This window comes from Caballeronia sp. 11_S32 (assembly GCF_056930355.1).
Window position 1 is genome coordinate 1,411,292 of sequence record NZ_JBXOWH010000003.1, and the last position, 55,204, is coordinate 1,466,495.

A 55,204-nucleotide genomic window follows, 5' to 3' on the forward strand; every position below is an offset into this window, starting at 1 on the left:
TTCCTTTGCCAGCGCGTTCTTTCAGAAGCATGGCTTGTCGCTGTGCGCGTCGGCGTTTCATGTCGACGATGCGAAGCAGGCGTTCGAGCGCGCCGCGGCGTATGGCTCGAAGCCGTTCTCGGGGCGTGTCGGCCCGAACGAGCGCGTGGTGCCGGGTGTGCAGTCGCCCGACGGCAGCCTCGACTATTTCGTCGACGAAGCGCCCGGCGCCCCGACGCTGTGGGAATCCGATTTCATCCTGACCGACATCGACGGGCCGTACGAGGTCGGGCCGCTTTCGCGCATCGATCACGTGTGCCTTTCGCTGCCCGCCGATGCGCTCGACACCTGGGTGCTGTTCTTCCGCAGCGCGTTCGGCTTCGAAACGGAGGCCGCCGTGCTCGTGCCCGATCCGTACGGTCTCGTGCGCAGCCGCGCCGTGAGAAGCCGCGACGGCTCGGTGCGCATCGCGCTGAACGCGTCGATGGACCGTTACACGGCGGTGTCGGAATCGCTGTCGACGTATCGCGGCTCGGGGTTGAATCACGTCGCGTTCAGCACGCCCGATATCTTCGATGCGATCCCGCGCCTCGAAGCCGATGGCGTGAAGTTCCTGCGCATTCCGCGCAACTACTACGACGATCTCGTCGCGCGCTTCGGCCTGCCCGACGAACTCATCGACACGATGCACGAGCACAACATTCTCTACGATCGCGACGAGCGCGGCGGCGAGTTCTTCCACGCGTACACGGAGCAACTCGATCAGCGCTTCTTCCTGGAGGTGATCGAGCGGCGCGGCGGCTACGACGGCTACGGCGCGGCCAACGCGGCGGTGCGGCTCGCGGCGCACGCGCAACAGCAGCAGCGCGCGCGTCGGGCGGCGTGAGATTGGCCGGGACGTGGCCTAGAATTCAGACATGGCGGCAACGAAAAGCGGGAGGGCGCCATGTGGGATTTTTCGAGCATATTCGTCGGGCTCGCGTGCCTCGCGACGATCGTCATCGTGCTGCTCGCGCAGGATTGGCGCGATGAGCATCGCAAGCGCGTGGCGGCGCGCGGCCATGCGCAGCGTCATCCGCTACGCGAATGGTGGCTGCGGCATCGGCATTGAAGCTTGCCCGAATGCTTCAGGGCGCCTCGCCGCCCGCTGCGGCGATGGGTGCGTCGTCATCGGCGGCGCGGTTATCGGCTTCGAACGCGTCGATATGCAGATAGAGCCGATGCACGGTCTGGATCTGCGTGTGCGTGAGATGTGACTGGCGCGTGATGGCTGCGAGCCGCTCGCGCCAGTACGAAGGCGGCAGCAATGGACCGCCAAGATCGCACGACAACGAACGACGCAGCACCCGTTCTAGGTGCGTCAAGTCCTGGTCCGCCAGCAACGCCGAGAACGCGCCCTGCGGCTTGATATCGGGGAAATGGTCCATTACTCCGATGGCGGCGGGGCTCGGCGAAACTTGATAGGTACAAACCCTGCTTTTCGTTGTTTCCCGAAAGCCCGAGTTTCTTCGCGCGGAAGCCGATGCAACCGATAGCGTTTGCTATACTCTGCGCTCGCTCGCCGACGCATCGGCGAGGCGCGGTCCGCTCCCCGTAGTTCAATGGATAGAACGAGTGCCTCCTAAGCGCTAGATGCAGGTTCGATTCCTGCCGGGGGGACCAGGATTCCCGCACGCCGCCCATCGCGGCCCGTCTGTTTCATTTCCCGTCCCGCCTCTCTCCCACACGGCCAGCATTGAACCGCAAGCCGTTTCCCGCCGATAATGCGACCACTTAAGACTCGCCGTCACGGCCCACGCGCCCATGACCGAAATCCAGTCCGCGGTGTTCGTCTTCATTCTCCTGCTCGCCAGCACGGGCCTCGGCGCGATCGTGCGGCCGCTTCTGCCCGAGGAGCACAAGGCGCAGGAAACGGTGCAACTGGTCCAGTTGCTCGTCGGCATGCTCGTGACATTCGCGGCGCTCGTGCTCGGTCTTCTGACCGCATCGGCGAAAACGAGCTTCGATACCACCAATAGCGACGTGCGCAGCTACGCGACCGCGCTCATCGAGCTCGACCGCGCGATGCGCGACTACGGCGCCGAGCTCGATCCCGCGCGCGCGCTCCTGCGCTCCTACACGGCGGCGGCGATCGCGAGCACGTGGCCGCACGAGCCGCGTCCGCCCGGCGATTACTATCCGAACGTCGAGCCGTCGAGGGGAAAGGGCGACAACCTCGCGAGCAGCAAGCTCGGCGCGATCCTGAACCAGGGCCAGCACGCCGTGCGTATGCTCGATCCGCGCGACGACTATCACCACGAACTCGCCAAAGAAAGCGCCGCGCGCTTCGAGCAGCTCATCGCGCTGCGCTGGAAGCTGATCGAGGAGGCGCACGGGTCGATCTCTTATCCGTTCGACCGGATTCTCGTCGGATGGCTGCTCATCATCTTTCTGTGCTTCGGGCTGATCGCGCCGCGCAACGCGCTCTCGCTCGTGACGATCATGCTCGGCGCGCTGTCGATCGCCTCGGCCGTGCTCGTGATCCTCGATCTCGATACGCCGTTCACCGGCCCGATCATGATAGGCAGCCAGCCCATGCGCGACGCGCTCGCGTATCAGAGCCGCTGATGGGCTACGACGATCCGCGCCTCGTCGCGCTTTACGACACGCTCAATCCCTTCGCCGCCGACACGGCGTTCTATCTCGCGCTGGCGCAATCGGCGCGGCATGTCGTCGATCTCGGCTGCGGCACGGGCCTCTTCGCGTGCGAACTGGCGAAGCGCGGCCAGCGCGTGACGGGCATCGACCCGTCGGCGACGATGCTGCGCGTCGCGCGCTCGCGTCCGTATGGCCAGGAGGTGACGTGGATCGAAGGCGATGCGAGCGCGCTGCCGTTCGTCGGCGCGGCGGATCTGCTCGTGATGACGGGACACGTCGCGCAGGTCTTCATCGACGATGCATGGCTGCTCGCGACGCTCACGGCCGCGCGCCGCGCGGTGCGGCCAGGCGGCGCAATCGCGTTCGAAAGCCGCAATCCGGCGGCGCGCGCGTGGGAGAACTGGACGCCCGAGCGTTCGGCAAGACGCATCGAAGCGGCGAACGGTAGGACGGTCGACGTGTGGCAGGAGCGGCATGCCGAGCCCGATCCGCTCGCAACCGGGCGCGTCACGTTCACGACGCACTATCGCTTCATGCCGAAGCACGGGACTGACATCGCCGAAGAAACGCTGAGCACCCGGAGCGAGCTGCGCTTTCGCACGCGGGACGAGCTGACCCGCCTGCTGATGGAAGCGGGTTTCGCGCAGATCGACTGGTACGGAGACTGGGATCGCGCGCCGGTGGATGAAACGAGCCGCGAGCTGATCGCGGTGGCGCGCTGAAACCCGAAGCTGAAGCTGAAGCCGCAGCCAAAGCCGCAGCCTAAGCCGCCGCGCGGACGCGGCAGCGCAAATCAGAACTCGACGACGACGAAATCGGCCTTGCCCACGTCGCACAGCGGGCAGCGCCAGTCGGCGGGGATGTCGTCGAAACGGGTGCCGGCGGCGATGCCTTCGTCCGGCAGGCCTTCTTCCTCGTTGTAGATCCAGCCGCAAATCAGACAGACCCAGCTTTTGTATTCGATGACTTCGCTCACGACAGACTCTTGATTCGAAAGGAGTAAACGGGCCGCGTGCGCCTTTCGGGACGCGCGGCGCGGCGACCCGGCATCTTACAGGAATCGGCGCGAGCGTTCCCTGATCGCCCCGCGGAGCGCGACGCCGTGCCGCATTGCGTGATCCGCAGGATCGTACGGATACGCCGTTGCGAAAGCCCGGTGTATGCTTTTTGGGCCTCCGGCGCCGACTTCGCGCCATCGACCGGTTTCACAACATGGAGAGAACGATGAACAAAAAGCTCTTGGGCGCGATGCTGACTGGCGCGATCCTGCTCACGCAATACGCCGGCGCGGCGCATGCGCAGGCGCGCGTCTATTTCATCGAGCCGAAGGACGGCGCGACGGTGACGAGCCCCGTGCACGTGAAATTCGGCGTCGACGGGATGTCAGTGGCGCCGGCGGGCACGATGACCGATGGCACCGGCCATCATCATCTGCTGATCGATGGCAAGCCGCTACCGAAGGGCACGGTGATTCCGGCGAACGACACGTCGCTGCACTTCGGCAAGGGCCAGACCGAAGCCGACGTGAAGCTGCCGCCCGGCGATCACACGCTGACGATGCAGTTCGGCGACGGCGCGCACCGCTCCTACGGGCCGGACATGGCGCAGACGATCAAGGTGCACGTCAAGTAACGGCGCATCGGACGCAGGACCGGGCCGCCGAGGATTCGCTCCGGGCGGCCTTTTTGCTTGCATTTTGCTTGTATTTTGCTTGTACGGGGACGGACGCCGCCGCGCGCGCTGTCTTGTCCGTTCGGCCGATGCGGCGTGCCACTCGCGCCGCGCCCGGTACAATGGCCGCTTTCATCGGTTGTCGTGTTCGTCGCCGATTCAATCGCTATTCATCCGGTTTTCCCATGTCGCTTTATTCCATTTCGGACGCGCAGCTCGCGTTCGGCCACGTCGCATTGCTCGACCACGCCGACTTCTCGCTCGAAGCGGGCGAGCGTGTCGGGCTGATCGGCCGCAACGGCGCGGGCAAGTCGTCGCTCCTGAAGATCGTCGCGGGTCTCGCCGCGCCCGATGACGGCCTCGTCACGCGCCAGAGCGAGCTCACCACCGTCTATGTGCCGCAGGAGCCCGAGTTCGATCTCGACGCCTCCGTGTTCGATGTCGTCGCTTCCGGTCTCACCGATGCGCGCGCGCTGCTCGACGAATACGATGCCGTCGCGCACGCGCTCGCGGACACGCCCGAAGGCGCGAAGCACGACGAGCTGCTCGCGCGCATGAACGCGCTGCAATCGGCGCTCGATACGCGCGATGCGTGGAACTGGCGCACGCGCGTCGCGACGACGCTCGCGCAAATCGGCCTCGACGGCGACGCGCGCACCGGCGCGTTGTCGGGCGGCATGAAGAAGCGCGTCGCACTGGCGCGCGCGCTCGTCGTGCAGCCGGACGTGCTGCTGCTCGACGAGCCGACCAACCATCTCGACTTCGAAGGCATCCGCTGGCTGGAAGATCTGCTCGTCACGTTGCGCTCCGGCCTGCTCTTCATCACGCACGATCGCGCGTTCCTCGATCGCGTGGCGACGCGCATCGTCGAACTGGACCGCGGGCGTCTGCTGTCGTATCCGGGTAACTTCAGCGCGTATCAGACGAGAAAGGCGCAGCAACTCGAAGTCGAAAAGATCGAACAGGAGAAGTTCGACAAGCTGCTCGCGCAAGAGGAAGTGTGGATCCGCAAGGGCGTCGAGGCGCGGCGCACGCGCAGCGTCGGGCGTATCGCGCGGCTCGTCGAAATGCGCAAGGAGCGCGAGGAACGCCGCAACGTGCAGGGCAACGTGAAGCTCGATGTCGGCCAGGGCGAGAAGTCCGGCAAGATCGTCGCGGAGCTCACCGATGTGACCAAGCGCTACGGCGAGCGCACCATCGTCGACCGCTTCACGGCCACTGTCATGCGTGGCGACAAGATCGGTTTCGTCGGCCCGAACGGCGCGGGCAAGACCACGCTGCTCAAGCTGATTCTCGGCGAACTGCAGCCCGATGAAGGGCGCGTGCGCACCGGCACCAACATCCAGGCCGCGTATTTCGATCAGATGCGCGCGCAGCTCGATCTCGACAAGTCGCTCGCGGACACCATCAGCCCCGGCAGCGAATGGGTGGAAGTGAACGGCGTGAAGAAGCACGTGATGAGCTATCTCGGCGACTTCCTGTTCGCGCCGGAGCGCGCGCGCTCGCCGGTGCGATCGCTGTCGGGCGGCGAGCGCAACCGCCTGCTGCTCGCGCGTCTCTTCGCGCGTCCCGCGAACGTGCTCGTGCTCGACGAGCCGACCAACGATCTCGACATTCCCACGCTCGAACTGCTCGAGGAACTGCTCGCGGATTACGACGGCACCGTGTTGCTCGTGAGCCACGACCGCGCGTTCCTCGACAACGTGGTGACCTCGGTGTTCGCGGCGGAGGGCGGCGGAAAGTGGCGCGAGTATGTCGGCGGCTTCTCCGACTGGCAGATTCAGCGCGAACGTTCGGAGCGCATCGCGGAGGAAGCGGCGCGCCAGAGCGCGAAGGAAACGCCTAAGGAAGAGGCGCCGAAGGAAAGCGCCGCCGGGCGCAACGCGCAGCGCACCGTCAAGCTGTCCTTCAAGGAGCAGCGCGAGCTGGAGGCGCTGCCGGGGCGCATCGCCGAGCTCGAAGAAGAGCAGAAGACCATCGGCGCGCAGCTCGAAGACGGTTCCATCTTCGCGAAGGATGCGAAGGAAGGCGCGCGTCTTTCGGAGCGCCACGCGGCGATCGAAGAGGAATTGCTCGTCGCGCTCGAGCGCTGGGAAGAGCTGGAAGCGAAGCGCAAGTGAGCGCTATTGCGGGCCGCGCGCGTGTCGATTGCGTGAACGCGAATCATGCATGAGCGGCCTCGCATGAAGCGAGTTTTAACGCGCCGAGGTGGGCGCGGCGAGCGAAAACCGCTATTCTCCTAGCGCGGCTCGGATCGGCGGGCGGTTTTCCGCCTCGCTCATCAGGCATCCGGCCAGGCATATTCATCAAGCATTCGCCGGCCTATCGGGCGTTGCGTTGTGGCATTCCCCGCGAGCGCGCCCGAGAGCCGGATCAACGTTCAACTATGTCCACGAAAAAATCCAGCGCAATGGCGACAGGAACGGAACGAGGCAAACGCCTTGTCATGAACGCCAAGGCAGCCGGCTACAGCGAAGCATCGATCAAGGTGCTCAAGGGCCTGGAGCCGGTCAAGCAGCGGCCCGGCATGTACACGCGGACCGAGAATCCGCTGCACATCATTCAGGAAGTGATCGACAACGCCTCCGACGAAGCCCTCGGCGGCTACGGCAGGCAGATCACGGTCACGCTGCACAATGACAACTCCGTGTCCGTCGAGGACGATGGCCGCGGCATTCCGTTCGGCCTGCATCCGGAAGAAGGCGTGCCGGTCGTCGAAATCGTGTTCACGCGGCTGCACGCGGGCGGCAAGTTCGATAAAGCCGCGGGCGGCGCCTATACGTTTTCGGGCGGTCTGCACGGCGTCGGCGTGTCGGTGACGAACGCGCTCGCGACGCGTCTCGAAGTGACCGTCTGGCGCGACAACAAGGTCGCGCAGCTCGCGTTCTCCAATGGCGATGTCGTCGAGCAACTCACGACGCGTTCACCCGAACGCGGCGAGAAGAAGAGCGGCACGCGCGTGCGCGCATGGCCTAACCCGAAGTACTTCGATTCCGCGAATCTGCCGCTCGGCGAATTGCAGCGGCTCCTGCGCTCGAAGGCCGTGCTGCTGCCGGGCGTCGAAGTGGTGCTCGTCATCGAGAAGACGGGCGAGCGTCAGACATGGAAGTACGAAGACGGCCTGCGCGGTTATCTGCTCGAAGGCATGGGCGGCAGCGAACTGCTGATTCCCCTGTTCGAAGGCGAGCGCTACGCCGAAAGCTCGAAGAACACCGAGGAAACGTTCGCGGAAGGCGAGGGCGCATCGTGGGTCGTCGCGTGGAGCGAGGAAGGCACGCTCCTGCGTGAATCCTATGTGAACCTCATCCCGACGCCCGCGGGCGGCACGCACGAATCCGGCCTGCGCGACGGTCTCTTCCAGGCGGTGAAGAACTTCGTCGAGATTCATAATCTGCAGCCGAAGGGCGTGAAGCTGCTCGCGGAAGACGTGTTCGCGCGTGTTTCCTTCGTGCTGTCGGCGAAGGTGCTCGATCCGCAGTTCCAGGGGCAGATCAAGGAACGTCTCAACAGCCGGGATGCCGTGAAGCTCGTGTCGTCGTTCTCGCGGCCCGCGCTCGAGTTGTGGCTGAATCAGCATGTCGAGTACGGCAAGAAGCTCGCGGAACTCGTGATCCGTCAGGCGCAGGCGCGCACGCGCGCCGGCCAGAAGATCGAGAAGAAAAAGAGTTCGGGCGTGGCCGTGCTGCCGGGCAAGCTCACCGATTGCGAATCCACGGATATCGCGCGCAACGAGCTCTTTCTCGTCGAGGGCGACTCGGCGGGCGGCTCCGCGAAGATGGGCCGCGACAAGGAGTTCCAGGCCATCCTTCCGTTGCGCGGCAAGGTGCTGAACACGTGGGAAACCGAGCGCGACCGGCTTTTCGCGAACAACGAAGTGCATGACATCGCGGTGGCGATCGGCGTCGATCCGCATGGTCCCGACGACCAGATCGATCTGTCGAACCTGCGCTACGGAAAGATCTGCATTCTTTCCGATGCAGACGTCGACGGCGCGCACATCCAGGTCTTGCTGCTCACGCTCTTTTTCAAGCACTTCCCGCAACTGATCGAACGCGGCCATGTGTGCGTCGCGCGTCCGCCGCTCTTTCGCGTCGATGCCCCCGCGCGCGGCAAGAAGCCCGCGCAGAAGCTCTATGCGCTCGACGAAGGCGAGCTCGAAGCGATCCTCGACAAGCTGCGCAAGGACGGCGTGCGCGAAACCGCGTGGACCATCAGCCGCTTCAAGGGTCTCGGCGAAATGAGCGCGGAACAGCTCTGGGACACGACGATGAACCCCGATACGCGCCGCCTTCTGCCGGTGAGTCTCGGCGATCTCGGCTTCGATCTCACGGTGTCGCGCATGACGATGCTGATGGGCAAGGGCGAAGCGGCATCGCGCCGAAGCTGGCTCGAAGAGAAGGGCAACGAAGTCGAAGCGGACATTTGAGCTCGACTTAAGCAACGCACAACGGATATTCGATGGGAATCACAGACGATCTCTTCGCCGAACAGACCGCACCGGACGGCGAACAACTCACGCTCGGCGATTACGCCGAACGCGCTTATCTCGACTACGCGGTGAGCGTGGTGAAGGGCCGCGCGCTGCCCGATGTCTGCGACGGTCAAAAGCCCGTGCAGCGCCGCATTCTCTACGCGATGAGCGAGATGGGCCTCGCATCCAACGCGAAGCCGGTGAAGTCGGCGCGCGTGGTCGGCGACGTGCTGGGCAAATATCACCCGCACGGCGATCAATCGGCATACGACGCGCTCGTGCGTCTCGCGCAGGATTTTTCGATGCGCTATCCGCTCATCGACGGTCAGGGCAACTTCGGCTCGCGCGACGGCGACGGTGCCGCGGCCATGCGCTATACCGAGGCGCGCCTCACGCCGATCGCGCGCTTGCTGCTCGACGAAATCGATCAGGGCACGGTCGATTTCATGCCGAACTACGACGGCTCGTTCGAAGAGCCGAAGCTCTTGCCCGCGCGCTTGCCGTTCCTGTTGCTGAATGGCGCGTCGGGCATCGCGGTGGGTCTCGCGACGGAAATTCCGTCGCACAATCTGCGCGAAGTCGCGACGGCCGCCGTCGCGATGATCCGCGATCCGAAGATCGGCCACGCCGGTCTGATGGAAAAGCTGCCCGGGCCGGACTTCCCTGGCGGCGGCCAGATCATCTCGTCGCCCGCGGAAATCTCGGCGGCGTACGAGACCGGCCGCGGCAGCCTGAAGGTGCGCGCGCGCTGGAAGATCGAGGATCTCGCGCGCGGACAGTGGCAGGCTGTCATCACGGAATTGCCACCGGGCGTGTCGAGCCAGAAAGTGCTCGAGGAAATCGAGGAACTCACCAACCCGAAGATCAAGCTCGGCAAGAAGACGCTCACGCCCGAGCAGGTCCAGACCAAGCAGACGCTGCTCGGCCTGCTCGACGCCGTGCGCGACGAGTCCGGCAAGGACGCGCCCGTGCGTCTCGTGTTCGAGCCGAAGTCGAGCCGCATCGATCAGACCGAGTTCGTCAATTCGCTGCTCGCGCATACGAGCCTCGAGTCGAACGCGACGATCAACCTCGTGATGATCGGCGCGGACGGACGTCCGCGTCAGAAGGGCATCGTCGAAATCCTGCACGAGTGGGTCGGCTTCCGCTTCGTGACGGTCACGCGCCGCACGCAGCATCGCCTCGGCAAGGTGAACGACCGCATCCATATTCTCGAAGGGCGAATGATCGTCTTCCTGAATATCGATGAAGTCATTCGCATCATTCGCGAGTCCGAGGAGCCGAAGCAGGCGCTGATCGCGCGCTTCAAACTCTCCGACCGGCAGGCGGAGGACATCCTCGAAATCCGTCTGCGTCAGCTGGCGCGGCTGGAGGCGATCAAGATCGAGCAGGAGCTGTCCGAGCTGCGCGACGAAAAGACGAAGCTCGAAGAGCTGCTCAACAGCGATGCCGCGATGAAGCGTCTGCTCATCAAGGAAATCGAAGCCGATGCGAAGCAGTTCGGCGACGATCGCCGCACGCTGATTCAGCAGGCCACGCGCGCGACGTTCGAGGCGCGTGTTGTCGACGAGCCCGTGACGGTCGTCGTGTCGCAGAAGGGCTGGGTGCGCGCGCTGAAGGGCCATGGGCTCGATCCGGCGGGCTTCACGTTCAAGCAGGGCGACGGGCTCTACGCGGCGTTCCAGGCGCGAACGCCGGATTCGCTCGTCGCGTGGGGCAGCAAGGGGCGCGTGTATTCGGTGCCGGTGTCGGCGCTGCCGGGCGGGCGCGGCGATGGCGTGCCGGTGACGTCGCTGATCGAGCTCGAATCGGGCACGCATCTGCTGCATTACTTCGCGGCGAATGCCGAGCAGCAACTGCTGCTTGCATCGAGCAATGGTTTCGGGTTCATCGCGAAGCTGGGCGATCTCATCAGCCGCCAGAAGGCCGGCAAGGCGTTCATGACGATCGACGAAGGTTGCGCGCCGCTCGCACCGATGCCTGTCGTTCCCGGCGCGACCTATGTTGCGTGTCTGTCGAACACGGGGCGTCTGCTCGTGTTCGGCATGGACGAGATGAAGACGCTGTCGGGCGGCGGACGCGGCGTCATTCTGATGGGCCTCGATTCGAAGGAGACGCTGCGCCAGGCGCTCGCCATCGATGCGCGCGGTGTCGTGATGATCGGCACCGGGCGTGGCGGAAAGGTGAAGGATGAGAAGCTCGCGGGTTCGCAGTTGCAACTGCATCTGGGCAAGCGCGCGAGGAAGGGGCGTGCGCCGGATTCGTCGTTGAAGGTGACGGATTTGCGGCCGGTGTTCGAGGAGTGACGTCTAGGCGGAATCACTGATGCCCGCCTGTAATCTGAAAAGCCCGCTTCGTGCGGGCTTTTTTTCGTCCTTCGATTTTCGTCTCCAGATTCAGAGATTAATCATTTCACCGCGTGCCCTTAGCGGACAAGCTTTCGACCGGAGGCGGAAGACAAGCAAACTGCCAATATTCCCAAATAGGTATAATCTGAATTGAATCATGGAAGAACGGGAAGTCAAGCCGTTGCGCTGGGTGGGTTCCGCAAAGCGAGACCTGAAAGCAATGCCCGCGGACGTGCAGGACACGTTCGGTTTTGCGCTGCATCAGGCGCAGTCTGGCAGGAAGCACGAGCAGGCGAAGCCGTTGAAGGGTTTCGGATCCGCGGGCGTGCTCGAGGTGGTGGAATCGACACATGAAGGCACTTATCGTGCGGTCTATACGGTGAGGCTCGAGTGTGCCGTGTATGTATTGCACTGTTTCCAAAAGAAGTCGGTGTCTGGAATCGCCACGCCGAAACCGGATATGGATATGATCCGTGCGCGACTGAAAGCGGCGCAAACTCATGCGGCAGGAGAGGGCAATGATTGAAATCGAAGAAGGCAGCGGCAACGTATACGCCGATCTTGCGATTCCCAACGCCGACGAAATGCGCGTCAAGGCGCAACTCGCCGGCAAGATCGGTGAAATCATCAAGGCTCGGCGCTGGACCCAACAGAGGGCGGCCGACGTTCTGGGCATCAGTCAGCCGAAGCTTTCGCAACTGCTGCGGGGCCAGTTTCGTGGAGTGAGCGAAGCGAAGATGCTCGAGTTGCTCGCGCGCCTTGGTCGCAACGTGCAGATTGTCGTGGGTCCGCCGCGGCGCTCGGCCAAGCCGGGACGCGTGGAAGTGGTTTTTGCGGCATAGCGGCTTTCAGCCGGACAGTTCATATCGCCGTGTTTCATCCGCGCATTAAGAGATCGCATCTGCCCGATCTTTAGGGAGGCGAATAATCCGATTCCTTGAGAAGCCTTTGCGGCCGCGTTGGCGTCTGCACTAAAACGCCCGACTGCCGTCGGTATATAGCGGCCAACAAAATCCGCAAAATCGGGAACTCCTTACCCGTCGCGCATTCCTAGTCATGTGCTCGCCGGCACTCGACAACTCAGATCTCCCCGGAATCCCCAATGAACAAAGCCATCGAAGCGGCGCTCTTTCTGCATCTGCTCGGCGTAGCCGTTTGGATAGGCGGCATGGTCTTCGCGCATTTCTGCCTGCGTCCCGCGCTCGGCGATCTCACGCCGCAACTGCGTCTGCCGCTTTGGGAGTCGGTTTTCGCGCGCTTCTTCAACTGGGTGGCGGGCGCGGTGCTCGTGATCCTGCTCACCGGCGGCTTCCTGCTGATGCAGTTCGGCGGCGGTCACGCCGCCTGGCCGCTGCACGCGATGGCCGGGCTCGGCATCGTGATGATGCTGATCTTCGGGCATATCCGCTTCGCGGTGTTTCCGCGCATCCGCCGCGCGGTGCAGGCGCAGAACTGGCCCGACGGGGCGAGAGCGGTGGGAACCGTGCGACGCCTCGTCGTGATCAATCTCGTGCTCGGCGTGGTGACGATCGGCACGGCGGTTCTGTCACGCGGGCTCTGAACGTCTGAATCACCCGCCGCGCTCATCGGTGAGCGCGGTGCTCGACTCCTGACCGGCGTCCTTGCGCGATCGCGGCGACTGCCCGCGCGGCCATCCGCACACACCGAAGCGATCGAGCAGCGCCTGCACGCCGTCCGCCGGCACGGGCCGCGAAAACAGGAAACCTTGCGCTTCCACAGGCCCGAGCGCGGCCAGCCACGAAATCTGCTCCTCCCGCTCCGTGCCTTCCACGACGACCGTCAGCCCCAGTGAGCGCGCCAGATTGACGATCGCGGACACCATCACGCACACGCTGCGGTCCTCGGGAATCGCCTGGATGAACGAGCGATCCACCTTGAGCGTATCGACCGAAAAGCGGTTGAGATACGACAGCGACGAATACCCCGTGCCGAAGTCATCGAGCGCGATGCGCACGCCCAGCCGCTTCAGCGCGATGATCTTCTCCTGCACGAGCTCCGGATATTCGACCATCACCGTTTCGGTGATTTCGAGCTCGAGCTTGTCGGGCGGAATGCCGCTTGCCTCGATCGCGCGCGCGACCGTCTCCAGCAAGTCGCCGCGCCAGAACTGCACGGCCGAGATGTTCACCGCGAGCGACAGGCCCGTATAGCCGTCGCGCTGCCACTGCGCGAGCTCCATGCACGCGGTATGAATCACGAAATCGCCGACCGCAACGATCAGCCCGGTGGATTCCGCCACCGGAATGAATTCGTTCGCTGGAATGAGCCCGTGCTGCGGATGATTCCAGCGCACGAGCGCCTCGAAGCCGGTGATGCAGCGGCGCGTCAGATCGATCTTCGGCTGATACACGAGGAAAAGCTGCCGCTCGGTGAGCGCGACGCGCAGTTGCTGCTCCCACTTCATCAGATGATCCGCGCGATGCGACAACTGCGGCGAATAGAACTGATAGCAGTTCCGGCCCGCGTCCTTCGCGCTGTACATCGCGAGGTCGGCCTTCTTCAGCAGGTCGATCTCGCTTTCGTTCGAGACCGAGAAGAGCGCAATGCCGATGCTCGCGTGCAGCACGAACGCGCTGCCGCGCACGTCGAAGGGCGTGGCGAACATCGTCGAGATGTCGTTGGCGAGCGTGACGGCGCGCTGCTCGACATCGTCGCCCTTCACCACGACAACGAACTCATCGCCGCCGATACGCGAGAGCGTGCCGCTTTGCCCGACCGTCTCCGCAAGCCGCGAGGCCGTCATCTGCAGAACGATGTCGCCGGCGTTGTGACCGAGCGTGTCGTTCACCGTCTTGAAATTGTCGAGGTCGATGAAAAGCAGCGCGAGCCGTCCGATATTCTCCGGTTGCGCCACGTCGTGCCTGAGCGCGCGCAGCGTCGAGTAGCGGTTGCGCAGGCCGGTGAGCAGGTCGTACTCGACGAGATGCGTCATCTCGCGCTCGCGTCCGAGCAGCTTGCCGATCAGACCCGTTGCCACCGCGAAAAAGCCGAGCATGGCGAGCGAGATGAACACCGCCATCAGCAGATAAACATTGCGCGTGTGGTTGTAATCGGTCATCTCCTCGCGTTCGGAGAGGCCGACGAGCACGCCGAGCGGATAGCCGTCGATATGCCGGTACGACACGATGCGCTTCACGTGATCGATCGGATCGACATAGATGCCCGACGCGTGGTCCGTCGTCGGATACACGCCGCTCGCGCTGAACTCCCCGTGCGCGTGCTCGGCAGTCGGATTGCGCGCGCTGCCTCTTGCGACCGCATTGGCCGCGGCATTCTCGGCGAGGCTGCCGCCCGTGCTGCGCGCGAGCACGGCGCCGTTGTCGGACACGACGGCGATCACGCCTTCATGACCGATCGACGCGACGTTGTAGAAGTCGCTCGTGAAATAGGCCGGATTCTCCGACACGACCACGACGCCCGCGAACGAGCCGTCCGGATGATTGAGCCGCCGCGTGATCTGCAGCGTCCAGAGCCCCGATACGCGCCCGCGCACGGGGCGGCTGATGTAGAGCAGGTCGTCGTTGGAGTGCGCGTGGACCTTGTAGTGCTCGCGATCGGACAGGTCGATGGGTTTCGGATGCGGGTCCGACGTATTCGCGACGAGCGTGCCGTATTCGTCGATCAGCGACACTTGCACGAGCGTGTCGCTCTGCACGACGCCTTTTTCGACGGTCGCGATCAGATCGAAATTCTCGGGCGACTTCTCGTACTCGTATTTGACGAAGCGCGTGATCTGGTCGACCTGATGAATTGCCTTGATGGTGTGCTGCTCTAGCGCCGACGAGAGAATGGCGGCGGAGGCCATCGATTCATGCGTCGTCGCCTCGCGCTCGACGGAGAGCCGCGCGAAGATCACCGCCCACAAGAGCGCGAGCACGAAGGTGCCGAGAACGGGAATGGCCAGCAACGCGCGCCGGCGCCGCGCCGACGGCGCGCCGAGAACGGTGTCGGCGAAGGCCTGCGAGCGGGAATGCTTCATGGCGCGTTCCCGCGCACTGGATCGCGTAGCGCGTGACGTGCTGCGAACTGCGCGAATTGGATGAAGCGATGCATGTCGTGAGGCGTTCGGCCGAAACGAGTGAATATACCGTGCGAGGCGCGCAGCGGACGGTCGGGGGATAGTCTGTCCGGGGTTCGATCCACGGCCCGGTCCAGATTCCGATCCACGTCCCGATCGACGTCAACAGGCAGCGCAACGGCCGTTCCACGAGCCGATTCGTGCGGCAGCGCCCGAACTCCGCCATGAGCGAGACGACGAGCATTCGGTGTCGTTAAAGGCATACGTTTGCGCTGCGGTGCAAGCGATTCACCTTCACGACGCCCTGGCCGTCTGCCGAAGTGAACCGCGTTGCTATCTGATCCCCGATTGTTCAGATATTAGCGAAGCCGCCGAGATTAAGAAAGGGGCCGCGCTTGGGGGTATACGCGCGGCGGGCGGACGCGCGTAGGTCATTGTTTCAGAGGCAGAATGTGCCGTCGATCACGGTTACCGACGAGCCGCCGATCCAGATCGGAGCGCCGCTCGTTTCGTCGTCGTAGGCGATGCTCACGCGGCCGTCGCGTCCGAGCGCCGTGCCTTGCCGCACGGTGAAGGCGTTGCCCGGCCGCCGGCCTTGCGCGCTCAGCAATGTCGCCAGCGCCGCGTTCGCGCTGCCCGTGACCGGATCCTCGATATTCTCCGCGCCGAGCAGCGTCACGCGCAACTCGAAGGTCGCGGGCCCGCCCGGTTCGTGCGGTCCATAGACGGCGATGCCGTGCGTGCGCACTTCCGCGACGAGCGCTTCGAGCGCCTCGCGCGCGCGGCCCTGCAGCGACATCGTGAGACATTGCGCCGCGTCCTGCACGCGCACGACGAGCCACGGCGCGCCGTTGTTCACGGCGGCGGGCGGCGCGCTGAAATCGATTACGGCCGGCCCGAGAGCGGCGGCGAGGCGCGCGTTCTGCGCGTCGGTCAGCGGCACGATGCTTGCTAGCGGCGCGGCGAACGCCCACTCGCCGTTCTCGCGCTCGGCGAGCGTCACCAGCCCGACGCCGCATTCCTGCACGAGCCGGCCCGGCGTCTTCGGCGTGTAGCCGCTGTCGATGAGCGCGTGCGCGCTGCCGAGCGTCGGATGACCGGCGAAGGGCAGCTCGACCGCCGTCGTGAAAATGCGCACGCGATAGTCGGCGCGCGGATCGGTTGGCGGCATGAGAAACGCCGTCTCCGACAGATTGGTCCAGCGCGCGATCGCCTGCATGCGCTCCGTCGAGAGCCCTTCGGCGTCGAAGATCACCGCGAGCGGATTGCCCTTGAACGGAACTGGCGTGAATACATCGACCTGCTTGAACTGAACCGTGCGCGAAGACATGAGTTTTTTTTCTCGTTTTCAAGATAAAAAAAGCCCGACGCGCGCAACGCGTCGGGCTTCACTTTCAGGCGGCAAGGACGCGCGTTACGCCACTTCCGCGATCAGCTCGATTTCGACGCACGCGCCGAGCGGAATCTGCGCGACGCCGAACGCCGAGCGCGCATGTTTGCCCGCATCGCCGAAGACTTCCGCGATGAGCTCGGACGCGCCGTTCGTGACGATGTGCTGCTCGGTGAACTCGAGCGTCGAGTTCACGAGGCTCATCACCTTGACGATGCGCTTCACGCGGTTCAGATCGCCGACGTGCGCGTGCAGCGTCGCGATCAGGTCGATAGCGACGCTGCGCGCCGCGGCCTTGCCTTCTTCCGTCGAGATGTTGGCGCCGAGCTTGCCGACATGCACCTTGCCGTCCTTCTTCGCGATGTGTCCCGAGAGATACACGGTGTTGCCGCTCTGCGCGCTCATTACATAAGCGGCGGCGGGTGCGCCCGCGGCGGGCAGGTCGATGCCGAGTTCCTTCAGCTTGTCGTAGACATTGGATGCCATCGGTTGCTCCTGAAAAAGATGCGAAAGAGGCGCTGATGCGCCCCGGAGAATCAGATGCTCGCGCGGATCAGCGCGCCGAGCTTCGCCACGCCTTCGTCGATCGTCGCGGGCGGCACCGTGACGAACGACAGGCGCATCGTATTGTGCTCGGCCTCGTTCGCGAAGAACGGACCGCCCGGCACGAAGGCCACGTTCTGCGCGATCGCCTGCTCCAGCAGCTTCATCGAATTGACGTGCTTCGGCAGCTTGACCCACACGAACATGCCGCCTTCCGGACGGTTCCATTCGACTCCGGCGGGCATGTGGCGTTCCAGCGCGTCGAGCATCGCGTGACATTGGTCGCGATAGAGCGCGCGGATGGTCGGCACGTGCTGATCGAGGAAGCCGTCCTTCACGACTTCGTAGACGATGCGCTGCGTGAGGCTCGGCGTGTGCAGATCGGTCGCCTGCTTGGCCTGCACGAGTTTGAAGTGCAGTTCCTCGGGCGCGATGATGTAGCCCACGCGCAGGCCCGGCGCGAGCACTTTCGAGAACGAGCCGAGATGGACGATGTGATCGGGCGCCATCGAGAGCAATGTGGGCAGCGGGGCGCCGGCGTAATCGAGCGCGCCGTAGGGATCGTCCTCGATCACCGGGAACGATGCTTTCTGCGCGAACGCGGCGAGCGCGCGGCGGCGTTCGAGCGGCAGGCGGCGGCCGGTCGGATTCTGGAAGTTCGGCTGCGCGTAGAGCAGGCGCGCGTTCGCGGTGAGCGCGGCGTCGAGCGCTTCGGGGATGAGGCCGGATTCATCCGTCGGCACCTGCACATAGTGCGGCTCGAAAAGCGAGAACGACTGCAGCGCGCCGAGATACGTCGGCGTTTCGACCAGCACGCGGCTGCCCGGATCGACGAGCGTCTTGCCGAGCAGATCGAGTGCCTGCTGCGAGCCGGTCGTGATGAGCACCTGCGTTGGGCGGATATGCGCGCCGTTCACCGAATAGCGCGCCGCGACCCACTCGCGCAGCGGCATGTAGCCTTCGGTCGCGCTGTACTGGAGCGCGGCGGCGGGCTGATCGCGCAGGATGCGCTCCGACGCGTGGCGCATTTCCTCGACGGGAAACGTCGCGGGCGAGGGCAGGCCGCCCGCGAAGGAAATGACTTCCGGCCGCTCCGTGACCTTCAGGATTTCGCGAATCGCCGAACTGGTGAGCTTGCGTGCGCGTTCGGAGAGTTGCCACGGCGTGGCGCGGAGATCGGCTTGATTCATGAATGCCTCGATGGTCTCTGATGTGTCTCGGGATCGGTTTTTATCGCGGAGTGTGCCGCAAACGTCAATTATCGCGCGAGTGCGTTATCTTGCGTGCGTCGTGCGCGCCGCGACCACTGCCGGTTGCGGCGCGGCGCGTACCGCGGCCTTCCGGCCGAGCACGACAGTCACGATGACGGCGGCCGCATAGAGCCACGTCGACGCGCTCACGTGCTCGCCGAAGAAGAGCGCGGAAAAGGCCATCGTGAAGAAGATCTGCAGCAGTTGCACCTGCCCGACGCGCGCGATGCCGCCCATGGCAAGACCCGCGTACCACGCGAAGAAACCGACGAACTGCGAAAACAGCGTGACATAGCCGAACGCGAGCCAGGTCTTGAGCGCGAGCGGCTCGGGGTGCGTCGCATGGCTTCCGAACAGTTGCGCCCACGCGAGCCAGCCGACCGGCAGCAGCAGGAACGGCGCGGAGAGCACGAGCGCCCAGCAGATCACCTGCCAGCCGCCCATCTGCCGCGCGAGCCGCGCGCCTTCCGCGTAGCCGAGCGCGCCGATGCCGACCGCGACGAGCATCAGCAGATCGCCCGCCTGGAGGCCCCCGCCGCCCGCCTGCAGCGCGAACGCGACGACGATCGCGCTGCCCGCCACGGCGCTCGCCCAGAACGCCTTCGACGGCCGTTCGTGCGAAAGCCACGCGGCATAGATGGCGACACAGAGCGGCTGCAAGCCGTTGACGACCGCGCCGTGCGACGCGGGCACGGACTTCATGGCCCACGCGGAAAACACCGGAAACGCGATGATGACGCCGAGCGAGACCACGGCGAGGCTCTTGACTTGCGGCCAGGTCGGCAGCTTTTCGCGGCGCCAGACGAGGAGGGCGGCGGCCGGAATCGCCGCGACGAGCGCGCGCCCGAGGCCGTTGAGCAGCGGATGCACCTCCGCGACGACAATGCGCGTCATCGGCAGCGTCAGGCTGAATATGACGACGCCGATCAGGCCGAGCAGCATGCCTTCGGTTTCGCGAGTCTTCATCGTGAGGTGTCTCCTTGTCTGACTGGCGCGCGGGCGCGTCAGTGCGGTGTGTCGGGTGATTCGGGTGATTCGGGTGTATCGGGTGTATCGGGTGATTCGGGTTGCACTTCTTCCGTCTTTTTTGCGCGGCGGCGCCTGGACGACTGCTGCGCTTCTTCTTCGCGCGAGCGCGCCTGTTCCGCCGATTCTCCGAGCGTCAGCACCGATCCGTCCGGCAGATCGAACTGCGCGACGAGCACCGGCGCGCCCGCCGTTTCTTCGACGCGCATCAGATGCGTCGCGCCGAGCCACGCGAGCTGATCCGCGACGGCCTCCGCGTTCGGATGAAAACCCGTCAGCGAGCGCAGCGCGATGCCCGTTTCCGGCAGCGCGCCGCTCGGATGGCGCGGCGTGTCCCACTGAATCAGCGACGGCACGACGCCCGCGCCTGTACCTTGCCACGCAGGGAACGCGCCGTCGTCGGGGACGGTCAGGCCCCAAGTATTGCCGCCGCGCGACATCGCCGCGACGGGCGGAATGCGCGCCGGATACTGCTCACGCCAGCGCACGAGCGACTTCGGCCGGTCCACGCGCGCGACCCAGTGCACGAGCTGCGGGCCGTGCTCTTCGAGACGGCGCTGCATCGCCGGGTCGTCGAGCGCGAAGAGACGCGGTCTGGGCAATTCGACGGGCGCCGCCAGCGGATCGACCGCGATCACTTCGAGATACGCGCCGCCCCACAGATTCAGCAGCCGGTTGTGCGTGCGCATCAGCGGATGCGCGCCGCCGGGCGCCGTTTCGACGCCAAATTTCGCGGCGACGAACTGCGCGCCTTCCTCCAGCGTGCGGGCGGCGATCACCAGGTGATCGAGTTTGAGTCGATGTTCGGTCATGACGGGCGAGGCGAGCCAATAAGGGCCGATAGCATAACGCCTTCGTCTCGCGCGCCGGACAGCCCGAAAGCAAAATGTAGCGGCTATCACCGTAACAGTAACGGTACAATCGGCCCAATACTATTCGGTACAGTTTTTACCGGCGCACAGCCGCGCTTGCCGTCCACCGGAGGCCCGCATGTCCGTTCCGCTCGACCAGATTCCCGCCCCGCACGATGCTGCGCAGCTCACGCTCGTCGATCAGCTGGTGCAATGGGGCCGCCGCCGCATCGACGAGCGTGTGTTCCGTCCCGGCATGCGCATGCCGTCCATCCGCAAGCTTGCGCTCGACAAGGGCGTGTCGCGCTTCACCGTCGTGGAGGCGTACGAGCGGCTCGTCGCGCACGGCTATCTCGATTCGCGGCGCGGCTCCGGCTTTTACGTGCGCGAACGCGTCGGGCCGGCGCTGGTCGCGAAAGGCGAGCCGCCGGCCGTCGCGGCGGAGCGCGAGCCGGTGCAGAACACCATCGACGTGGTCTGGCTGCTGCGCAACATGCTGCATACGTCGAGCCCGGAAAAAGGGCCGGGGCTCGGCTATCTGCCGGGCCGCTGGCTCGACGGCGAACTGATCACCAACGCGCTGCGCGCGCTATCGCGCCAGAGCGGCGCGCAGATGCTCGGCTTCGGCACGCCGCAGGGCTTCCTGCCGCTGCGCCAGCAGTTGCAGACGCGGCTGGAGGAACTGGAGATCGGCGCATCGGCGGCGCGGCAGATCGTGCTCGTATCGGGCATCACGCAGGCGATCGACCTGATCGCGCGTCTTTACGTGAAACCCGGCGATGCGGTGATTGTCGGCGATCCGGCGTGGTTCCAGATGTTCGGCCGCTTCGCGTCGCAGGGCGCGCGGCTCGTCGGCATGCCGTACACGCCGGACGGCCCGGATCTCGACGCGCTCGAAACGCTCGTCGCGACCTGGCGGCCGAAGATGCTGATCATCAATTCGGTCCTGCAGAATCCAACTGGAACGTCGCTGACGGCAGCGAAGGCGTATCGCATCCTGCAGCTCGCGCAGGAGTACGACTTCATCGTCGTCGAGGACGATGTCTACGGCGATCTCTGCCCGACAGGCTTTCCCGCGACGCGCCTCGCCTCGCTCGATCAGCTCAAGCGCGTGATCTTCCTCGGCAGCTTCTCTAAGACGCTCGCGGCGAATCTGCGCGTCGGCTATATCGCGGCGGCGCCCGAGGTGGCGAAGGCGCTCGCCGACCAGAAGATGCTCGTCGGCATGACGAGTCCGGAGCTCAACGAGCGCGTCGTCTACAAGGTGCTGACGGAAGGGCATTACCGGCGGCACGTCGAGCGTTTGCGCGCGCGGCTCGACGGCGTGCGCGACAAGACCGCCCGCATGCTGGAAAAAACGGGGCTCAGGCTGTACTCGACGCCATCGGCGGGCATGTTCCTGTGGGCGGATGCGGGCGTCGACTCCGATGGCCTCGCCGCGGCCGGACACGAAGCCGGTTTTCTTCTGACGCCCGGCAGCCTGTTTTCCCCGCATCAGTCGCCGACGACGTGGATGCGCTTCAATATCGCCAATTGCGGCGATCCGGCGCTGCCCGAATTGCTCTCGAACTGTCTGGAGAAGGCCGCGCGGCGCAGCGCCTAGCGGCCGCGGCCGGGCAGGTTGCGCCGCTCGCCGGGCGCGCGGATGAAGTCGGCGAGCACGGTTTCGTAGAGCGCGAGCGCGCCGGGCATGTGCCGGTAGCGATGTTCATAAAGCCGGCTTTGCCCGTCGCAGAATTTCAGCGCGAAATAGTCCGCGAGCAGGTTGCCTTGCGCTTCCATGTTGAAGTCGGAGAGACGCTTGCCATCGGCGAGCGTGTACGCGTACGGCAGGCCGATTCGAATCGCGCCGCGCAGCCGCACCGGATAGCCGAGCTGGAATTGCCATACATGCGTCATCTCGTGAATGAACCACATGCGATTGCCGAGGTCGCAGGCGGAGAAGTCGTCCTGAAAGCAGCCGCGCGGAAAATAGAGATTGCCGTTGGGCGCCATCGCGGTGCGCCGCGGCTGCAGGCCGAGCGGGAGATAGGCGCGCGCATGGACCTTGACGGCCACATAGTCGATCGCATCGCGGAACACGAGGCGCGCCATCCGCGCTTCATCGCGCGTGAGCGGGCGGGCGTGGCGGTCGGGTTTGCGCAGGAACGGCATCGCGGGGGGGCGGGCGTGATCGGTCGTTCGGAGAGACGCATCTTATCCGGACGCGCCGGGTCTTGAAAATCGCCCGGCCGCCCTTATTTCGGACGAATTGGCTGCGTGACCGGTTGTCGCCGATCATCGAACCCGAGCGCGGCCGAGTCGATCGCACTAACGAAATCAACACCAGAGGACCCGACCATGGCGCAAGAAACCATGAGCTTTCAGGCGGAAGTGAAGCAGCTTCTGCACCTGATGATTCACTCGCTCTACAGCAACAAGGAAATTTTCCTGCGCGAACTGATTTCCAACGCATCCGATGCCGCGGACAAGCTGCGCTTCGAAGCCATCGAGAACAGCGCGCTGTACGAGAGCGATCCGGACCTGCGCATTCGCGTGTCGTTCGATAAGGCCGCGCGCACCGTCACCATCGACGACAACGGCATCGGCATGAGCCGCGACGAGGCCATTTCGCATCTCGGCACGATCGCGCGCTCCGGCACGAAGGAATTCTTCTCGAAGCTCTCCGGCGACCAGCAGAAGGACGCGGCGCTTATCGGCCAGTTCGGCGTCGGTTTCTATTCGGGCTTCATCGTCGCGGACAAGATCACAGTCGAGACGCGCCGCGCGGGCCTGCCGGCAAGCCAGGGCGTGCGCTGGACGAGCGCGGGCGAAGGCGATTTCGAAGTCGAGGACATCGAGCGCGCGCAACGCGGCACGACCATCACGCTGCATCTGCGCGCCGACGAGGACGAGCTGCTCTCCACGCACAGGCTCAAGTCGATCATCCAGAAATATTCGGATCACGTCGCGCTGCCCATCCTGATGAAGAAGGAAGAATGGGACGCCGAGAAGAGCGAGATGGTCACGAAGGACGAGGACGAAACCGTCAACCAGGCGAGTGCGCTCTGGACGCGTCCGAAGAACGACATCAGCGACGATCAGTACAAGCAGTTTTATCAGCACATCTCGCACGATCACGACGATCCGCTCGCGTGGACGCACAATCGTGTCGAAGGCCGCAGCGAGTACACGCAACTCCTCTACGTGCCGAAGCACGCGCCGTTCGATCTGTGGAACCGCGAGCATCGCGGCGGCCTCAAGCTGTACGTGAAGCGTGTGTTCATCATGGACGACGCCGAGCAGCTGCTGCCCGCGTATCTGCGTTTCGTCAAGGGCGTGGTCGATTCGGCGGATCTGCCGCTTAACGTGTCGCGCGAACTCCTGCAGGAAAGCCGCGATGTGAAGGCCATTCGCGAAGGCGTGACCAAGCGCGTGCTGTCCATGCTCGAAGAGATCGCGACGTCGTCGGCGGAAGCCACCGAAGATGCCGACAAACAGAAGTACGCGACCTTCTGGAACGAATTCGGTCAGGTGTTGAAGGAAGGCATCGGCGAGGACTTCGGCAATCGCGAGCGCATCGCGAAGCTGGTGCGTTTCGCGTCGACGAATAACGATTCCGACGAGCAGAACGTGTCGCTCGCGGATTACGTCGCGCGCATGAAGCCCGAGCAGACGAAAATCTACTACGTCACCGCCGATAGCTGGCAGGCCGCGAAGAACAGCCCGCATCTCGAAGTGTTCCGCAAGAAGGGCGTCGAAGTGTTGCTGCTGACGGATCGCGTCGACGAATGGATGCTCTCGTTCCTGAACGAGTTCGACGGCAAGCCGTTGCAGAGCGTCGCGCGCGGCGACCTCGATCTCGGCGCGCTCGACGACGAGGAAAAGCAGCAGCAGGAAAAGGTCGGCGAGGAAATGAAGCCGCTCGTCGAGAAGATGAAGGAAGCGCTCGAAGGCAAGGCGAAGGACGTGCGTCTCACGTTCCGCCTCACCGATTCGCCGAGCTGTCTCGTCGCCGATGAAGGCGACATGAGCGGTTATCTGCAACGCATGCTGAAGGCGGCGGGGCAGAAGGCGCCTCAGGCGGAGCCGATTCTCGAAGTGAATCCGGAGCACCCGCTCGTCAAGGCGTTGAATGCCGACAGCGCCAATTTCGTCGACTGGTGCCATCTGCTCTTCGATCAGGCCCTGCTCGCCGAAGGTGGCGCGCTGGATGATCCGGCGAGCTTCGTGAAGCGGACGAATGCGCTGTTGCTGGCGCGGTAAGTCTGCTCGAGTCTGAGCGCTTTCAATGAGCGCGCCGCCGGGGAACCGGCGGCGCGTTTTTACTTCCGCTTGCGTTCCTTGTTCGACTGCGCCAGAACCGACGCGGCAAGCGTCTTCGTTTCTTCGGAATACTTGCTGCTGTGAAGCACTTCGCTCGCCTTGTGCTCCAGCTCGGCGCCCGTCTGCTTTTTGGTGTGCGATTGCGACAAGGCCGACGCGGCGAGACTCTTCTTGATGGCCGATGCCTTCGGGTCATGCAGCGTTTCGGCCGCGAGATGCGCTACCTTCTTCGATGTCTGTTTCTTGTTTTCCGACATTCGATGTCCTCTCAGTGATGAGCCAGGGTGCGCGCCTGGCGCGCGGCCGGACCCGACTCGCATGACCGGCGACTCAGTTTCTTTCGATGAGCGCGCCAATTCCATACGAATCGTCCTAAGCGCTGGCGGTCCTATAATCACCGCCATGCTCACGCCCAACGATCCCATCGACGCCCACTGGCGCGTCGTCCCGCTTCCCTCGCTCACCGACGCACAAAAGGACTGGCTCACGCGAGGCGGCTCGCTGACGGCGCACTTGCGCACGCTCGGCGCGGTAACGGTCGAAGTCACGCGGGAAACCGTCGATACGCCTTGGCCGGACGAAGCGCGCTCGCTCGACATCACGCCGCGCACGCCCGTGTGGGTGCGCGAAGTCGCGCTGAGAGTGGACGGCGTGCCGTTCGTGGTCGCGCACAGCATCGTCGCGCTGGACCACAGCACGGGCGTATGGCAATCGATGCGCCGGCTGCGCACGCGGCCGCTCGCGGAACTGCTCTATAGCGACAGCAGCGTGTCTCGTTCGGCGCTCGCGAGCCGGCGAATCACGGCGCGGCACCCGCTGCAACGGCTCGCATCGATGCAAACGAACGAACAGCCGCATGCGCTCGTCGCGCGCCGCTCGGTATTCAAGCGTCACGACGCGCCGCTGATGGTCACCGAATGCATGCTCGATGCGCTATGGACGAAGCTCGCCGCGATGCACGGCCATCATCGGCGCGAGCACGCGCGTTCCTACGATCATCTGAGCTCGCATGCGAAGCGCGTCGCGCACGGCGAGGCGAAATGAAGCTCGACGGATTCGCGCCCGTCGGCGATGAAGCGACGCACACGCTCATCCTCGGCAGCTTTCCGGGCGTCGCGTCGCTCACGGCGACGCAGTACTACGCGCATCCGCGCAACCAGTTCTGGCGGCTCGTCGGCGCTACGATCGGCGAGGATCTGCACGCGCTCGCCTACGATGATCGCCTCGCGCGTCTCGTCGCCCATGGCATCGGCCTGTGGGACGTGCTCGCCGCCTGCGAGCGCGAAGGCAGCCTGGACAGCGCGATCCGCAACGCCTCGCCCAACGATTTCGCCGCGTTCCACGCGCGCTTTCCGAAGCTGCGCAAGGTGTGCTTCAACGGCAAGACTTCGGGCAAGTTCGCGCCCGTGCTGAGTGCCGCGGGGTACGCCACGCTCGTGCTGCCGTCGTCGAGCGCGGCCAATGCTATCCTCTCGTTCGATCAAAAATTGCGCATCTGGCGCGACATCCTCTCCACATAATGACGAATCTCATCAAGCGCGCGTCGGCGGAAGCTCGCGCGTTCAGCCGCAAGAAAGACAACAGCAAATCGAAGCGCAAGCGTGACGACGATGATCGCGACGACCTCGCGAACGCGCCGCGCATCGACGCGCCCCGCAAGCCGCGCTTCGCGCCCGTCACGTTCTCGGAAGAGGGCGGCGTGCGCTATCTGCATTTCGGCACCGAATGGGTGCAGGGCGCGATGCGTCTGAAAAAGCCCGATCACATCGAGCTCGAATACGCGCAGCAGATGATGGCCTGGCTGCTCTTCATCGAAACGCCGGAGCGCATCGTGCAGCTCGGCCTCGGCGCGGCCGCGCTCACCAAGTTCTGCCATCGCTTTCTGAAGCGCGCGAAGGTGCAAGCCGTCGAACTGAATCCGGCCGTCGTGATCGCCGCGCGCGCGATGTTCGAGCTTCCCTACGACGACGCACGCCTCACCGTCACCGAACGCGACGCGTGGGAGTTCGTCAACGACCGCGCGAATCACGGCACCGCCGGCGCGTTGCAGATCGATCTCTACGACGCCACCGCGCGCGGTCCCGTGCTCGACAGCGTGTCGTTCTATCGCGCGTGCCGCGCGTGCCTCACGCCGCAGGCGGGCGTCGTCACGATCAACCTGTTCGGCGATCATCCGAGCTTCGTGCGCAATATGCGTCACCTGAACGAAGCGTTCGACAATCGCGTGATCGCGTTGCCCGAAGTCCACGACGGCAATCGTGTAGCGCTCGCGTTCGCGGGTCCGTCGCTCGACGTGCCGTTCGCCGCGCTGAACACACGGGCGAAGCTGATCGAGGCGCAACTCGGCCTGCCCGCGCGCAAGTGGGTGAAGGGTCTCGCCGAAAGCGCGGGCGTCGCGACGAGCGGCTCGTTCTCGATCTGATCGGCCGCAGCGTCGAAATCCAAGGCCGGAGCGCGGGTTCCGGCCGATTCGCAAAAAACGTTCAAATCCGACGGAATAGTCGGGATTCTCCCTGCTTGACCGGGTTTCGGCGGTCCATATACTCCCTCTGTTATTTTGAGACGCTCTAAGCGGCACGTCTACCCGACGACCGGCATCCCGCCGGGCTCGCAATAACCACGCATCAACGACGCGAATCAAAACAAAGAGGAGACCGTTCATGGCTCACGAAGCTGCGACCGGCACCGGACAACCGCGCAACAAGCATTGGCTTTGGCTTCTGATCCTTCCCTGGATCGGTGTGGTATGGGTGCCGTTTTACAACAAGATCGAGCCCGTTCTGTGGGGCTTTCCGTATTTCTACTGGTATCAGCTTCTGTGGGTGCTGATCAGCGCGATCATCACGGCCGTCGTCTATATGAAGACCAAGGCGCTGCCCTCGGGACGTAAGAACGGAGGTGCGCGATGATGAACACCACCGCAACCTTCGTCTTCGTTCTCTTCTTCGTCGGCGTCACGATTCTCGGCTTCATCGCCGCGCACTGGCGCAAGGGCGATCTCGCCCAGCTCGACGAATGGGGTCTGGGCGGCCGCCGCTTCGGCACCATCGTCACGTGGTTCCTGCTCGGCGGCGACCTCTACACCGCCTACACGTTCGTCGCGGTGCCGGCGCTCGTGTTCGGCGCGGGCGCAACCGGCTTCTTCGCGCTGCCGTACACCATCCTCATCTATCCGTTCGCGTTCGTCGTGTTCCCGAAGCTCTGGAGCATCGCGAAGCGTCACGGCTATGTGACCGCCGCCGACTTCGTGCACGCGCGCTACAACAGCCGCATGCTCGCGCTCGCCGTCGCGCTGACGGGTATCGTCGCGACAATGCCGTACATCGCGCTGCAGCTCGTCGGCATCGAAGTGGTGATCGGCGCGCTCGGCTTCTCGACGCAGGGCTTCATGGGCGATCTGCCGCTCATCATCGCGTTCGCGATTCTCGCCGCGTACACGTACACGTCGGGTCTGCGCGCCCCCGCGATGATCGCCGTGGTGAAGGACGTGCTGATCTACATCACGATCATCGCCGCGATGATCGTGATTCCGGCGCAGCTCGGCGGCTTCGGCCATATCTTCAGCACCGTGCCGCCCGAGAAGCTGCTGCTGAAGGCGCCTGATGCGGCGAGCCTCAACGGCTACAGCGCGTACGCGACGCTCGCGGTCGGCTCGGCCCTCGCGCTCTTCCTGTATCCGCACTCGGTCACGGCGATTCTCTCGTCGAACTCGGGCAACACGATCCGCCGCAACATGTCGCTCCTGCCGGCGTACTCGCTCGTGCTCGGCCTGCTCGCGCTGCTCGGCTACATGGCGCTCGCATCGGGCGTGAAGGACATGCCGGAGTACGCGTCGTACTTCAAGGCCTACGGCGCGAACTTCGCGGTGCCGGCGCTGTTCCTGCACTACTTCCCGTCGTGGTTCGTCGGCGTGGCGTTCGCGGCGATCGGCATCGGCGCGCTGGTGCCGGCGGCGATCATGTCGATCGCGGCGGCGAACCTGTACACGCGCAACGTGCATCGCGAGTTCGTGAACACGTCGATGACGCCGGAGCAGGAAACCAACGTCGCCAAGCTCGTGTCGCTGATCGTGAAGGTGGGCGCGGTCGTGTTCATTCTCGCGCTGCCGCTGACGTACGCGATCCAGCTGCAACTGCTCGGCGGCATCTGGATCATCCAGACGCTGCCCGCGCTCGTGCTCGGTCTCTATACGCGCGTGCTCGATCACCGCGGCCTGCTGATCGGCTGGGCGACGGGCATCGGCGTGGGCACGTGGATGGCCGTGTCGCTGCAACTGAAGGGCTCGATCTATCCGCTGCATCTCTTCGGCTATACCGTGCCGGGCTACGCGGCCGTGTGGGCGCTGATCGCGAACCTGATCGTCTCGATCGTCGTGAGCGTGCTCGTGCGTGTGCTGGGCCTCAAGCGCTCCGAGGACCGCACGCGTCCGGAAGATTATCTGGATATCGTGGAAAGCTGATCCGGCAGCATGCGGCGCGCGTCGGACGTCCGTTCGACGCGATTCGCGAAAAGCTGGTAAAACGCCCGTAACAGCCGCTGGCCGTTGCGGGCGTTGTCTTTTCCGGCAGCCTTTCGACGGCCTGTGTTCATCGACGCGAGCGAACCATGCTTTCTCCGACATCGACGCCATCAAGGCGCAGCCGTCTCTCGCGCGTCCTTCACTGGATCGCATCGCCTTACTTCCGCTACCGGCACGCGAACCTGATTCACGGCGTGCGCGTCGGTCTCGCAATGGCGATGTCGATTGCCGTCACCACGGGCATCGACGTGCCGCACGGCGTGTGGGCGTCGGTGTCGGTGCTCGTCGTGGTCGGCGGGCTGCAGCACTACGGCAACATCCGCAAGAAAGCGGCCGAGCGCGCGATCGGCACGATGCTCGGCGCGCTGTTCGGGCTCGTCCTGATCCTCACGCAAAACGTCACCGGCTCGCTGATGCTGTTCTTCGTCCTGATGTGCGTGATCGCGGGCGGCTGCGCCTATTACGCGATCGGCAAGGCGGGCTATGTCGCGCTGCTCACGGCGATCACGATGGTCATCGTCTCCGGGCACGGCGACCTGCCGCTCAGCACCGGCTTGTGGCGCACGGCCAACGTGCTGATCGGCGTGGTGATCGCGCTCGCGTTCTCGTTCGTGCTGCCGCAATACGCGACGTATTCGTGGCGCTACCGGCTCGCGGACAATCTTCGCGAGTGCGCGAGGCTCTACGGCGCGTTGCTCGACGGCACACCGCTCGTGGCCGAGCAAACCGCGCGGCGCTTCTACGCGATGAGCCAGCGGCTCGTGCAATCGCGCGCGCTGATGGAATCGGTCGCGAAGGAAACCGACGTGCCGATCGCGCGCCTCGAGGAAATCCAGCGCCTGCACCGCTCCGTTCTTGCGGCGCTCGAACTGCTGATCATGTCGATGCCGGAAGTCACGGGCGCGGCACAGACCCGCTTCGCGATTGCGTGCTCGCCGCGCGAATACGCCATACGCCTGCAACTGCTGCACATGGCGCGTGCATTGCGCTTCGGGCGCGTAGGCCTGCTGTACCGCGCGGTGGATATTGCCGCGCAGCCGCCCGCAAGCGGCGAGGATGAGAAGAACGAGACGATGCAGGGCATGCACTGGCTCGCGATGCGCTTCGCCGAGCAGGTGGACGGCTTGCGGCTGCGTTTGTCCGAAATCGAGCGGCAGTGGAATATCGAAGGCGCGCGGCCGCTCAATGCTTGATGCGACGAGGCTCAGGCTGACTGAAGTTCGCCTTCGTGCACCACGTTGATGAGCCACGGCACGCCGAAGCGATCCGTCAGCATGCCGAAGCCCTGCGTCCAGAAAGTGGATTGCCACGGCGTGAGCACGCTGCCGCCTTCGGCCAGCATGTTGAAGATGCGCTCGCCGGATGGCGCGTCGTCCGCGGCAATCGACAGCGTGAAGCCCGCGTAGTCCTTGCGCGGCTGACCGTAGCGGCCGTCCGACACCAGAATGGCGTTCGGGCCCACGTGAAATACCGCGTGCATGATCTTGTCTTGCCAGTCGGGCGGTGCATTGCCGCCTTCCGGCGCATCGCGGAAGCGGACGAGCGCGGCGATCTGTGCGCCAAACGCCGCCTGATAAAGCTCGAGCGCGGCTGCGCAATCGCCGTTGAAAAAGAGATAGGTATCAAGTTGCATGACCGAACGACTCCGTGCGTGTGAAGCGGACATGCCGCCGAAACCCCGAAGTCTATTGCAACGGAACGCCGCGTCCACTCAGAAAAAGTCAAATTAGGTCAAGAGAAACTGCAATGAAAAAGACCGCGAATCGAACCAGTCAGGCTGGTTCGATTCGCGGTCTTTGCGCCGACTTTCGGGCCATCCGACGCGGCGTTCAACTCGACGCGTCGTCAGGGCGAAAGCGAGCTTACTTGAGCGCGGTGATCAGCTTTTCGAGCTTGATCGCGTCGGCGGCGAAGGCGCGGATGCCTTCCGCGAGCTTTTCGGTCGCCATCGCGTCGTCATTGACGAGGAAGCGGAACGTCGGCTCGTCGACAGCGATCTTTTCCACGTTCTCGTTCTTCACCGTATCCGGCGAAAGCTTGCGTTCGACCTTGTCATTGCTGTCGGCCAGCTTCTTCAGAAGATCGGGGCTGATCGTCAGCAGGTCGCAGCCGGCGAGCTCGGTGATCTGGCTCACCGTGCGGAAGCTCGCGCCCATGACCTCGGTCTTGTAGCCGAACTTCTTGTAGTACGTGTAGATGCGACGCACCGACTGCACGCCGGGATCGTTCGCGCCGCCGTTTTTCACTTCGTCCCATTCCGCGCCGGCGGCCTTCTTGTACCAGTCGTAGATGCGGCCGACGAACGGCGAGATCAGCTGCGCGCCCGCCTCGGCGCATGCGACCGCCTGCGGCAGCGAAAAGAGCAGTGTCATGTTGCAGTGGATGCCTTCCTTCTGCAGCTGCTCGGCGGCACGGATACCTTCCCACGTCGACGCGAGCTTGATCAGCACGCGATCCCGGCTGATGCCCGCGTTCTCATACAGCTTGATGATGTCGTGCGCCTTGTCGATCGACGCCTTGGTGTCGAACGAGAGCCGCGCGTCGACTTCGGTGGACACGCGCCCCGGAATGATCTTCAGAATCTCGGTGCCGAATGCGACGAGCAGATTGTCGATGATCTGCGGCATCGGCTTCTTCGCGTGCTCCTTGACGGTCTTTTCGAGCAGCGGCTTGTAGTCGTCCTTTTGGACGGCCTTCAGGATCAGCGACGGATTCGTGGTCGCGTCCTGCGGCTTGAACTGGATGAATTGCTGGAAGTCGCCCGTGTCGGCGACGACGGTCGTGTATTGCTTGAGCTGGTCGAGAGCGGATGTCATGTCGAGTCTCAGACGCGTTGCGCCTTGTCAAATTGCGGTAACCAACCCGCGGATTGCCCCTGAATGCAACGCCGCACGGCGACTTCGTTCGCGCGGCGCGCCCCTGAATCTCATTCCCTCATTCTAGTCCCGAGCGGGGCGAACGCGCTGATGCCATGCGCGCCCGCGCGCGGCGAGCCCGATTTCGACCCGGCGCGGGACCACGCGTTCAATCCACCGCGTAGGCCAGTTCGTGCCAGCGGCGCACCGTGCCCGAACCCAGCTGCCCGCGCGCGAAGCGCATCTTGCGCACCTCGTCGAGCGCGTGCGCGTCTTTCGCCGGGTCGCCGCAGCTCATTTTCGGGACGACGTCCTGGACGTGCCCGGCGTCGTCGAGCAGCACGCGCACGATGGTCTTGCGTTTGCGGGGGCCGGGCGGCGCGGAGCGCTCCAGCAGTTTGTCGATCAAAGCCATGACGGAACGGCGAGAAATCAGTTGCGGAAACATCGGCTCGAAAAATCGGGGCCGATTCCGCCATTGTAGGCCGCGTCAGCCGCGTCTGGCGTTGAGCACGAGATGCGTCGCGATTCCCGCGATCAGCCCCCAGAACGCGGAGCCGATCGACAGGAGCGTGAGGCCCGAAGCCGTCACCATGAATGTGACGAGCGCGGGCTCGCGCTGGCGTGCGTCGTGCATCGCGTTGGCGAGACCGCTCATGATCGAGCCGAAGAGCGCGAGCGCCGCCACGGAGACGACGAGTTCCTTCGGAAAGGCGGCGAACAGCGCGGCGATGGTCGCGCCGAAGGTGCCCGCGATCAGATAGAAGACGCCGCACCAGACGGCCGCCGTGTAGCGCTTGTCGCGGTTCTCGTGCGCTTCGCGGCCGGTGCAGATCGCAGCGGTGATGGCCGCGAGGTTCATGCCGTGCGAGCCGAACGGCGCGAGCACGAGCGACGCGATGCCGGTCGTCGAGATGAGCGGGGCGGAGGGCGTCGTGTAGCCGTCGGCGCGCAGGACGGCTAAGCCGGGCACGTTCTGCGAGGCCATCGCGACGACGAAAAGCGGAATGCCGATGCTGATGGCCGCGGCGAGCGAGAACGCGGGCATCGTGAACACCGGATGCGCGAGCGCGACGTGAAAGCGCGAGAAGTCGAGCAGCCCGAGCCCGCCCGCCACCGCGATGCCCGCGGCGAGCGTCGCCGGAATCGCGTAACGCGGCATGAAGCGCTTGCCCGCGAGATAGGTGAAGAACATGACGATGACGAGCGCCGTCCGATGTTCGGCCGCGCGGAAAATCTCGATGCCGATCTCGAACAGGATGCCCGCGAGCAACGCGGCGGCGATGCCCGACGGAATGCGCTTCATCAGCGTGTCGAACCAGCCGGTGAGACCTACGGCGGTCAGCAGCACCGCGCAGACGATGAACGCGCCGATCGCATCGGCGTATGCCACGTTCGGCAGCGACGAGACGAGCAGCGCCGCGCCGGGCGTCGACCACGCGACGACGATCGGCGCGCGATAGCGCAGCGACAGGCCGATCGTGCAGACCGCCATGCCCATCGAAAGCGCCCAGATCCACGACGAAATCTGCGCGTCGGACAGATGCGCGGCCTGGCCCGCCTGAAACATCAGCACGAGCGAACTGGTGTAGCCGGTCATCATCGCGACAAAACCGGCGACGATGGTGGAAACGGACGAGTCAAAGAAGGGGCGCAGCGCGACGGGCGCCGGGGAAGAGGCTTTCATGCGTGCTCTTGTCGTTACTTGGATAGTGCTCGCATCGCGGCTTCGAGGCCGGCCATGGTGAGCGGGTACATGCGATTGCCGAGGACATTGCGGATCGCGGAGATCGACTGCCGGTATTCCCACAGGCGCTCGGGCTCGGGATTGAGCCACGCGTGATGCGGGAACTGATCCGCGAGACGGCGCAGCCACACGGCGCCCGCCTCGGCGTTGTTGTATTCGACGGAGCCGCCCGGCTGAAGCACTTCGTAAGGGCTCATGGTCGCGTCGCCGACGAAGATCAGCTTGTAATCGGGCGTGAACTTGTGCAGCACGTCGAAGGTCGGCGTGCGCTCCGTGTGACGGCGGCGGTTGTTCTTCCACAGATAGTCGTACACGCAATTGTGGAAGTAGTAGAACTCGAGATGCTTGAACTCGGCCTTCGCCGCGGAGAAAAGCTCCTCGACGCGCTTGATGTGATCGTCCATCGAGCCGCCGACATCGAGCAGCATCAGCACCTTCACGTTGTTGTGACGCTCGGGGACCATCTTGAGATCGAGCCAGCCCGCGTTGGCGGCGGTGCTGCGGATCGTGTCGGGCAGATCGAGCTCTTCTGCCGCGCCTTCGCGCGCGAAGCGGCGCAGACGCCGCAGCGCGACCTTGATGTTGCGCGTGCCGATTTCGACCTGATCGTCGTAATCCTTATACGCACGCTCGTCCCATACTTTCACTGCCGTGCGATTGCCCGACGATTCCCCGCCGATGCGGATGCCTTCCGGGTTATACCCGCCGTGCCCGAACGGCGACGTGCCGCCCGTGCCTATCCACTTGTTGCCGCCTTCGTGACGTTCCTTCTGCTCGTCCATCAGCTCTTTAAGGCGCTCCATCAGCTTGTCGAGACCGCCGAGCGCCTCGATGCGCTTCTTTTCCTCCGCCGTGAACTCGCGATCCAGCCGCTTCTTGAGCCAGTCGAGCGGAATGTCGAAGGCTTCGTCGGGCAGTTGCGTCACGCCGTGGAAATACGCGCCGAACGCACGATCGAACTTGTCGAAGTACTTCTCGTCCTTCACGAGCGTCATGCGCGCGAGGAAGTAGAACTCGTCGAGCGATGGAGAAATCACCTGCGCCTTCAATGCTTCGAGCAGGGTGAGGTATTCCTTCACCGAGACGGGCAGCTTCGCATCGCGCAGCGAGTAGAAGAAGTCGATCAGCATGGCGCGCTCTCCATCGCGATGAGTGTCAGCGGTCGAGCCGGTATTTAAGATTGGCGCGCACCGCCGGCCATTCCGACTGGATGATCGAAAACACGACGGTGTCGCGCAACACGCCATCCTTCCCGACCTGGTGATTGCGCAGAATCCCATCCTGCTTCGCGCCGAGCCGCGCGATCGCCGTGCGCGACGCGTGGTTCATGAAATGCGTCCGGAACTCGACGGCGATGGCGTCGAGTTTTTCGAACGCGTGCGTGAGCAGCAGCAGCTTGGCTTCGGTGTTGAGCGCGGTCTTCTGCACGCGTCTGGCATACCACGTATGGCCGATCTCCAGCCGCCGATTCGCTTCATCGACATTGAAATAGCGCGTCGAACCGACGATGTCGCCGGTCTTCGCATCGATCACCGCGAACGGATGCGCGCCCAGGCGGTCGCGCATGTCGAGCGCGGCGTCGATATAAGTGCGCGTCTTGTCGGGCGAGGGCACGAAGGTGTACCAGAGCTTCCACAATTCGCCGTCGCTCGCGGCGGCCGTGAGCGCCTGTTCGTGCTCGGCCGTGAGCGGCACGAGCCGGACGTGCTCGCCTTCCAGCGTGATGGGTTCGATCCAGCGGCTCATTGCTTAACGATGGTTGCGGTTCATGAAGAGCAGCCGCTCGAACAGCGCGACGTCCTGCTCGTTCTTCAGAAGCGCGCCATGCAGCGGCGGCACGATCTGCTTCTGATCCGACGAGCGCAGCGCCTCGGGCGGAATGTCTTCCGCGAGCAGCAGCTTGAGCCAGTCGAGCAATTCGGATGTCGACGGCTTCTTCTTCAGGCCCGACACGCCGCGCAATTCGAAGAAGCTTTGCATCGCCGCGGCGAGCAGGTCCTGCTTGATGTTGGGGAAGTGCACTTCGACGATCGCCTTCATCGTCTCGGCGTCGGGGAACTTGATGTAGTGGAAGAAGCAGCGGCGCAGGAACGCGTCGGGCAACTCCTTCTCGTTGTTCGACGTGATGATGACGAGCGGCCGATGCTTCGCTTTCACGAGTTCGCGCGTCTCGTAGACGTAGAACTCCATGCGGTCGAGCTCGCGCAGCAGGTCGTTCGGAAATTCGATGTCCGCCTTGTCGATCTCGTCGATCAGCAGCACGCTCTGCTGGTCCGATTCGAACGCCTGCCACAGCACGCCCTTCACGATGTAATTGCGGATGTCCTTCACGCGCTCGTCGCCGAGCTGCGAATCGCGCAGGCGCGAGACCGCGTCGTATTCGTAGAGTCCTTGCTGGGCCTTGGTCGTCGACTTGATGTGCCATTGCAGAAGCGGCATGCCGAGCGCCCCCGCGACTTCCTCCGCGAGCATGGTCTTGCCCGTGCCGGGTTCGCCCTTGATGAGCAACGGCCGTTGCAGCGTCATCGCGGCGTTGACCGCGAGCTTGAGATCGTCGGTTGCGACGTATTGCGATGAGCCTTCGAAACGCATGACGAAGATCCGGTTGGCAAAAAAATCCCAGTATAAGTCAGAAGACCTTTCGGCATTGAGGGCCGCCGGGTATCGTTTGAGCCGCTTCATCGGCGGGGTGTGGCAGCGCGCCGACCGCGTTTGGAGCGAGCGCGCAGGCGGGCTCATCGCTTGTACAGGGACGAATTGTCGCAGTCGAAACGGCTGCTTTTCAGCCGATTCCCCTTGCCAGCAAGGCTTCGGCGCGGTTCGCGTGTGGACGGAGGGTAGGTCGCGCGGTACAATTAGCGCGATTTTTTTGGCCTGCGTGGCGATAAACCCTGTTGCAGCAAACAGTCCCGAGAAGCTTGTAATGCGCTCGGCGCGGGCCGCGGCCTTTGGAGCGCCGGATTTCCCCTCAAGCCAGGTTAGAAGAGCTATGAACAATTTCGTCGGCAAATGTGCCGTGATTGCAGCGCTGTCGGGTCTCGCCGGCTTCGCGACCCAGGCGTCGGCCGACGTCGTCGGCAACGCGAAGGCCGCAGAGGGCAAGGTCGCGATGTGTATCGGCTGCCACGGCATCCCCGGCTATCGCACCGCGTACCCCGAGGTTTACGAGGTGCCTATGCTGGGTGGCCAGAACGCGCAGTACATCGCCAATGCGCTGCACGCCTACAAGAAGGGCGACCGCCATTTCGACACGATGCGCGCCATCGCGACGACGCTGTCGGATCAGGACATCGCCGATATCGCCGCGTACTACGCCGCGCAGACTCCCCAATCGAAGAACAATCCCGACAAGTGATCCGCGCGTGACAACGCAAAGCGACAACGGGTAGGAGAATTCATGAAGCCGTCCAAGGCACTTCACACAAGCTTCAAGGCAGCATGCGCGGCAGCGGCGCTCATCGGCATGACGGTCGGCAGCGCGCACGCGGCGGACGTGAGCAACGGCCGCGCGCTCTCCGAAAGCCACAACTGCGCGGCCTGCCACGGCCCCGGCCTGAACAAGCCGGTGAGCGGCGAGTATCCGCGGCTCGCGGGTCAGCATGCGAGCTACATCTACTGGGCGCTGCGCCAATATCAGATCGGCGGCAACAATCCGAACTTCGGCCGCAACAACGCCATCATGGCGGCGCAGGTGCAGAACCTGTCGCTGGGCGACCTGAAGGACATCGCGGCGTATATCGAATCGCTCGACGGCAGCCTCGTGCTGAAGAAGTAAGTCCGCGTCGGATTCGCTCTGAAAACGAAACACCCCGCTTCGAGCGGGGTGTTTCGTTTGAGCGCGCGTTGCGCCGGCGTTCTCGCGGATGCCTAGTCGCGCGATGCGCGGCGTTCGATCAGCGCGAGATAGGCGTCGGTGTCGGGCGGCGTGCCCGAGCGCTGCGCTTCCCAGATCACCTGACCGAGGCAGTCCATGATCGCGTGCTGCGCGTCGTGCGGCGAGCCGAGGCGCGCGACGAGTTTGTCGTGCGCGCGGCGGATGCCCGGCGGCTGATCGATCGAGAGTTGCTCGCTGATCGCGAGATGCATCGACAGATGCAGGAACGGGTTCGTCTGGCCGCGATCGGGCGAGTAATCGGCTTCGCGCGCGTCGGGGTTCGCGAGCGCGTCGTGATACTCGGGATGCTCGCCGATCCAGTCGGCGGCCATGCTTTCGAGCGGCGTCAGAATCTCGCCGGCGCGCTCCTTGCGCCAGGTTTCGGTGAAGAACTGGCGAACTTCGTCGCGACTGGGGTTGAACATAAGATATTGATTCGATTGCGGGTTTCTCAGCCCGTCATTGTAAACCGCGGCGCGCCAGTTCTGCCGAAACGGCTCACTCGACCGGCGCGGGCGTCTTCGGCCGATATTCGCAGAGCGGTTCGATCGCGCAATGCCAGCACTCGGGCACGCGCGCCTTGCAGACGTAGCGGCCGTGCAGAATCAGCCAGTGATGCGCGTCGTGCAGGAACTCCTTCGGCGTGAACTTCTCGAGCGCGGTTTCGACCGCGCGCACGTCCTTGCCGGGCGCAAGCCCCGTGCGATTGGCGACGCGGAAGATGTGCGTATCGACGGCGATCGTCGGCTGCCCGAACGCCGTGTTCAGAATGACGTTCGCGGTCTTGCGGCCCACGCCCGGCAGCGCCTCCAGCGCCTCGCGCTTGTCGGGCACTTCGCCGCCGTATTGATCGATGAGAATGCGGCACGTCGCGATCACGTTCTTCGCCTTCGTGCGATAGAGCCCGATCGTGCGGATGTACTCCGACACGCCTTCTTCGCCGAGCGCGAGCACCGCCGCCGGGGTATTCGCGACGGGGAACATCTTGCGCATCGCCTTGTTGACGGAAACGTCGGTGGCCTGCGCGGAGAGCATCACGGCGATCAGCAGTTCGAACGGAGTCGTGTACTCGAGCTCGGTCGTCGGATGCGGATTCAGGCTTTGCAGCGTCTCGTAGATGGCGTGTCGTTTTTTTGCGTTCATGGTCCGATGTCCGCGCGCTACGCGGGTTTGTCGCCATCGTCGGGGCGGGACGCGTTTTCGTCGTCGTTCAGCCCGAGACGGCGGCGGCGCTCCTCGGCGGCGTCGATCTGCGCCTGCACCGCGGCGCTCACGTGCTCCGTGTTTTTCGGGCCGGCGCCGAGCTGCGCCATCTCTTCCTTTTTCTTGCGCGCGCGTTCGAGCGCGGCCTGAATGATCGCGCGTTTCTTCGCTTCCGGATCGTCGGCCGCGGCCGGCGCCGCCTGCGCCTGGGGTTGCTTGTCTTCGGCTTTCTGCGCTTCCTGCGGCTCTTGCGCCTGCGCCGCGCGCGATGCCTGACGCGCGCTCGCCCGTGCCTCGGCCGCCGCGCGCTCGCGCTCGAGACGCGCCGTGCGCCGGTCGTGCCGCGCGCGCGCCGCATTGGCGTCTTCCTGGCTCCATGCGTCCCAGCCAGTGCGCTCGCCGGTCACGGGCACCATCGCGATGCAGTCGACCGGGCAGGGCGGCACGCACAGATCGCAGCCCGTGCACAGTTCGGCGATGACCGTATGCATCTGCTTCGCCGCCCCGACGATCGCATCGACCGGACACGCCTGCATGCAAAGCGTGCAGCCGATGCACACGTTCTCATCGATCACGGCGAGAGGCCGCGGCCGCTCTTCGCCGTGGGTGACGTCGAGCGGGATCACCGGCTTGCCGAGCAGCGCGGCGAGGCGCGCGACGCCTTCGGCTCCGCCGGGCGGGCACTGGTTGTAGTTGGCCTCGCCCGCGGCGATTGCGTCGGCGTAGGGCCGGCAGGCGGGATAGCCGCACTTGGTGCATTGCGTCTGCGGCAGCAGATCTTCGATGCGCTCAGCGAGCGTCTTGGAAACGGTTGCGGTCACGAGGAATTGCGATGATGCCTGGGGGGACTGGCGCAGCGTGGGCGAATGCGTCGCTGTGATCACGCGCAACGCGCTGCACGCGATGAAAACGCTTCGGCGTCCACGACGACGGCACGCTGCCTGTACGGCGCACGTCCCGCATTCCGGGCGCACGCTCCATTTTGATTGACATTATCGCCGAAGTTGCAGGAGGCCGTGACGGATGCCTTCCAATCCTAATTGCCAATGTTCTTCGATGTGCGCATAATCGAAGCGCTTTTCCGTTTGACCGCAGGACGGTGTTTCCCAATAACCCTGGGCAGCGCCCGTTCACGTCATGTACCCCAATGCGGGCCGCGTGACGCTAATCCGGCAACGCGGCTCCCGAGTCATGCCACCATGAATCAGCCGAAAATCAAAAGAGATCCTGAAGGCACCCGGCGCCGTATTTTGCTTGCCGCCGCAGAAGAGTTCGCTGCCGGCGGGCTATTCGGTGCGCGCGTCGATCAGATCGCCCGCCGGGCGGAGACCAATGAACGCATGCTCTATTACTACTTCGGTAGCAAGGAGCAGCTTTTTACCGCCGTGCTCGAACACGCGCTTTCCGCGCTCGTCGATGCCGAGCGTACGCTCGAACTCGACGGGATCGCGCCTATCGAGGCGATGACACGTCTCGCGCATTTCGTCTGGGATTATTATCGCGATCACCCGGAACTGCTGCGCCTCATCAATAACGAAAACTTGCACGAGGCGAGATATATCAAAGGATCGAATCGAATACGCGAGCTCATTTCGCCCATCGTGGCGACGCTCACGGCCATTCTCGACCGTGGTCAAAAAGCCGGATTGTTTCGCACCGATGTCGATCCGCTCAAGTTCTATATCACGCTGTCGGGGCTCGGCTATTACATCGTCTCGAACCGCTTCACGCTGGAAGCGACCATGGGCCTCGATTTCAGCGACCAGGCGCAGCGCGACCAGATCGTGCGGATGAATACCGAGCTGCTGCTGGCTTATCTGACGCGCCGCTGATCCAGCGCTTTCGCGCACGCGCCGTCCGAAAAGAAAAACGTCGCGCCTTTTGCAAGGCGCGACGTTTTTGTCGATGCGATGGAATCGGTCCCGGCGCGTTCGCGCTTAGGCCGGCACCGCTTCGGTCTTCGGCGTCTTGTCGTGCTCGAGGATGAACTCGCGCAATTGCGGATACACCATCGTGCGCCAGCGGCGTCCGGAGAAGATGCCGTAGTGGCCGGCCTTTTCCGCCGTGAAGTGCCGCTTGTGCTTCGCCGGGATGCCGGTGCACAGGTCATGCGCGGCGCGCGTCTGACCGCTGCCGGAGATGTCGTCGAGCTCGCCTTCGATCGTGAAGAGCGCGGTGTGCTTGATGTCCTGCGGACGCACGAGCTCGTCGTTGACTTCCCACGTGCCTTCCGCGAGCCGGAACTCCTGGAACACGATGCGGATCGTCTCGAGGTAATACTCGGCGGCCATGTCGAGCACGGCGTTGTATTCGTCGTAGAAACGGCGGTGTTGCTCGGCGTCGTCATCGTCGCCGCGCAGCAGATTTTGATAGAAGTCCCAATGGGCCGTGAGATGGCGCTCCGGGTTCATCGCGACGAAGCCCGCATGCTGCAGGAAGCCCGGATACACCTTGCGGCCGACGCCGGGATAGTTGGCCGGCACCGTGTAGATGACGTTGTTCTCGAACCACTCGTAGGAGTGCTCGTTCGCGAGCGAGTTGACCGACGTGGGGCTGCGGCGCGCGTCGATCGGGCCGCCCATCATCGTCATGGTGCGCGGCGTGTCTTCGCCGCGGCTCGCCATCAGCGAAATGGCGGCAAGCACCGGCACGGTAGGCTGACACACGGAAATGACGTGCAGATCCTTCGCGCCGATATGGCGGATGAACTCCTGGATGTACTCGACGTAATCGTCCAGATGGAACGGACCGTTCTCGGTCGGCACCATGCGTGCATCGATCCAGTCGGTGATGTACACCTTGTGGTCCTGCAGGAGCGTGCGCACGGTGTCGCGCAGCAGCGTGGAGTGATGGCCGGAGAGCGGCGCGCACACGAGCACGATCGGCTCGTTCTTGAGCTTGGTGACGGTGGCGCTGTCGTCGGCGAAGCGCTTGAAGCGCAACAGGCGGCAGAACGGCTTCTCGACCACCGTCTGCTCGACGATCGGAATGTTGTGGCCGTCCTTGACGATCTGATGCAGTTCGAACTCCGGCTTCTCGTAGTCCTTGCCGAGCCGGTAGAGCAGTTCGTAACCGGCGGCGAAACGGCTCGAGCCGGGAATGTAGGCGAGGGGACTGGCCGGGTTGACGAACGACTTCGAAGCGGCCTCGGCCCATGCTGTCAGGGGAGACAGCATGGCTCGCTGAAATTCGTGAATTTGATAGAGCATGGTTGCCCCAGTAACTCCGGTGGAAACCGGTACGCCCGTTGATGCCGGCACAACCGGCGACGAGCTTCAACGGCATTCGATGATCCCCGGCTGCGCGGCGGGCTGTCGCCACGCAGCCGGGGCACTGTCTTTCCTGCGATGCTTCAATGCCTTTCCGTGTTGCCACCTGCGCGTTATCGACTTAGGCAAACGAAGCTTGAGTCGAGGCAAGATTTTCCGCGCATTAAACGTTCAATTCAACAATCGGTTGAAATTGCCGGCCTGAAAACAACAGATTCCGACATGTTACGTATTGTGCATTGCAGCAATATTACCGGTAAAGCACTCATTTCGCCAACTAAAACAAACGTTTAAGATTTTCCTGATGCAGCATCGAACTCGGCTTGCGCTTCCGCCTCGTCGTGGTTTTCAGAGCCGGACGGCTGGCCTGTCGCCTTTGCCATTTCCTCTTCGTGACGCATCAGGTTCATCCCGGTATGCACGAGCGCCACGTGGGTGAACGCCTGCGGAAAATTCCCGACCATGCGCTTCGCCACCGTGTCGTACTCCTCGGCCAGCAACCCGACATCGTTAGCTAGACCGACGAGGCGCTCGAACATCTGGTGCGCTTCGTCGATCCGGCCCTGTAATGCCAGGTTGTCGACCAGCCAGAAGCTACAAGCCAGAAACGTGCCTTCCCCGGGCGGCAGTCCATCCGCGACTTCGGCGGTGTGATAGCGCTTCACCAGACCATCGTGCGTCAATTTGGTCTCGATCGCATGTACGGTTCCGGTCACTCGCGGATCTTTTGGCGGCAAAAATCCGAGCAACGGGATCAGCAGCAGGCTTGCATCGAGCGCGTCGCTGCCGTATGCCTGCGTGAAGGAGTTCAGTGCGGGGTTCCAGCTTTTCTTCAGCACCTCGGCGCGGATGCGCGCGCGCATTTCGCGCCAGTGGTCGATCGGTCCGGGGAGATCGAACTTCTCCGATGATTTGATCGCGCGGTCATAGGCGACCCACGCCATGACCTTCGAGAACGTAAAGTGTTGGCGTCCGCCACGCACTTCCCAGATGCCTTCGTCGGGTTGTTCCCAGATGGTGTCGAGATGCTGGAGCATCGCGCACTGGATCGACCAGGCGGTTTCGTCGCTCTGAAGGCCGCCGACGCGCGCGAGATGCAGCGCGTTCATCACTTCGCCGTAGACGTCGAGCTGCAACTGATCGACCGCGCCGTTGCCGATGCGCACCGGCGACGCGCCCTCGTAGCCCGGCAGCCAGGGAATCTCCCATTCGGGCAGGCGGCGCTCGCCGGCAATGCCGTACATGATCTGAATCTGCGACGGCGAGCCCGCCATCACACGCCCCAGCCACGCCCGCCACGCGCGGGCTTCGTCGTAGTAGCCGCCGCGCATCATCGCGAGCAGGGTGATGGTCGCGTCGCGCAGCCAGCAGTAGCGATAGTCCCAGTTGCGCGTGCCGCCCAGCTGCTCGGGAAGGGAGGTCGTCGGCGCCGCGACGATGCCGCCCGTCGGTTCATAGGCGAGCGCCTTAAGCGTGATGAGCGAACGGCGGATCGCGCTCGCCCATCGGCCGTTGAGCTCGCTTTGGCCGGACCATTCGCGCCAGTGATTCTCAGTGCGCGCGAGCTGGGTATGCGGATCGGACGCGTGCGGCAGGCGCAGATGCGATTGCGAATAACACAGCGAGAAGGGCACGCGCTCGCCCGCCTTGATATCGAAGCAGGCAGTCGTATGCATGTTCTCGCCGACGAGATCGACCGGCGTGCGCAGGACGGCGAGATCCGGTCCTGCGATCGCGCGGATGCCGCTGTCGTCGGGCAGACGGCTGACCCAGGGCACGGCGGAGCCGTAATCGAAGCGCAGCACGAGTTCCATTTTCATGCGCACGGTGCCGCGCCGTCCGATCACGATGCGCACGAGCTCCGAATGGCCGTTGCGCAGCGGCATGAAGTCGACGAGCGTCACCGCGCCTTCCGGCGTTTCGAAATCCGTTTCGAGGACGAGCGTGTCCTCGCGATAGCGGCGGCTGATGACGGGCGATTCGCCGTCCGGCATCTCGGGTGCGATGAGCCAGCGGCCGTGCTCGGGCGTGCCGAGCAAGGCGGCAAAGCAGGCGCCGGAGTCGAAGCGCGGCCAACAGAGCCAGTCGACGGAGCCGTTGCGGGAGATGAGGGCGGCGGTATGGCCGTCGCCGACCATCGCATAATCTTCGATCAGTGCTGGCATAAGCAAACATCTTCCTGCTGGCGGCGCGGGACGAAGCGCGGCGCGCCGCGGGTTGAGCGAAGGATTCGGGGCGCAGGTGCGGCGGGCCCCGGGCGAAACGCGGCGTCGTCGATGAGCGACAAGCACGCCTTGCATGCCTTCTGGCCGCATTCTGCCGCAATCGTTCGCAGCAAGCAGAAAACCGGGCCGCCGCGATCACGGCGCGCAACACCCGATGCGGCGGCATGCCGCCCCCGCTTGGCGGAAAAACGCGAACGAAGCGCCGATTACGCCGTTGATCAAACATTCGACTGATGTTTAGAATGCAGTTTCGCGAAAGGTGCAGACGCCGCTTCCCGTTCCTTGCATCCGGCACTGAAACTCTCCCGCCTTTCGCGCGTCTTTCAAACATGGCCCTCACCGATCCCATCCATACGGGCCGTGCAGCTGATCCGCAAATCGTCGTGCGCCGAACCGGTCTCGCCGGCTTCATCGACCGGTCCCTAACGTAGCGTTTTCGAGGAACGGAATCCCATGCTCTATCCGTCGAAAGCCGATTGCATCGCCGTTCTATCCGCCGCGAGCCGCGTCTCCGACGCCGAAGCGCTGCTCGCGCTCGATCACAAGCACCTCGGCCTGTCGCGCAACGCGATGGAAACCGCCGCGGCCTTTCTCACCGAGCGCGGCTGCTTCAGCCGCTATAGCTTCGGCACCGCGGGCGTTTCGGTCGGTGCGCTGTCGTTGCAGGGACGCCTGCGTCTCGATCAGCTCGCAAACGGCTGACAGGACGCGCAAGCCCGGCGCGGCCTGTCCGGGTGTTCTTCTTTCGTGACACTTTGCGCACGCGCGCGGGTCAACCCGTGCGTGTGCGTTCGCACGTGCGCGCGCAGCCGCGGAACCGCCGCCGCGAATCGGCGTCACACGGTCAGCCGCGGACACGCTAGAAATGCGTCGATCCCATGCCGAACAGGCCGATCAGCCCGATCACGATCAGATAGATCGCGACGATGAAATTCAACAGCCGCGGCATGATGAGAATGAGCACTCCGGCGATCAGGGAGACCAGCGGACCAAGGGCGAGGTGGATAGTCATCGCGGCAACTCCTGTTGTTGGTTCGAATCGTGTCGGCCGGCCTGGCGTGCGTGGTGTATCTTGACTGCGAGCCGCCATCGGTTGCGAGGGCGCTCACGTCTTTTGGAGCGGAACTTGCTCCCGCACGTCACGGGCCTTGCGATGCCGGCGCACGCGCGCGTCGCCCCATAACAAGCAGCAAAGAGACGATGAGGAGGTTTCATGCACCCGAGCCATCCCCGCGGCGCGAATACGCTCATGTCTGCCTTGCAAGACGCGCGCCTGCCGCATGCGCGGCCGATCGCCTGGGCGAAGGGCGTCGCGCTGATGCTTTCGCTGGCGGCGGCGCAGGCCTTCGCTCAGACGGCTGCCACGCCCGCCACGCCTGGCGCTGCGAGCGGCGCGGCGCCGCTGAACGCGTCGAGTGGCGAGGTCTACGATCTGCTCATCGGCACCTATACGGGCGGCGGCAAGAGTGAAGGCATCTATGTATATCGATTCGATACCGGCAGCGGCGAGCTGTCGCGCATCGCGTCGGCGCAGACGGTAAATCCTTCATATCTCGCCGTGAGCCGCGACCGGAATTACGTGTACGCCGTGAACGAATTGCCCGGCGACAACGGCCCGGCGACGCAGCGCGGCGGCGTAAGCGCCTTTCGCTTCGACCGCGCGAGCGGCCAGTTGAGCTTCCTCAATCGCGTTTCGTCGGACGGCAACGATCCGTGCTATCTCGCGATCTCACCTGACGGCAAGTATCTCCTCACCGCCAATTACTCGGTCGCGTCCAATCCCGGCGGCAGCTTCGCGGTCTTTCCGCTCACCGCCGACGGCCACGTCGGTACGTCGGTGCTGACCGTGCATCACGAGGGCGGCGGGCCGGTGAAGGGGCGGCAGGACAATTCGCACGTCCACTCGACCGTGTTCTCGCCGGACGGCAAATACCTTTTCGCGCAGGATCTCGGCGTCGACAAGGTGTACGGCTACCGCTACACGCCCGATCCGTCGGCATCGAGCCGCGGCCTGTTCGGTCCGACCGAAGCGCGCTACACGCCGATCAAGCCCGGCTCCGGTCCGCGCCATCTGATCTTCGATGAAAGCGGCCGGCACGCCTATCTGACGACGGAGCTGAATGCATCGGTGCTCGTGTTCGATTACCGCGACGGCAACCTCACGCAGGTCCAGGCCGCGTCGATGATCGCGCCGGGTTTCAGAGGCAAGATCGGCGGCGGCGCGATCCATCTGTCGCCGGACGGACGCTTCCTCTACGCCACCAACCGCGGCGACGCGAACGAGCTCGTCGCGTTCTCGGTCGATCCGAAGAACGGCCATCTGAAGCTCATCAAGCGCTATCCGACGCTCGGCAAGACGCCGCGCGAATTCGCGATCGATCCGACCGGGCGCTGGCTCATCGTCGGCAATCAGGAGAGCGACAGCGCGTACTTCTTCCGCCGCGATCCGCAAACGGGCGAGCTCGCGTCCGATCCGAAGCGGCTGTCGATCGGCTCGCCGGTCGATTTCAAGTTCGTATCGCCTTCGTGACAGACTAGCTAGGTTCGGAGGCGGCCGACGCGCCGCGCTCCACCCAGCGACACGCGGTCCGACGAAGATGAAAAAAATCCTGGTCAAGGCGGTCACTGTTTCGATGTTGTGCGCGCCGCTCGCGGTCCATGCGAGCGACAAGGAATGCGACTACAAGCGTGACTGGATGTCGTCGGCGTGCGAGCGCGTGATGCGCGTCTGGCACGACGGCACCTGGGATCTGTACCTGACGGGCTATGGCTGGCATATCAATGGCTACGACGACCCGGACCACCTCAACGCCAATTCATGGGGCGGCGGCGCGGGCAAGCACTGGACCGACGCGAACGGCAATCAGGACATCCTGTTCGCGTTCGCCTTTCTCGACTCCCACAAGAACATCCAGCCGATCGCGGGCTACGCGCGGCAGTGGTACACGAATCCGGTGCTGGGCGGTCTGTCGGTCGGCGGCGGCTTCTTCGCGGGTTTCACCGCGCGCAGCGACATCGCACACTATCTGCCGCTGCCGCTCGCTCTGCCGATCGGCTCGCTGCGTTATCAGCGCGCATCGATCATGGCGACGTTCATCCCGCGCATACCGGGCATCAACAAGGGCGATGTCGCGTTTTTCTGGGGCCGCTATGAATTCTAGTAGGATGCCTCCGGTGTCCACTTTTCCGCGTGCGCGCGACTGAAAGGTGTACTGAGGAAACTGAAAGGCAATGGCAGGGAACGCAAGTTGAACACCACTCACACATTCGACGCGAGGGAGCGCCCGGCGAGGCGCAGCGAACCGGCGCCGCCGGGATTCATCAGCGCCTTCAGCTTCAAGGGCGGCGAAGCGCTGCGGCTCTCGTGGGACGAAGCGCGCGAATCCATCGCGGGGGAAGGGCCGACGTGGCTGCATCTGTCCGCGAACGACGACACCGTCGAAGGCTGGCTCGAAGGCGTCACGTCGATGCCCGATGTCGCGCGCGAGTTCCTGAACGGCGAGGACAAGCGTCCGCGCGTGCATATCGGCTCGAACTTCATGTACGGCGTCGTCGCGGATCTGGAGCTCGTCGCGAAGACGCCGGATGCCGCCGCGCCCGGCGCGCGCGAGGCGAACCGCGCGACCGGCGCGCTGCGCTTCTACGTCGACAGGCATCGCATGGTCACGGTGCGCGCGCGGCCGCTCGAATCGACTGACCGGCTGCGTCACGCAGTGCTGGAAGGCGCGACCTTCCGCGATACCGTCGATCTCTTCGCGGGCCTCATCCGCGCGCTGAACGATACCTTCGCGGACCGCATCGACGAAATCGGCGACTGTCTCGACGATGTCGAGGAGAACGTGCTCGAAGGCAGCCATTCCAAATGCCGCGCGGTGCTGGGCGACGTGCGGCGGCGCATCGTCGAAGTGCGGCGTTTCATCGATCCTGAGCGCAACGCGCTGACGCAACTCGTGCTGCGCAAGCTGGAATGGGCCGAGCCGCGCTCGATGGAGGCGCTGACGCAGGCGATACAGGTGTTGAACGGCCTGGGCGGCGGCCTGGAAGGGCTCTACGAGCGCGCGAAGCTTTTGCAGGATGAAATCGCGGCGGCGCTTTCGGAGGACATCAACCGCAAGCTGCTGTGGCTCGCGATCATGTCCGCGCTGCTGTTGCCCGCCACGCTCGTGACGGGCATCTTCGGCATGAATGTGGCCGGGCTGCCGGGCACGAAAGATCCGGAATCGTTCTGGATCGTGGTTGGCGTGATGGCGTGCGGCGCCGCCATCACGATCTTTCTCCTGCGCCGTTTGCGGCTCTGGTAAGGGTCAGTCGGCCGGTCCGGGCGGCGCGAGCACTTCGCGGTTGCCGTTGGTGCCCATCGGCGAGACGAGGCCGGCCGTTTCCATCTGCTCGACGAGACGCGCCGCGCGGTTATAGCCGATGCGCAATTGCCGCTGCACCGACGAAATCGACGCGCGCCGCGTGCGCACGACGAAGGCCACGGCTTCGTCATAGAGCGGATCGGCTTCGGCGTCGGGCGAATCGCCGAAGAGGTCTTGCGTGCCGCCCCCTTCACCCGTCGGCCCGGAAAGAATGCCTTCCTCGTACTCCGGCTCGCCGAACTGCTTCAGATGCTCGACCACGCGATGCACTTCGTCGTCCGCGACGAACGCGCCGTGCACGCGCTGCGGATAGCCGGTGCCGGGCGGCAGGAACAGCATGTCGCCCGCGCCGAGCAGCGATTCCGCGCCCATCTGGTCGAGAATCGTGCGTGAGTCGATCTTCGACGACACCTGGAACGCGACCCGCGTCGGAATGTTCGCCTTGATGAGGCCGGTGATCACGTCCACCGAAGGCCGCTGCGTCGCGAGGATCAGGTGGATGCCCGCCGCACGCGCTTTCTGCGCGAGACGCGCGATCAGCTGCTCGATCTGCTTGCCCGCGACCATCATCAGGTCCGCGAGCTCGTCGATGACCACGACGATGAGCGGCAAGGTGGACAGCGGCTCCGGCGCGTCGGGGGTGAGCGAGAACGGGTTCGTGAGCTTCTTGCCCGCCGCCTCGGTGTTGCGGATCTTCTGGTTGAAGCCCTGCAAATTGCGCACGCCGACCGCCGACATCAGCCGGTAGCGCTTCTCCATCTCGCCGACGCACCAGTTCAGCGCGTTCGACGCGAGCTTCATGTCGGTGACGACCGGCGCGAGCAGATGCGGAATGCCTTCGTAGACGGAAAGCTCGAGCATCTTCGGATCGATCATGATGAGGCGCACGTCCTCGGGCTTCGCCTTGTAGAGCAGCGAGAGGATCATCGCGTTGATGGCGACGGATTTGCCCGAGCCCGTCGTGCCCGCGACCAGCATGTGCGGCGCCTTCGCGAGATCCGTGACGACCGGATTGCCGATGATGTCCTTGCCCATCGCGATCGTCAGATTCGACTTCGAGTTGCGATAGACGTCCTGCTCGAGAATCTCCGAGAGGCGAATCATCTGGCGCTTCTGATTCGGCAGCTCGAGACCCATGCAGGTCTTGCCGGGAATCGTCTCGACGACGCGGATCGACGTGAGGCCGAGGCCGCGCGAGAGATCCTTCATCAGCCCGACGATCTGGCTGCCGCGCACGCCGAGCGCCGGCTCGACCTCGAAACGCGTGATGACCGGACCCGCGGACGCGCCGACCACCGTCACCGGCACCTTGAATTCCTGCAGACGCTGCTCGATCAACTGGCCCGTTTCGTTCAGGCGCTCTTCCGAGACCGGTTCGATTTCGCCGGAGGCGGGCTCGAGCAGATCGAGCGTCGGCAGCTCTACCGACGATGCGTGCGGCGCGTGGAATTCGAATCCATTCGGCGCGGAGGCGCGCACGGGCGCGCGCGGCTCGGACGGGGCGGGCTGAGCGCCGGGTGCGGCCGCTGCGGCCGGTGCTGCCGTGGTGATGGCCGTGCTGACGGCGCCCGGGAAGCGCACGATGTTCGACGGCGACGCGAATTCGTCGCCCACCGCCTGACGCTCGGCGATGGGCTGTTCCTCTTCCTCCTCGGCTGGCGCTTCGAGCTCGGCCTCCGGCTCGTCGACGATACGCAAGAGCGGCGGGGCAGGGGGCTCGTTGCCGTCCTCGCTGGACTCGAAAGCGTCCAGCCACGGGGGCGTCGGCGTGATCTCGCGGAAGTGCGGCTCTTTTGGCGGTTCTTCGGCGAGCGGCGCGGGTTTCGCCTCGTTCGACTCGGGCGGCGGCGCGGACGGCATCGCTTCATGCGCGGTTTGTCCGACGACGGGTTCCTCGGGCTGCGGCGCTTGCATCGGCTCCTCGTCGCTTGCAGGCGGCGCGACCGGGTCGATAGACGCGGGCGTATCGGTCATCGCGAGCGCGACGTCGGGAATGGCCGGCTTCGGCAGGCGGAAGTCGAAGAGCGGCGGCGGTTCGACGAGCGCGGGCGCGATCGCGTGGGCATCGATCAGCGGCGATTCGATGCGCTCGTCGATTTCCGGTCCTTCCGGTCCTTCCGGCATTTCCGGCGTCTCCGGGACCTCGGCGGGCGTCGTCGTGGTTTCCGGTTCCGCGCGCGCCTCATGCTCCGCCTCGACGATGTCCGGCATCGCGGCATCGACGTTCAACGGCGCCGACGCTTCGGCGCTCGGCTCGATGACGGACTGTCCGGCGCGCGTCATCGCCACATGGCCGCGAGCGAGACTCGCGCCGGCCAGCGACGTCCACAGCGCGGCCTTCTCTTCGATCGAGCGCAGCGTCGCCTGAATCGCATCGGGCGCGGGCGGCGGCGTGGGCGGCCCGAGCGACGTAGCCGGGCGCGAGAAGGCGGGCGCGGCGAGCGGCTCGGGCGCGAACTCGCGTGTTGCGGCGACTGCGGCGGGGCGCACGGCAGGGCGTCTGAGACCCTGCGGCGATTGCGGCACGGACGGTTTGCGCGCCGGGTTCACCCCCGTCGCGGTGGACGTGGACATGCTCGCCATGCCCGCTGCGCGCTGCGCGGGCATCGAAGTCACCGGTCTGCGCGCGGGCTCGGTTCGCGGCGCGGCCAGCGGCGGCGTCGGGACGCGCGGCTTTTCGGTGGCGACGGATGCGCGCAGGCCCGAGCCCGAAGGTTCGAACGCGGATGCCCGGCGCGGCGGATACTGCGTGCGGCCATCGCCGTTCGCCGGCGACTCGGAGTGATCCAGCCAGCCCAGGGGAGCGACCGGCTCCATCTGCGGCAACGGGGGCGAGACGCCGGCTGCTTCGAACGCCGGACGTTTGGCATAAGCCTCGGCGGTGGCAATGGCGCTCGTGCCGGCGCTCGCCGCACGATTCGCGGCGCCCTTGCCCACCGAGGGCGGACGCCACACGGTCGGCCGCTGATAACGGCTGCCGCGGCCACCGGTCGGAAGACCGAGCGTCGGCTCGTCGGGTGAAATGCGCGACTGCGGCGCATCGAAACGTTCGGCGCGATGGCCGCGTTCCTGGGTATCGCGCGAGGCTTTCGCGCGGGAACGGCGCTCGAACCAGCCGGGCGCTTTTTCGCGTTTCGGCGCGGCTTGACGAGGTTCGGGATCGCGTTCTCGCGGCGTGAGCCAGCTTTGCGGCAGGCCGAAGCCGAATGCCTCGTCGGCCCAGGCGAGCACCGAGCGCCAGCTGAACTCGATGAGCCAGGGCAGGAAGATCGCGAGCACGATCGCCGCGATCGCGGTTGCGCCGCCCGGATGCGCGAGCGCGCTCAGCGCCGAGGCGAGCGCCCTTCCGAGGCGGTTGATGTCCGTCTGCGTTTCGAGCGCGTTCACGAGCGCGCCTTCGAGCGTGCTGCTCGAGAGCAGCACGGCGACAAAGCCGAGCCATAGGCGGATCGTGCCGGGGCCGCGCCCGCCGCCACCGCCCGGCAGCACCAGTTTGACGAGGCGCCAGAAGAGCGCGAGGAACCAGATGACCGATGCACCGAACCAGCCGAGAACTACCATGTGCATGCTTGAGAATGAATCAATGTTGGGTGAAACGAATGTGACTGCAATCCAGGGACCGCGGCCTGCCCGCAGCTATCGCGCGTGCCGGCCGGGCTGGTCGATCGAGCAGTTTAACGGCTGCGGCACGCGCACGAAGCAGGTGCCGCAAGTACGCAACACCTGTGTTCGATAAAAGCGTGCGGCGCACGCGCGCACGCGGCATTCACTTCGCGCGCGGTGTGAAGGTCAGCACCTGACCGTCGTCGAGCGTCAGTTGCAACGCTTGCGGCGGGTTCATCTGCACGCCGCTCTTCGCGACATGCGCGAGCGCGTCGAGATACGGCCGCTCCAGCGCGGCGCCTGCGCCCGATACGCACGCCATGCGCGTGCCGGCGAGCGGGCCGAAGCTGAGCTTGCCGTCCTTCAGCGCGTATGTGCCGCTGAAGCGGTTGCAGCCCGAGAAACCGCTTGCCCGGCGATGGCCGCTCGCGGTCGACAGATCGAGCGTGATGGGCTGCGCGTTGTCCTGACCCGCTTGCGGCACCGCGCGCGGCTGGCCGGCCGCGTCAGTCCAGCTCGCGAGCTCCCACTGCGTGTCGTCGAGCAGTTGCGTGGCGGCGGGATTATAGGGATCGGTGAGCGGCGCGCTCGCATCGGGATGCTTCGGCATCGCGCAGCCCGCGACGACGCCCGCCGCGATGAGCATCGCGCATGCGCGGGAAACCAGCGAAAGCGCTTCTTTGCGGCGCGACAGGAAACCGGACGATGAGCGCGGCGACCGGGAAACCGGCGTGGAGGCTGGCGCGCGAAGGAAGTGCGTGGGCATCGATGATCCTGAAGCTGGCTAAACCGTAAGCGTATCGCACTCGTCCTACGATTTGTCCAGCTTTCGCTTGCAACAAAATGAACGGGCCCACTGTTCACGCGCTTTCAACGATCGCGCCCGCGCGGGGAATTCCAATGCGCATTCGTGTGTCAATACCGCTTGTGACGACGCTGTCAATAGACCGGACGGCAAAGTGTCGCTGCGGGCGCTGCGTGTTAACATCGCGCCCAATTCGCCGCTTTCCGCTTCACATGAAGCTTCATTGGCCTCATTACCCGATTCATTCCGGAGCACTCATGCAGACCGATCCACTCCGCGCTGACGCCCTGCGCATCGGCACGCCGCTTTCCCCCAACGCCACGCGCGTGATGCTGCTCGGCGCGGGCGAGCTCGGCAAGGAAGTGATCATCGCGCTGCAGCGCCTCGGCGTCGAAGTGATCGCGGTCGATCGTTATGCGAACGCGCCGGGGCATCAGGTCGCGCATCGTGCGCACGTGATCGACATGACCGACGCCGCCGCGCTGCGCGCGCTCGTCGAAAAGGAACAGCCGCATCTGATCGTGCCGGAGATCGAGGCGATCGCCACCGACGCGCTCGCGGATATCGAAGCGGCCGGCCTCGCGACCGTCATTCCGACGGCCCGCGCCACGCAGCTCACGATGAACCGCGAGGGCATTCGCCGTCTCGCGGCCGAGGAGCTCGGCCTGCCGACATCGCCTTATGCGTTCGCGCAATCGCTCGACGAGATGAAGGCGGCGATCGCGAAAATCGGCTTTCCGTGCGTCGTGAAGCCGGTGATGTCGTCGTCGGGCAAGGGGCAGTCGGTGCTGAAAAGCGACGCCGATGTCGAACCCGCGTGGAACTATGCGATGGCGGGCGGCCGCGTGAATTTCGGGCGTGTGATCGTCGAGGGTTTCATCGACTTCGAATACGAAATCACGCAGCTCACCGTGCGCGCGGCGGACGCTGAAAGCGGCGCGACGCAGACGTACTTCTGCGAACCGATCGGCCATGTCCAGGTGGCGGGCGATTACGTCGAATCGTGGCAGCCGCAGGCAATGAGCCCGGCTGCGCTCGAAAAGTCGCGCGATGTCGCCGCCAAGGTGACGACCGCGCTCGGCGGCCGCGGGCTCTTCGGCGTCGAGCTCTTCGTGCGCGGCGACGACGTCTGGTTCTCGGAAGTCAGCCCGCGCCCGCACGACACCGGCCTCGTCACGCTCGCGACGCAGCGCTTCTCCGAGTTCGAACTGCATGCGCGCGCGATCCTCGGCTTGCCCGTCGATACCGCCTTGCGCGCGCCGGGCGCGTCCGCCGTGATCTACGGCGGGCTGGACGAAAAGGGCATCGCGTTCGAAGGCGTCGCGCAGGCGCTCGCCGTGCCCGGCGCGGATTTGCGGCTCTTCGGCAAGCCAGAGAGCTTCGCGAAGCGCCGCATGGGCGTCGCGCTCGCGACGGGCGCCGACACGGACGAAGCGCGCGAGCGCGCGAAGCTCGCGGCGTCGAAGGTCAGGCCGGTTTCGGCCAGATGACCGGCGTCCACGCGCTGGCGGGGGTAATGACTTGAACGTGAAGTGGAAAGTGCTCGCCGCGCTCGTCGCGGCATCCCTCGGCCTCTCGGGCTGCGGGCTCGCGGCGGCGCCGTGCCGGATCGTGTCGGCGGGGCTCAAGATCGTGCCGGTCGTCGGACACGTCGCGGCCGCGCCGACCGATGCGTGCGCGGACGTGATCGATCCGTGAACGGCCATGCCCGCATCGACTTCCAACGAATCGCGGATCGAATGATGAAGACACTTCTCGCGCTTACCTTCACGTCGCTCGTCGCCGGGGCGGCATTCGCGATGCCGCTCACCGTGCCGCAGATCCAGACCGCGTCGACGCAAACCACGCGCTACGACTGCAAGGACGGCAAGAACGTGTCGGTGCAGTACACCAATACGCGCAACCATCAGAGCTTCGCGGCGCTGACCGTCGACGGGCGCAAGCTGCTGTTCGTGAACGTGGTCGCGGGATCGGGCGCGAAATACGTCGCCGATCAATACACGTGGTGGACCAAGGGTCCGCAGGCCAATCTATATGACGAGATGGCCGCGAAGGATGCGCCGCCGCTGCTTGCGGATTGCGAGGCGCGCAAGAAGTAGGCGCGGCGCGTGGCTGAATGCCGCCGGCCGCGCACTGCGCGCCGCGGGAGCGCTTCGGCGGGCGGTGCTACAATGTGCGGCTTTCCGGTAGTGAACTCGCCGCCGGACCGCATTCCGGATTTTCCGGCATCGCC

55 protein-coding genes and 1 tRNA gene (1 of these 56 only partly in view) are annotated in these 55,204 nt (G+C 64.8%); 31 read left to right on the forward strand and 25 right to left on the reverse strand.

The window, feature by feature from the left end:
- Together AC1Z32_RS18175 and AC1Z32_RS18180 are read left to right on the forward strand one after the other, a co-directional pair.
- On the forward strand, positions 1–865 hold the end of the coding sequence (locus AC1Z32_RS18175) for a bifunctional sugar phosphate isomerase/epimerase/4-hydroxyphenylpyruvate dioxygenase family protein (RefSeq protein WP_483481671.1). The gene continues 1,031 nt to the left of window position 1, outside the view; only the last 865 of its 1,896 coding nucleotides appear in the window; the start codon falls outside the window, past its left edge; it ends in the stop codon at positions 863–865.
- Positions 866–925: 60 nt separating this feature from the next.
- On the forward strand, positions 926–1,090 hold the full coding sequence (locus tag AC1Z32_RS18180; protein WP_157697408.1) for a hypothetical protein: 165 nt from the start codon (positions 926–928) through the stop codon (positions 1,088–1,090).
- A gap of 16 nt (positions 1,091–1,106) precedes the next feature.
- Here the strand turns inward: AC1Z32_RS18180 and AC1Z32_RS18185 are convergent, their stop codons facing one another.
- A complete protein-coding gene (locus tag AC1Z32_RS18185) occupies positions 1,107–1,406 on the reverse strand; it encodes a hypothetical protein (RefSeq protein WP_483479927.1) in 300 nt (99 codons plus the stop codon).
- Positions 1,407–1,566: 160 nt separating this feature from the next.
- On the opposite strand from AC1Z32_RS18185, the gene AC1Z32_RS18190 reads away from it, so the two are divergent.
- From AC1Z32_RS18190 to AC1Z32_RS18200, 3 genes are all read left to right on the forward strand, one after another.
- Positions 1,567–1,641: transfer RNA gene (locus AC1Z32_RS18190), tRNA-Arg, on the forward strand.
- Positions 1,642–1,782: 141 nt separating this feature from the next.
- Positions 1,783–2,586 carry a bestrophin-like domain gene (locus AC1Z32_RS18195; protein WP_483479928.1) on the forward strand — a complete coding sequence of 268 codons (804 nt, stop codon included), beginning with the start codon at positions 1,783–1,785 and terminating at the stop codon, positions 2,584–2,586.
- The gene (locus tag AC1Z32_RS18200) at positions 2,586–3,338 is read left to right on the forward strand and encodes a class I SAM-dependent methyltransferase (protein ID WP_483479929.1); all 753 of its coding nucleotides are present in this window, start codon (positions 2,586–2,588) and stop codon (positions 3,336–3,338) included. The genes AC1Z32_RS18195 and AC1Z32_RS18200 overlap by 1 nt, the downstream gene beginning before the upstream one ends.
- A 71-nt stretch (positions 3,339–3,409) precedes the next feature.
- Here the strand turns inward: AC1Z32_RS18200 and AC1Z32_RS18205 are convergent, their stop codons facing one another.
- Positions 3,410–3,592: a rubredoxin gene (locus AC1Z32_RS18205; RefSeq protein ID WP_041730228.1), complete on the reverse strand. Its 183-nt coding sequence runs from the start codon at positions 3,590–3,592 to the stop codon at positions 3,410–3,412.
- Between the two features lie 248 nt (positions 3,593–3,840).
- On the opposite strand from AC1Z32_RS18205, the gene AC1Z32_RS18210 reads away from it, so the two are divergent.
- From AC1Z32_RS18210 to AC1Z32_RS18240, 7 genes are all read left to right on the forward strand, one after another.
- Positions 3,841–4,248 (forward strand): DUF4399 domain-containing protein, encoded by a 408-nt coding sequence (locus AC1Z32_RS18210; RefSeq protein ID WP_483479930.1) that lies wholly within the window; start codon positions 3,841–3,843, stop codon positions 4,246–4,248.
- Positions 4,249–4,472: 224 nt separating this feature from the next.
- Entirely contained in the window at positions 4,473–6,407 is a 1,935-nt protein-coding gene (locus AC1Z32_RS18215) for an ATP-binding cassette domain-containing protein (RefSeq protein WP_483479931.1), read from the forward strand.
- Positions 6,408–6,733: 326 nt separating this feature from the next.
- Positions 6,734–8,713 carry a DNA topoisomerase IV subunit B gene (locus AC1Z32_RS18220; RefSeq protein ID WP_483479932.1) on the forward strand — a complete coding sequence of 660 codons (1,980 nt, stop codon included), beginning with the start codon at positions 6,734–6,736 and terminating at the stop codon, positions 8,711–8,713.
- A 32-nt stretch (positions 8,714–8,745) separates the two neighbouring features.
- The gene (gene parC / locus AC1Z32_RS18225) at positions 8,746–11,064 is read left to right on the forward strand and encodes a DNA topoisomerase IV subunit A (protein ID WP_483479933.1); all 2,319 of its coding nucleotides are present in this window, start codon (positions 8,746–8,748) and stop codon (positions 11,062–11,064) included.
- Between the two features lie 199 nt (positions 11,065–11,263).
- Entirely contained in the window at positions 11,264–11,632 is a 369-nt protein-coding gene (locus AC1Z32_RS18230) for a type II toxin-antitoxin system RelE/ParE family toxin (RefSeq protein WP_483479934.1), read from the forward strand.
- Entirely contained in the window at positions 11,625–11,948 is a 324-nt protein-coding gene (locus AC1Z32_RS18235) for a helix-turn-helix domain-containing protein (RefSeq protein ID WP_483479935.1), read from the forward strand. The genes AC1Z32_RS18230 and AC1Z32_RS18235 overlap by 8 nt, the downstream gene beginning before the upstream one ends.
- Before the next feature lie 260 nt (positions 11,949–12,208).
- Positions 12,209–12,667 carry a CopD family protein gene (locus AC1Z32_RS18240; RefSeq protein ID WP_062602733.1) on the forward strand — a complete coding sequence of 153 codons (459 nt, stop codon included), beginning with the start codon at positions 12,209–12,211 and terminating at the stop codon, positions 12,665–12,667.
- A gap of 9 nt (positions 12,668–12,676) precedes the next feature.
- Here AC1Z32_RS18240 and AC1Z32_RS18245 read toward each other — a convergent pair whose 3' ends face one another.
- The 6 genes from AC1Z32_RS18245 to AC1Z32_RS18270 all read right to left on the reverse strand — a co-directional run bounded on the left by AC1Z32_RS18245 (position 12,677) and on the right by AC1Z32_RS18270 (position 20,166).
- A complete protein-coding gene (locus AC1Z32_RS18245) occupies positions 12,677–15,106 on the reverse strand; it encodes a bifunctional diguanylate cyclase/phosphodiesterase (RefSeq protein WP_483479936.1) in 2,430 nt (809 codons plus the stop codon).
- A 478-nt stretch (positions 15,107–15,584) separates the two neighbouring features.
- Positions 15,585–16,475 carry a PhzF family phenazine biosynthesis protein gene (locus AC1Z32_RS18250; protein WP_483479937.1) on the reverse strand — a complete coding sequence of 297 codons (891 nt, stop codon included), beginning with the start codon at positions 16,473–16,475 and terminating at the stop codon, positions 15,585–15,587.
- A gap of 84 nt (positions 16,476–16,559) precedes the next feature.
- On the reverse strand, positions 16,560–17,021 hold the full coding sequence (locus AC1Z32_RS18255) for a RidA family protein (protein WP_483479938.1): 462 nt from the start codon (positions 17,019–17,021) through the stop codon (positions 16,560–16,562).
- Between the two features lie 50 nt (positions 17,022–17,071).
- Positions 17,072–18,268: an aminotransferase-like domain-containing protein gene (locus AC1Z32_RS18260; RefSeq protein ID WP_483479939.1), complete on the reverse strand. Its 1,197-nt coding sequence runs from the start codon at positions 18,266–18,268 to the stop codon at positions 17,072–17,074.
- 84 nt (positions 18,269–18,352) lie between these two features.
- Complete coding sequence (locus tag AC1Z32_RS18265) at positions 18,353–19,294, reverse strand: DMT family transporter (protein WP_483479940.1); 942 nt, start codon at positions 19,292–19,294, stop codon at positions 18,353–18,355.
- A 38-nt stretch (positions 19,295–19,332) separates the two neighbouring features.
- Positions 19,333–20,166, reverse strand: a complete 834-nt coding sequence (locus tag AC1Z32_RS18270; protein WP_483479941.1) for a VOC family protein — start codon at positions 20,164–20,166, stop codon at positions 19,333–19,335.
- 178 nt (positions 20,167–20,344) lie between these two features.
- Here AC1Z32_RS18270 and AC1Z32_RS18275 point away from each other — a divergent pair, with 178 nt between their 5' ends.
- Entirely contained in the window at positions 20,345–21,808 is a 1,464-nt protein-coding gene (locus AC1Z32_RS18275; RefSeq protein WP_483479942.1) for an aminotransferase-like domain-containing protein, read from the forward strand.
- Here AC1Z32_RS18275 and AC1Z32_RS18280 read toward each other — a convergent pair.
- The gene (locus tag AC1Z32_RS18280; RefSeq protein WP_483479943.1) at positions 21,805–22,359 is read right to left on the reverse strand and encodes a Rhs element Vgr protein; all 555 of its coding nucleotides are present in this window, start codon (positions 22,357–22,359) and stop codon (positions 21,805–21,807) included. The two genes, AC1Z32_RS18275 and AC1Z32_RS18280, sit on opposite strands and share 4 nt — an antisense overlap.
- 186 nt (positions 22,360–22,545) lie before the next feature.
- Between AC1Z32_RS18280 and htpG the strand changes: the two genes are divergently transcribed.
- Positions 22,546–24,450: a molecular chaperone HtpG gene (gene htpG, locus AC1Z32_RS18285; RefSeq protein ID WP_483479944.1), complete on the forward strand. Its 1,905-nt coding sequence runs from the start codon at positions 22,546–22,548 to the stop codon at positions 24,448–24,450.
- A 59-nt stretch (positions 24,451–24,509) separates the two neighbouring features.
- Here the strand turns inward: htpG and AC1Z32_RS18290 are convergent, their stop codons facing one another.
- Positions 24,510–24,767 carry a hypothetical protein gene (locus AC1Z32_RS18290; RefSeq protein WP_483479945.1) on the reverse strand — a complete coding sequence of 86 codons (258 nt, stop codon included), beginning with the start codon at positions 24,765–24,767 and terminating at the stop codon, positions 24,510–24,512.
- 145 nt (positions 24,768–24,912) lie between these two features.
- Between AC1Z32_RS18290 and AC1Z32_RS18295 the strand changes: the two genes are divergently transcribed.
- The 6 genes from AC1Z32_RS18295 to AC1Z32_RS18320 all read left to right on the forward strand — a co-directional run bounded on the left by AC1Z32_RS18295 (position 24,913) and on the right by AC1Z32_RS18320 (position 30,222).
- A complete protein-coding gene (locus AC1Z32_RS18295; protein ID WP_483479946.1) occupies positions 24,913–25,554 on the forward strand; it encodes a chorismate--pyruvate lyase family protein in 642 nt (213 codons plus the stop codon).
- A complete protein-coding gene (locus AC1Z32_RS18300) occupies positions 25,551–26,030 on the forward strand; it encodes a DNA-deoxyinosine glycosylase (protein ID WP_483479947.1) in 480 nt (159 codons plus the stop codon). Before AC1Z32_RS18295 ends, AC1Z32_RS18300 begins: the two co-directional genes overlap by 4 nt.
- Positions 26,030–26,932, forward strand: coding sequence for a class I SAM-dependent methyltransferase (locus AC1Z32_RS18305; RefSeq protein WP_483479948.1), 903 nt, complete (start codon positions 26,030–26,032; stop codon positions 26,930–26,932). Before AC1Z32_RS18300 ends, AC1Z32_RS18305 begins: the two co-directional genes overlap by 1 nt.
- Before the next feature lie 238 nt (positions 26,933–27,170).
- A complete protein-coding gene (locus tag AC1Z32_RS18310) occupies positions 27,171–27,419 on the forward strand; it encodes a DUF3311 domain-containing protein (RefSeq protein WP_483479949.1) in 249 nt (82 codons plus the stop codon).
- Positions 27,419–28,969 carry a monocarboxylate uptake permease MctP gene (gene mctP, locus AC1Z32_RS18315; RefSeq protein ID WP_062602972.1) on the forward strand — a complete coding sequence of 517 codons (1,551 nt, stop codon included), beginning with the start codon at positions 27,419–27,421 and terminating at the stop codon, positions 28,967–28,969. The genes AC1Z32_RS18310 and mctP overlap by 1 nt, the downstream gene beginning before the upstream one ends.
- Before the next feature lie 146 nt (positions 28,970–29,115).
- A complete protein-coding gene (locus tag AC1Z32_RS18320; RefSeq protein WP_483479950.1) occupies positions 29,116–30,222 on the forward strand; it encodes an FUSC family protein in 1,107 nt (368 codons plus the stop codon).
- A gap of 11 nt (positions 30,223–30,233) precedes the next feature.
- Here the strand turns inward: AC1Z32_RS18320 and AC1Z32_RS18325 are convergent, their stop codons facing one another.
- The 7 genes from AC1Z32_RS18325 to AC1Z32_RS18355 form a co-directional block, all read right to left on the reverse strand.
- Entirely contained in the window at positions 30,234–30,662 is a 429-nt protein-coding gene (locus tag AC1Z32_RS18325) for a VOC family protein (RefSeq protein ID WP_483479951.1), read from the reverse strand.
- Between the two features lie 229 nt (positions 30,663–30,891).
- On the reverse strand, positions 30,892–31,845 hold the full coding sequence (gene tal, locus AC1Z32_RS18330; RefSeq protein ID WP_483479952.1) for a transaldolase: 954 nt from the start codon (positions 31,843–31,845) through the stop codon (positions 30,892–30,894).
- A gap of 208 nt (positions 31,846–32,053) precedes the next feature.
- Positions 32,054–32,332: an energy transducer TonB gene (locus tag AC1Z32_RS18335; RefSeq protein WP_483479953.1), complete on the reverse strand. Its 279-nt coding sequence runs from the start codon at positions 32,330–32,332 to the stop codon at positions 32,054–32,056.
- 42 nt (positions 32,333–32,374) lie between these two features.
- Positions 32,375–33,571, reverse strand: a complete 1,197-nt coding sequence (locus tag AC1Z32_RS18340) for a benzoate/H(+) symporter BenE family transporter (RefSeq protein WP_483479954.1) — start codon at positions 33,569–33,571, stop codon at positions 32,375–32,377.
- Positions 33,572–33,585: 14 nt separating this feature from the next.
- On the reverse strand, positions 33,586–34,761 hold the full coding sequence (locus AC1Z32_RS18345) for a vWA domain-containing protein (RefSeq protein WP_062602770.1): 1,176 nt from the start codon (positions 34,759–34,761) through the stop codon (positions 33,586–33,588).
- A 25-nt stretch (positions 34,762–34,786) separates the two neighbouring features.
- Positions 34,787–35,377 (reverse strand): GNAT family N-acetyltransferase, encoded by a 591-nt coding sequence (locus tag AC1Z32_RS18350; protein WP_483479955.1) that lies wholly within the window; start codon positions 35,375–35,377, stop codon positions 34,787–34,789.
- A 3-nt stretch (positions 35,378–35,380) separates the two neighbouring features.
- Entirely contained in the window at positions 35,381–36,223 is an 843-nt protein-coding gene (locus AC1Z32_RS18355) for an AAA family ATPase (protein ID WP_483479956.1), read from the reverse strand.
- Positions 36,224–36,620: 397 nt separating this feature from the next.
- Here AC1Z32_RS18355 and AC1Z32_RS18360 point away from each other — a divergent pair, with 397 nt between their 5' ends.
- Together AC1Z32_RS18360 and AC1Z32_RS18365 are read left to right on the forward strand one after the other, a co-directional pair.
- Positions 36,621–36,986, forward strand: a complete 366-nt coding sequence (locus tag AC1Z32_RS18360; RefSeq protein WP_061121774.1) for a c-type cytochrome — start codon at positions 36,621–36,623, stop codon at positions 36,984–36,986.
- A 42-nt stretch (positions 36,987–37,028) separates the two neighbouring features.
- Positions 37,029–37,406: a c-type cytochrome gene (locus AC1Z32_RS18365; protein WP_483479957.1), complete on the forward strand. Its 378-nt coding sequence runs from the start codon at positions 37,029–37,031 to the stop codon at positions 37,404–37,406.
- 92 nt (positions 37,407–37,498) lie between these two features.
- Here the strand turns inward: AC1Z32_RS18365 and AC1Z32_RS18370 are convergent, their stop codons facing one another.
- From AC1Z32_RS18370 to rsxB, 3 genes are all read right to left on the reverse strand, one after another.
- Positions 37,499–37,930 carry a DUF1841 family protein gene (locus AC1Z32_RS18370; RefSeq protein WP_483479958.1) on the reverse strand — a complete coding sequence of 144 codons (432 nt, stop codon included), beginning with the start codon at positions 37,928–37,930 and terminating at the stop codon, positions 37,499–37,501.
- Positions 37,931–38,003: 73 nt separating this feature from the next.
- Positions 38,004–38,648 (reverse strand): endonuclease III, encoded by a 645-nt coding sequence (nth, locus tag AC1Z32_RS18375; RefSeq protein WP_483479959.1) that lies wholly within the window; start codon positions 38,646–38,648, stop codon positions 38,004–38,006.
- A 17-nt stretch (positions 38,649–38,665) separates the two neighbouring features.
- On the reverse strand, positions 38,666–39,529 hold the full coding sequence (gene rsxB / locus AC1Z32_RS18380) for an electron transport complex subunit RsxB (protein ID WP_483479960.1): 864 nt from the start codon (positions 39,527–39,529) through the stop codon (positions 38,666–38,668).
- Between the two features lie 378 nt (positions 39,530–39,907).
- Here rsxB and AC1Z32_RS18385 point away from each other — a divergent pair, with 378 nt between their 5' ends.
- On the forward strand, positions 39,908–40,540 hold the full coding sequence (locus AC1Z32_RS18385) for a TetR/AcrR family transcriptional regulator (protein ID WP_483481672.1): 633 nt from the start codon (positions 39,908–39,910) through the stop codon (positions 40,538–40,540).
- 105 nt (positions 40,541–40,645) lie between these two features.
- Here AC1Z32_RS18385 and AC1Z32_RS18390 read toward each other — a convergent pair whose 3' ends face one another.
- Positions 40,646–41,917: a polyhydroxyalkanoate depolymerase gene (locus AC1Z32_RS18390; protein ID WP_062602784.1), complete on the reverse strand. Its 1,272-nt coding sequence runs from the start codon at positions 41,915–41,917 to the stop codon at positions 40,646–40,648.
- Between the two features lie 350 nt (positions 41,918–42,267).
- Complete coding sequence (locus tag AC1Z32_RS18395) at positions 42,268–44,142, reverse strand: glycoside hydrolase family 15 protein (RefSeq protein WP_483479961.1); 1,875 nt, start codon at positions 44,140–44,142, stop codon at positions 42,268–42,270.
- Positions 44,143–44,253: 111 nt separating this feature from the next.
- On the opposite strand from AC1Z32_RS18395, the gene AC1Z32_RS18400 reads away from it, so the two are divergent.
- Together AC1Z32_RS18400 and AC1Z32_RS18405 are read left to right on the forward strand one after the other, a co-directional pair.
- A complete protein-coding gene (locus AC1Z32_RS18400; protein WP_483479962.1) occupies positions 44,254–44,436 on the forward strand; it encodes a hypothetical protein in 183 nt (60 codons plus the stop codon).
- Between the two features lie 219 nt (positions 44,437–44,655).
- A complete protein-coding gene (locus AC1Z32_RS18405) occupies positions 44,656–44,904 on the forward strand; it encodes a hypothetical protein (RefSeq protein WP_483479963.1) in 249 nt (82 codons plus the stop codon).
- Between the two features lie 157 nt (positions 44,905–45,061).
- On the opposite strand, the gene AC1Z32_RS18410 is transcribed toward AC1Z32_RS18405, so the two are convergent.
- A complete protein-coding gene (locus AC1Z32_RS18410; protein ID WP_483479964.1) occupies positions 45,062–45,214 on the reverse strand; it encodes a DUF3096 domain-containing protein in 153 nt (50 codons plus the stop codon).
- 237 nt (positions 45,215–45,451) lie between these two features.
- Between AC1Z32_RS18410 and AC1Z32_RS18415 the strand changes: the two genes are divergently transcribed.
- The 3 genes from AC1Z32_RS18415 to AC1Z32_RS18425 all read left to right on the forward strand — a co-directional run bounded on the left by AC1Z32_RS18415 (position 45,452) and on the right by AC1Z32_RS18425 (position 48,503).
- A complete protein-coding gene (locus tag AC1Z32_RS18415) occupies positions 45,452–46,732 on the forward strand; it encodes a lactonase family protein (protein WP_483479965.1) in 1,281 nt (426 codons plus the stop codon).
- 67 nt (positions 46,733–46,799) lie between these two features.
- Positions 46,800–47,363, forward strand: a complete 564-nt coding sequence (locus AC1Z32_RS18420; protein ID WP_483479966.1) for an antimicrobial peptide resistance and lipid A acylation PagP — start codon at positions 46,800–46,802, stop codon at positions 47,361–47,363.
- Between the two features lie 87 nt (positions 47,364–47,450).
- The gene (locus AC1Z32_RS18425; RefSeq protein WP_483479967.1) at positions 47,451–48,503 is read left to right on the forward strand and encodes a CorA family divalent cation transporter; all 1,053 of its coding nucleotides are present in this window, start codon (positions 47,451–47,453) and stop codon (positions 48,501–48,503) included.
- Between the two features lie 3 nt (positions 48,504–48,506).
- Here AC1Z32_RS18425 and AC1Z32_RS18430 read toward each other — a convergent pair whose 3' ends face one another.
- A complete protein-coding gene (locus tag AC1Z32_RS18430; RefSeq protein ID WP_483479968.1) occupies positions 48,507–52,124 on the reverse strand; it encodes an FtsK/SpoIIIE family DNA translocase in 3,618 nt (1,205 codons plus the stop codon).
- Between the two features lie 205 nt (positions 52,125–52,329).
- The gene (locus AC1Z32_RS18435; RefSeq protein ID WP_483481673.1) at positions 52,330–52,812 is read right to left on the reverse strand and encodes an META domain-containing protein; all 483 of its coding nucleotides are present in this window, start codon (positions 52,810–52,812) and stop codon (positions 52,330–52,332) included.
- Between the two features lie 416 nt (positions 52,813–53,228).
- On the opposite strand from AC1Z32_RS18435, the gene purT reads away from it, so the two are divergent.
- The 3 genes from purT to AC1Z32_RS18450 are packed head-to-tail and all read left to right on the forward strand — an operon-like array spanning position 53,229 to position 55,070.
- Positions 53,229–54,461 (forward strand): formate-dependent phosphoribosylglycinamide formyltransferase, encoded by a 1,233-nt coding sequence (purT, locus tag AC1Z32_RS18440; protein ID WP_483479969.1) that lies wholly within the window; start codon positions 53,229–53,231, stop codon positions 54,459–54,461.
- A gap of 37 nt (positions 54,462–54,498) precedes the next feature.
- Positions 54,499–54,669 (forward strand): DUF6726 family protein, encoded by a 171-nt coding sequence (locus tag AC1Z32_RS18445; protein ID WP_483479970.1) that lies wholly within the window; start codon positions 54,499–54,501, stop codon positions 54,667–54,669.
- A gap of 44 nt (positions 54,670–54,713) precedes the next feature.
- Positions 54,714–55,070, forward strand: coding sequence for an MliC family protein (locus AC1Z32_RS18450; protein WP_483481674.1), 357 nt, complete (start codon positions 54,714–54,716; stop codon positions 55,068–55,070).
- Positions 55,071–55,204: the final 134 nt, after the last annotated feature.

Bases quoted from the DNA above. Each gene is read 5' to 3' on its own strand.
- AC1Z32_RS18180 (WP_157697408.1), top strand. From the start codon at position 926: ATGTGGGATTTTTCGAGCATATTCGTCGGGCTCGCGTGCCTCGCGACG.
- AC1Z32_RS18185 (WP_483479927.1), bottom strand. From the start codon at position 1,406: ATGGACCATTTCCCCGATATCAAGCCGCAGGGCGCGTTCTCGGCGTTG.
- AC1Z32_RS18195 (WP_483479928.1), top strand. From the start codon at position 1,783: ATGACCGAAATCCAGTCCGCGGTGTTCGTCTTCATTCTCCTGCTCGCC.
- AC1Z32_RS18200 (WP_483479929.1), top strand. From the start codon at position 2,586: ATGGGCTACGACGATCCGCGCCTCGTCGCGCTTTACGACACGCTCAAT.
- AC1Z32_RS18210 (WP_483479930.1), top strand. From the start codon at position 3,841: ATGAACAAAAAGCTCTTGGGCGCGATGCTGACTGGCGCGATCCTGCTC.
- AC1Z32_RS18215 (WP_483479931.1), top strand. From the start codon at position 4,473: ATGTCGCTTTATTCCATTTCGGACGCGCAGCTCGCGTTCGGCCACGTC.
- AC1Z32_RS18220 (WP_483479932.1), top strand. From the start codon at position 6,734: ATGAACGCCAAGGCAGCCGGCTACAGCGAAGCATCGATCAAGGTGCTC.
- parC (WP_483479933.1), top strand. From the start codon at position 8,746: ATGGGAATCACAGACGATCTCTTCGCCGAACAGACCGCACCGGACGGC.
- AC1Z32_RS18230 (WP_483479934.1), top strand. From the start codon at position 11,264: ATGGAAGAACGGGAAGTCAAGCCGTTGCGCTGGGTGGGTTCCGCAAAG.
- AC1Z32_RS18235 (WP_483479935.1), top strand. From the start codon at position 11,625: ATGATTGAAATCGAAGAAGGCAGCGGCAACGTATACGCCGATCTTGCG.
- AC1Z32_RS18240 (WP_062602733.1), top strand. From the start codon at position 12,209: ATGAACAAAGCCATCGAAGCGGCGCTCTTTCTGCATCTGCTCGGCGTA.
- AC1Z32_RS18245 (WP_483479936.1), bottom strand. From the start codon at position 15,106: ATGAAGCATTCCCGCTCGCAGGCCTTCGCCGACACCGTTCTCGGCGCG.
- AC1Z32_RS18250 (WP_483479937.1), bottom strand. From the start codon at position 16,475: ATGTCTTCGCGCACGGTTCAGTTCAAGCAGGTCGATGTATTCACGCCA.
- AC1Z32_RS18255 (WP_483479938.1), bottom strand. From the start codon at position 17,021: ATGGCATCCAATGTCTACGACAAGCTGAAGGAACTCGGCATCGACCTG.
- AC1Z32_RS18260 (WP_483479939.1), bottom strand. From the start codon at position 18,268: ATGAATCAAGCCGATCTCCGCGCCACGCCGTGGCAACTCTCCGAACGC.
- AC1Z32_RS18265 (WP_483479940.1), bottom strand. From the start codon at position 19,294: ATGAAGACTCGCGAAACCGAAGGCATGCTGCTCGGCCTGATCGGCGTC.
- AC1Z32_RS18270 (WP_483479941.1), bottom strand. From the start codon at position 20,166: ATGACCGAACATCGACTCAAACTCGATCACCTGGTGATCGCCGCCCGC.
- AC1Z32_RS18275 (WP_483479942.1), top strand. From the start codon at position 20,345: ATGTCCGTTCCGCTCGACCAGATTCCCGCCCCGCACGATGCTGCGCAG.
- AC1Z32_RS18280 (WP_483479943.1), bottom strand. From the start codon at position 22,359: ATGCCGTTCCTGCGCAAACCCGACCGCCACGCCCGCCCGCTCACGCGC.
- htpG (WP_483479944.1), top strand. From the start codon at position 22,546: ATGGCGCAAGAAACCATGAGCTTTCAGGCGGAAGTGAAGCAGCTTCTG.
- AC1Z32_RS18290 (WP_483479945.1), bottom strand. From the start codon at position 24,767: ATGTCGGAAAACAAGAAACAGACATCGAAGAAGGTAGCGCATCTCGCG.
- AC1Z32_RS18295 (WP_483479946.1), top strand. From the start codon at position 24,913: ATGCTCACGCCCAACGATCCCATCGACGCCCACTGGCGCGTCGTCCCG.
- AC1Z32_RS18300 (WP_483479947.1), top strand. From the start codon at position 25,551: ATGAAGCTCGACGGATTCGCGCCCGTCGGCGATGAAGCGACGCACACG.
- AC1Z32_RS18305 (WP_483479948.1), top strand. From the start codon at position 26,030: ATGACGAATCTCATCAAGCGCGCGTCGGCGGAAGCTCGCGCGTTCAGC.
- AC1Z32_RS18310 (WP_483479949.1), top strand. From the start codon at position 27,171: ATGGCTCACGAAGCTGCGACCGGCACCGGACAACCGCGCAACAAGCAT.
- mctP (WP_062602972.1), top strand. From the start codon at position 27,419: ATGAACACCACCGCAACCTTCGTCTTCGTTCTCTTCTTCGTCGGCGTC.
- AC1Z32_RS18320 (WP_483479950.1), top strand. From the start codon at position 29,116: ATGCTTTCTCCGACATCGACGCCATCAAGGCGCAGCCGTCTCTCGCGC.
- AC1Z32_RS18325 (WP_483479951.1), bottom strand. From the start codon at position 30,662: ATGCAACTTGATACCTATCTCTTTTTCAACGGCGATTGCGCAGCCGCG.
- tal (WP_483479952.1), bottom strand. From the start codon at position 31,845: ATGACATCCGCTCTCGACCAGCTCAAGCAATACACGACCGTCGTCGCC.
- AC1Z32_RS18335 (WP_483479953.1), bottom strand. From the start codon at position 32,332: ATGTTTCCGCAACTGATTTCTCGCCGTTCCGTCATGGCTTTGATCGAC.
- AC1Z32_RS18340 (WP_483479954.1), bottom strand. From the start codon at position 33,571: ATGAAAGCCTCTTCCCCGGCGCCCGTCGCGCTGCGCCCCTTCTTTGAC.
- AC1Z32_RS18345 (WP_062602770.1), bottom strand. From the start codon at position 34,761: ATGCTGATCGACTTCTTCTACTCGCTGCGCGATGCGAAGCTGCCCGTC.
- AC1Z32_RS18350 (WP_483479955.1), bottom strand. From the start codon at position 35,377: ATGAGCCGCTGGATCGAACCCATCACGCTGGAAGGCGAGCACGTCCGG.
- AC1Z32_RS18355 (WP_483479956.1), bottom strand. From the start codon at position 36,223: ATGCGTTTCGAAGGCTCATCGCAATACGTCGCAACCGACGATCTCAAG.
- AC1Z32_RS18360 (WP_061121774.1), top strand. From the start codon at position 36,621: ATGAACAATTTCGTCGGCAAATGTGCCGTGATTGCAGCGCTGTCGGGT.
- AC1Z32_RS18365 (WP_483479957.1), top strand. From the start codon at position 37,029: ATGAAGCCGTCCAAGGCACTTCACACAAGCTTCAAGGCAGCATGCGCG.
- AC1Z32_RS18370 (WP_483479958.1), bottom strand. From the start codon at position 37,930: ATGTTCAACCCCAGTCGCGACGAAGTTCGCCAGTTCTTCACCGAAACC.
- nth (WP_483479959.1), bottom strand. From the start codon at position 38,648: ATGAACGCAAAAAAACGACACGCCATCTACGAGACGCTGCAAAGCCTG.
- AC1Z32_RS18385 (WP_483481672.1), top strand. From the start codon at position 39,908: ATGAATCAGCCGAAAATCAAAAGAGATCCTGAAGGCACCCGGCGCCGT.
- AC1Z32_RS18390 (WP_062602784.1), bottom strand. From the start codon at position 41,917: ATGCTCTATCAAATTCACGAATTTCAGCGAGCCATGCTGTCTCCCCTG.
- AC1Z32_RS18395 (WP_483479961.1), bottom strand. From the start codon at position 44,142: ATGCCAGCACTGATCGAAGATTATGCGATGGTCGGCGACGGCCATACC.
- AC1Z32_RS18400 (WP_483479962.1), top strand. From the start codon at position 44,254: ATGAGCGACAAGCACGCCTTGCATGCCTTCTGGCCGCATTCTGCCGCA.
- AC1Z32_RS18405 (WP_483479963.1), top strand. From the start codon at position 44,656: ATGCTCTATCCGTCGAAAGCCGATTGCATCGCCGTTCTATCCGCCGCG.
- AC1Z32_RS18410 (WP_483479964.1), bottom strand. From the start codon at position 45,214: ATGACTATCCACCTCGCCCTTGGTCCGCTGGTCTCCCTGATCGCCGGA.
- AC1Z32_RS18415 (WP_483479965.1), top strand. From the start codon at position 45,452: ATGTCTGCCTTGCAAGACGCGCGCCTGCCGCATGCGCGGCCGATCGCC.
- AC1Z32_RS18420 (WP_483479966.1), top strand. From the start codon at position 46,800: ATGAAAAAAATCCTGGTCAAGGCGGTCACTGTTTCGATGTTGTGCGCG.
- AC1Z32_RS18430 (WP_483479968.1), bottom strand. From the start codon at position 52,124: ATGGTAGTTCTCGGCTGGTTCGGTGCATCGGTCATCTGGTTCCTCGCG.
- AC1Z32_RS18435 (WP_483481673.1), bottom strand. From the start codon at position 52,812: ATGCTCATCGCGGCGGGCGTCGTCGCGGGCTGCGCGATGCCGAAGCAT.
- purT (WP_483479969.1), top strand. From the start codon at position 53,229: ATGCAGACCGATCCACTCCGCGCTGACGCCCTGCGCATCGGCACGCCG.
- AC1Z32_RS18450 (WP_483481674.1), top strand. From the start codon at position 54,714: ATGAAGACACTTCTCGCGCTTACCTTCACGTCGCTCGTCGCCGGGGCG.